At 67.8% G+C, this 56,154-nt stretch carries 51 protein-coding genes (1 of these 51 only partly in view); 20 read left to right on the top strand and 31 right to left on the bottom strand.

Annotated features, from left to right (window positions below):
- Positions 1–868, bottom strand: the 5' portion of a protein-coding gene (locus AB0M15_RS37150; protein ID WP_363830095.1) for an ABC transporter ATP-binding protein. 176 nt of this gene lie to the left of the window's left edge; the window shows 868 of its 1,044 coding nt (coding positions 1–868); it begins with the start codon at positions 866–868; its stop codon lies off the left edge, out of view.
- Between the two features lies 1 nt (position 869).
- Complete coding sequence (locus tag AB0M15_RS37145; protein ID WP_363830092.1) at positions 870–2,303, bottom strand: aminobutyraldehyde dehydrogenase; 1,434 nt, start codon at positions 2,301–2,303, stop codon at positions 870–872.
- Between the two features lie 133 nt (positions 2,304–2,436).
- Here AB0M15_RS37145 and AB0M15_RS37140 point away from each other — a divergent pair, with 133 nt between their 5' ends.
- Positions 2,437–3,171 (top strand): FCD domain-containing protein, encoded by a 735-nt coding sequence (locus AB0M15_RS37140; RefSeq protein WP_363830089.1) that lies wholly within the window; start codon positions 2,437–2,439, stop codon positions 3,169–3,171.
- 193 nt (positions 3,172–3,364) lie between these two features.
- Positions 3,365–4,090, top strand: coding sequence for a cache domain-containing protein (locus tag AB0M15_RS37135; RefSeq protein WP_363830085.1), 726 nt, complete (start codon positions 3,365–3,367; stop codon positions 4,088–4,090).
- On the opposite strand, the gene AB0M15_RS37130 is transcribed toward AB0M15_RS37135, so the two are convergent.
- Positions 4,077–4,760, bottom strand: coding sequence for a hypothetical protein (locus AB0M15_RS37130; protein ID WP_363830082.1), 684 nt, complete (start codon positions 4,758–4,760; stop codon positions 4,077–4,079). The two genes, AB0M15_RS37135 and AB0M15_RS37130, sit on opposite strands and share 14 nt — an antisense overlap.
- A 134-nt stretch (positions 4,761–4,894) precedes the next feature.
- On the opposite strand from AB0M15_RS37130, the gene AB0M15_RS37125 reads away from it, so the two are divergent.
- Positions 4,895–6,034 carry a LacI family DNA-binding transcriptional regulator gene (locus AB0M15_RS37125; RefSeq protein ID WP_363830079.1) on the top strand — a complete coding sequence of 380 codons (1,140 nt, stop codon included), beginning with the start codon at positions 4,895–4,897 and terminating at the stop codon, positions 6,032–6,034.
- On the opposite strand, the gene AB0M15_RS37120 is transcribed toward AB0M15_RS37125, so the two are convergent.
- Genes AB0M15_RS37120 through AB0M15_RS37100 form a run of 5 tightly spaced genes read right to left on the bottom strand, consistent with a single transcriptional unit; the run spans position 6,013 to position 13,749 of the window.
- Positions 6,013–7,959, bottom strand: coding sequence for a beta-galactosidase (locus AB0M15_RS37120; protein WP_363830075.1), 1,947 nt, complete (start codon positions 7,957–7,959; stop codon positions 6,013–6,015). The two genes, AB0M15_RS37125 and AB0M15_RS37120, sit on opposite strands and share 22 nt — an antisense overlap.
- The gene (locus AB0M15_RS37115; RefSeq protein WP_363830072.1) at positions 7,956–10,145 is read right to left on the bottom strand and encodes a carbohydrate-binding protein; all 2,190 of its coding nucleotides are present in this window, start codon (positions 10,143–10,145) and stop codon (positions 7,956–7,958) included. The genes AB0M15_RS37120 and AB0M15_RS37115 overlap by 4 nt, the downstream gene beginning before the upstream one ends.
- A 7-nt stretch (positions 10,146–10,152) precedes the next feature.
- Positions 10,153–11,115 (bottom strand): carbohydrate ABC transporter permease, encoded by a 963-nt coding sequence (locus AB0M15_RS37110; protein WP_363830069.1) that lies wholly within the window; start codon positions 11,113–11,115, stop codon positions 10,153–10,155.
- On the bottom strand, positions 11,112–12,098 hold the full coding sequence (locus AB0M15_RS37105) for an ABC transporter permease subunit (RefSeq protein ID WP_363830066.1): 987 nt from the start codon (positions 12,096–12,098) through the stop codon (positions 11,112–11,114). The genes AB0M15_RS37110 and AB0M15_RS37105 overlap by 4 nt, the downstream gene beginning before the upstream one ends.
- Positions 12,082–13,749 (bottom strand): extracellular solute-binding protein, encoded by a 1,668-nt coding sequence (locus AB0M15_RS37100; RefSeq protein WP_363830062.1) that lies wholly within the window; start codon positions 13,747–13,749, stop codon positions 12,082–12,084. The genes AB0M15_RS37105 and AB0M15_RS37100 overlap by 17 nt, the downstream gene beginning before the upstream one ends.
- A 154-nt stretch (positions 13,750–13,903) precedes the next feature.
- Between AB0M15_RS37100 and AB0M15_RS37095 the strand changes: the two genes are divergently transcribed.
- Positions 13,904–15,109: an ROK family protein gene (locus AB0M15_RS37095; RefSeq protein WP_363830059.1), complete on the top strand. Its 1,206-nt coding sequence runs from the start codon at positions 13,904–13,906 to the stop codon at positions 15,107–15,109.
- 200 nt (positions 15,110–15,309) lie between these two features.
- On the top strand, positions 15,310–18,171 hold the full coding sequence (locus AB0M15_RS37090) for a glycoside hydrolase family 3 C-terminal domain-containing protein (RefSeq protein ID WP_363830057.1): 2,862 nt from the start codon (positions 15,310–15,312) through the stop codon (positions 18,169–18,171).
- Here the strand turns inward: AB0M15_RS37090 and yicI are convergent.
- The 6 genes from yicI to AB0M15_RS37060 all read right to left on the bottom strand — a co-directional run bounded on the left by yicI (position 18,155) and on the right by AB0M15_RS37060 (position 25,832).
- Positions 18,155–20,380, bottom strand: coding sequence for an alpha-xylosidase (gene yicI / locus AB0M15_RS37085; protein ID WP_363830054.1), 2,226 nt, complete (start codon positions 20,378–20,380; stop codon positions 18,155–18,157). The genes AB0M15_RS37090 and yicI overlap by 17 nt on opposite strands.
- Positions 20,381–20,391: 11 nt before the next feature.
- On the bottom strand, positions 20,392–21,225 hold the full coding sequence (locus tag AB0M15_RS37080) for a carbohydrate ABC transporter permease (protein WP_363830051.1): 834 nt from the start codon (positions 21,223–21,225) through the stop codon (positions 20,392–20,394).
- Positions 21,222–22,097, bottom strand: coding sequence for a sugar ABC transporter permease (locus AB0M15_RS37075; protein ID WP_363830048.1), 876 nt, complete (start codon positions 22,095–22,097; stop codon positions 21,222–21,224). Before AB0M15_RS37075 ends, AB0M15_RS37080 begins: the two co-directional genes overlap by 4 nt.
- Complete coding sequence (locus tag AB0M15_RS37070; protein ID WP_363830044.1) at positions 22,094–23,404, bottom strand: extracellular solute-binding protein; 1,311 nt, start codon at positions 23,402–23,404, stop codon at positions 22,094–22,096. The genes AB0M15_RS37075 and AB0M15_RS37070 overlap by 4 nt, the downstream gene beginning before the upstream one ends.
- Positions 23,405–23,483: 79 nt before the next feature.
- A complete protein-coding gene (locus AB0M15_RS37065; RefSeq protein WP_363830041.1) occupies positions 23,484–24,506 on the bottom strand; it encodes a LacI family DNA-binding transcriptional regulator in 1,023 nt (340 codons plus the stop codon).
- Positions 24,507–24,599: 93 nt separating this feature from the next.
- Positions 24,600–25,832 (bottom strand): D-arabinono-1,4-lactone oxidase, encoded by a 1,233-nt coding sequence (locus AB0M15_RS37060; protein ID WP_363830038.1) that lies wholly within the window; start codon positions 25,830–25,832, stop codon positions 24,600–24,602.
- Positions 25,833–25,896: 64 nt separating this feature from the next.
- Here AB0M15_RS37060 and AB0M15_RS37055 point away from each other — a divergent pair, with 64 nt between their 5' ends.
- Genes AB0M15_RS37055 through AB0M15_RS37045 form a run of 3 tightly spaced genes read left to right on the top strand, consistent with a single transcriptional unit; the run spans position 25,897 to position 28,752 of the window.
- On the top strand, positions 25,897–26,703 hold the full coding sequence (locus AB0M15_RS37055; protein ID WP_363830035.1) for an inositol monophosphatase family protein: 807 nt from the start codon (positions 25,897–25,899) through the stop codon (positions 26,701–26,703).
- Between the two features lie 15 nt (positions 26,704–26,718).
- Positions 26,719–27,696, top strand: a complete 978-nt coding sequence (locus AB0M15_RS37050) for a hypothetical protein (protein ID WP_363830031.1) — start codon at positions 26,719–26,721, stop codon at positions 27,694–27,696.
- Between the two features lie 54 nt (positions 27,697–27,750).
- On the top strand, positions 27,751–28,752 hold the full coding sequence (locus AB0M15_RS37045; RefSeq protein ID WP_363830028.1) for a YdcF family protein: 1,002 nt from the start codon (positions 27,751–27,753) through the stop codon (positions 28,750–28,752).
- 2 nt (positions 28,753–28,754) lie between these two features.
- Here AB0M15_RS37045 and AB0M15_RS37040 read toward each other — a convergent pair whose 3' ends face one another.
- Positions 28,755–29,507 (bottom strand): sulfite exporter TauE/SafE family protein, encoded by a 753-nt coding sequence (locus tag AB0M15_RS37040; protein WP_363830024.1) that lies wholly within the window; start codon positions 29,505–29,507, stop codon positions 28,755–28,757.
- 75 nt (positions 29,508–29,582) lie between these two features.
- On the opposite strand from AB0M15_RS37040, the gene AB0M15_RS37035 reads away from it, so the two are divergent.
- The gene (locus AB0M15_RS37035) at positions 29,583–30,719 is read left to right on the top strand and encodes a serine hydrolase domain-containing protein (protein WP_363830021.1); all 1,137 of its coding nucleotides are present in this window, start codon (positions 29,583–29,585) and stop codon (positions 30,717–30,719) included.
- Positions 30,719–31,480, top strand: a complete 762-nt coding sequence (locus AB0M15_RS37030) for an alpha/beta fold hydrolase (protein WP_363830018.1) — start codon at positions 30,719–30,721, stop codon at positions 31,478–31,480. The genes AB0M15_RS37035 and AB0M15_RS37030 overlap by 1 nt, the downstream gene beginning before the upstream one ends.
- Before the next feature lie 242 nt (positions 31,481–31,722).
- Here AB0M15_RS37030 and AB0M15_RS37025 read toward each other — a convergent pair whose 3' ends face one another.
- From AB0M15_RS37025 to AB0M15_RS37005, 5 genes are all read right to left on the bottom strand, one after another.
- Positions 31,723–32,481: a helix-turn-helix transcriptional regulator gene (locus AB0M15_RS37025; RefSeq protein WP_363830015.1), complete on the bottom strand. Its 759-nt coding sequence runs from the start codon at positions 32,479–32,481 to the stop codon at positions 31,723–31,725.
- Between the two features lie 41 nt (positions 32,482–32,522).
- Positions 32,523–33,116 (bottom strand): DUF3105 domain-containing protein, encoded by a 594-nt coding sequence (locus AB0M15_RS37020; protein ID WP_363830011.1) that lies wholly within the window; start codon positions 33,114–33,116, stop codon positions 32,523–32,525.
- On the bottom strand, positions 33,113–34,384 hold the full coding sequence (locus tag AB0M15_RS37015; protein WP_363830009.1) for a PqqD family protein: 1,272 nt from the start codon (positions 34,382–34,384) through the stop codon (positions 33,113–33,115). Before AB0M15_RS37015 ends, AB0M15_RS37020 begins: the two co-directional genes overlap by 4 nt.
- The gene (locus AB0M15_RS37010; protein WP_363830006.1) at positions 34,381–35,478 is read right to left on the bottom strand and encodes a ThiF family adenylyltransferase; all 1,098 of its coding nucleotides are present in this window, start codon (positions 35,476–35,478) and stop codon (positions 34,381–34,383) included. Before AB0M15_RS37010 ends, AB0M15_RS37015 begins: the two co-directional genes overlap by 4 nt.
- Positions 35,479–35,579: 101 nt before the next feature.
- A complete protein-coding gene (locus tag AB0M15_RS37005; protein WP_343980427.1) occupies positions 35,580–35,711 on the bottom strand; it encodes a hypothetical protein in 132 nt (43 codons plus the stop codon).
- Between the two features lie 368 nt (positions 35,712–36,079).
- Here AB0M15_RS37005 and AB0M15_RS37000 point away from each other — a divergent pair, with 368 nt between their 5' ends.
- Entirely contained in the window at positions 36,080–36,208 is a 129-nt protein-coding gene (locus AB0M15_RS37000) for a hypothetical protein (protein ID WP_363830002.1), read from the top strand.
- Between the two features lie 105 nt (positions 36,209–36,313).
- On the opposite strand, the gene AB0M15_RS36995 is transcribed toward AB0M15_RS37000, so the two are convergent.
- On the bottom strand, positions 36,314–37,072 hold the full coding sequence (locus AB0M15_RS36995; RefSeq protein WP_363829999.1) for an AIM24 family protein: 759 nt from the start codon (positions 37,070–37,072) through the stop codon (positions 36,314–36,316).
- A gap of 178 nt (positions 37,073–37,250) precedes the next feature.
- Between AB0M15_RS36995 and AB0M15_RS36990 the strand changes: the two genes are divergently transcribed.
- The 5 genes from AB0M15_RS36990 (at position 37,251) to AB0M15_RS36970 (ending at position 42,029) form a co-directional block, all read left to right on the top strand.
- Positions 37,251–38,789 carry a hypothetical protein gene (locus AB0M15_RS36990; RefSeq protein WP_363829996.1) on the top strand — a complete coding sequence of 513 codons (1,539 nt, stop codon included), beginning with the start codon at positions 37,251–37,253 and terminating at the stop codon, positions 38,787–38,789.
- Between the two features lie 85 nt (positions 38,790–38,874).
- The gene (locus AB0M15_RS36985) at positions 38,875–39,645 is read left to right on the top strand and encodes an SDR family oxidoreductase (protein WP_363829994.1); all 771 of its coding nucleotides are present in this window, start codon (positions 38,875–38,877) and stop codon (positions 39,643–39,645) included.
- Between the two features lie 92 nt (positions 39,646–39,737).
- The gene (locus AB0M15_RS36980) at positions 39,738–40,742 is read left to right on the top strand and encodes an NAD-dependent epimerase/dehydratase family protein (RefSeq protein WP_363829991.1); all 1,005 of its coding nucleotides are present in this window, start codon (positions 39,738–39,740) and stop codon (positions 40,740–40,742) included.
- A 7-nt stretch (positions 40,743–40,749) separates the two neighbouring features.
- Positions 40,750–41,394, top strand: a complete 645-nt coding sequence (locus AB0M15_RS36975; protein WP_363829986.1) for a helix-turn-helix domain-containing protein — start codon at positions 40,750–40,752, stop codon at positions 41,392–41,394.
- 56 nt (positions 41,395–41,450) lie between these two features.
- The gene (locus tag AB0M15_RS36970) at positions 41,451–42,029 is read left to right on the top strand and encodes a nicotinamidase (RefSeq protein ID WP_363829982.1); all 579 of its coding nucleotides are present in this window, start codon (positions 41,451–41,453) and stop codon (positions 42,027–42,029) included.
- On the opposite strand, the gene AB0M15_RS36965 is transcribed toward AB0M15_RS36970, so the two are convergent.
- The 6 genes from AB0M15_RS36965 to AB0M15_RS36940 form a co-directional block, all read right to left on the bottom strand.
- Positions 42,022–43,560: an AbgT family transporter gene (locus AB0M15_RS36965; RefSeq protein WP_363829979.1), complete on the bottom strand. Its 1,539-nt coding sequence runs from the start codon at positions 43,558–43,560 to the stop codon at positions 42,022–42,024. The genes AB0M15_RS36970 and AB0M15_RS36965 overlap by 8 nt on opposite strands.
- Positions 43,557–44,477: a prolyl oligopeptidase family serine peptidase gene (locus tag AB0M15_RS36960; RefSeq protein ID WP_363829976.1), complete on the bottom strand. Its 921-nt coding sequence runs from the start codon at positions 44,475–44,477 to the stop codon at positions 43,557–43,559. The genes AB0M15_RS36965 and AB0M15_RS36960 overlap by 4 nt, the downstream gene beginning before the upstream one ends.
- Before the next feature lie 125 nt (positions 44,478–44,602).
- On the bottom strand, positions 44,603–45,361 hold the full coding sequence (locus AB0M15_RS36955) for a creatininase family protein (RefSeq protein ID WP_363829973.1): 759 nt from the start codon (positions 45,359–45,361) through the stop codon (positions 44,603–44,605).
- Positions 45,358–46,041 (bottom strand): GntR family transcriptional regulator, encoded by a 684-nt coding sequence (locus AB0M15_RS36950; protein WP_363829969.1) that lies wholly within the window; start codon positions 46,039–46,041, stop codon positions 45,358–45,360. The genes AB0M15_RS36955 and AB0M15_RS36950 overlap by 4 nt, the downstream gene beginning before the upstream one ends.
- 40 nt (positions 46,042–46,081) lie before the next feature.
- A complete protein-coding gene (locus AB0M15_RS36945) occupies positions 46,082–46,738 on the bottom strand; it encodes a response regulator transcription factor (protein WP_363829966.1) in 657 nt (218 codons plus the stop codon).
- Positions 46,738–47,922, bottom strand: a complete 1,185-nt coding sequence (locus AB0M15_RS36940; RefSeq protein WP_363829963.1) for a histidine kinase — start codon at positions 47,920–47,922, stop codon at positions 46,738–46,740. The genes AB0M15_RS36945 and AB0M15_RS36940 overlap by 1 nt, the downstream gene beginning before the upstream one ends.
- Before the next feature lie 707 nt (positions 47,923–48,629).
- Here AB0M15_RS36940 and AB0M15_RS36935 point away from each other — a divergent pair.
- On the top strand, positions 48,630–50,087 hold the full coding sequence (locus tag AB0M15_RS36935; protein ID WP_363829960.1) for a M1 family metallopeptidase: 1,458 nt from the start codon (positions 48,630–48,632) through the stop codon (positions 50,085–50,087).
- Positions 50,087–50,350, top strand: a complete 264-nt coding sequence (locus AB0M15_RS36930) for a PLD nuclease N-terminal domain-containing protein (protein ID WP_363829956.1) — start codon at positions 50,087–50,089, stop codon at positions 50,348–50,350. The genes AB0M15_RS36935 and AB0M15_RS36930 overlap by 1 nt, the downstream gene beginning before the upstream one ends.
- On the opposite strand, the gene AB0M15_RS36925 is transcribed toward AB0M15_RS36930, so the two are convergent.
- On the bottom strand, positions 50,351–52,252 hold the full coding sequence (locus AB0M15_RS36925) for a 5'-nucleotidase C-terminal domain-containing protein (protein WP_363829953.1): 1,902 nt from the start codon (positions 52,250–52,252) through the stop codon (positions 50,351–50,353). It lies immediately after the preceding gene.
- A gap of 158 nt (positions 52,253–52,410) precedes the next feature.
- Between AB0M15_RS36925 and AB0M15_RS36920 the strand changes: the two genes are divergently transcribed.
- Positions 52,411–53,196 (top strand): polysaccharide deacetylase family protein, encoded by a 786-nt coding sequence (locus tag AB0M15_RS36920; protein ID WP_363829950.1) that lies wholly within the window; start codon positions 52,411–52,413, stop codon positions 53,194–53,196.
- Here the strand turns inward: AB0M15_RS36920 and AB0M15_RS36915 are convergent.
- Positions 53,193–53,819, bottom strand: coding sequence for a hypothetical protein (locus AB0M15_RS36915; RefSeq protein ID WP_363829947.1), 627 nt, complete (start codon positions 53,817–53,819; stop codon positions 53,193–53,195). The two genes, AB0M15_RS36920 and AB0M15_RS36915, sit on opposite strands and share 4 nt — an antisense overlap.
- 505 nt (positions 53,820–54,324) lie before the next feature.
- On the opposite strand from AB0M15_RS36915, the gene AB0M15_RS36910 reads away from it, so the two are divergent.
- Entirely contained in the window at positions 54,325–54,726 is a 402-nt protein-coding gene (locus AB0M15_RS36910) for a VOC family protein (RefSeq protein WP_363829944.1), read from the top strand.
- Between the two features lie 23 nt (positions 54,727–54,749).
- Here AB0M15_RS36910 and AB0M15_RS36905 read toward each other — a convergent pair whose 3' ends face one another.
- Positions 54,750–55,316: a dihydrofolate reductase family protein gene (locus AB0M15_RS36905; protein WP_363829941.1), complete on the bottom strand. Its 567-nt coding sequence runs from the start codon at positions 55,314–55,316 to the stop codon at positions 54,750–54,752.
- Positions 55,317–55,409: 93 nt separating this feature from the next.
- Positions 55,410–56,039, bottom strand: a complete 630-nt coding sequence (locus AB0M15_RS36900; RefSeq protein ID WP_363829936.1) for a hypothetical protein — start codon at positions 56,037–56,039, stop codon at positions 55,410–55,412.
- Positions 56,040–56,154: the final 115 nt, after the last annotated feature.

Below are 56,154 nucleotides of genomic sequence, written 5' to 3'. Positions count from 1 at the left end.
CACGAACCACCCCGGTCGCCGTACAGCTACCAGCCTCGATACCAGCTGAGGCAGGCAGCATCCTGATCTTCTCGGGCCGGACGGTATAGGTGCCCACGGAACCGATCACCTCCGCCGCCACCTCACCCTCCAGCAGGTTCGACGTACCGACGAACCCGGCGACGAACGCCGTCGCGGGGTGTTCGTAGAGCTCGGCCGGTGTGGCGAGCTGTTCGATCCGGCCACCGTTGAAGACGGCGATCCGGTCGCTCATCGTGAGCGCTTCCTCCTGGTCGTGGGTGACGAACACGAAGGTGATGCCGATGTCCCGCTGCATCGCCTTCAGCTCGATCTGCATCTCCCGGCGCAGCTTCAGGTCGAGCGCGCCGAGCGGTTCGTCCAGCAGCAGCACCTTCGGCCGGTTGACCAGCGCCCGCGCGAGCGCGACTCGTTGCCGTTGGCCACCGGACAGCTGATGCGGGCGCCGTTCGGCAAACCCCTGCAGGCGTACTGTTTCCAACGCCTCGACCGCCCTCCGACGGCGCTCGCGACGCTCGACCCGCTTCACCCGCAGCCCGTACTCGACGTTCTGCAGCACGCTCATGTGCGGGAACAGCGCATAGTCCTGGAAGACCGTGTTCACATCCCGCGCGTACGGCGCGAGCGCGGTGACATCGACCCCGCCGAGCAGCACCTGCCCGGACGTCGGCGTTTCGAAGCCGGCCACCATCCGCAGTACGGTCGTCTTGCCGGAGCCGGACGGACCGAGCATCGAGAAGAACTCGCCCTCGGCGAGATCGAGGTCGATCCCGTCGACGGCGGCGACGTCGCCGAAGGTCTTGGTCAGGCCGCGCAAGCTGATCGCGGTCCTGGTCTCGGTCAGCGTCATCTCAGATCGCCGACATCACGTGCTTGACCCGGGTGTAGTCCTCCAAGCCGTACATCGACAGGTCCTTGCCGTGGCCTGAGTGCTTGAACCCGCCGTGCGGCATCTCGGCCACCAACGGGATGTGCGTGTTGATCCAGACGCAGCCGAAGTCGAGCGCGGCCGACATCCTGAGCGCCCGGCTGTGGTCGGTGGTGAAGACGCTCGAAGCCAGCCCGTACTGCACACCGTTGGCCATCCGCAGCGCGTCGGCCTCGTCGGCGAAGGTCTGCACGGTGATCACCGGCCCGAACACCTCGTCCTGGATCATCTCGTCGTCCTGCCGCAACCCGGTCACGATCGTCGCGTCATGGAAGAACCCGTCGGCCAGCGCGCCACCCGACCGCTCACCACCCAGAACTACGGACGCATGCGCGGGCTTGCGCGCCAGGAATCCCCGGACCCGTTCGAGCTGCATCGCGTTGTTCAGCGGGCCGAACAGCGCATCCTCGTCATCGGCCAACCCCGGTTTGGCGTTGTCTCTCGCCCAACTCGACAAAGCGTCCACAAAGGCATCGTGTCGACTTTCGTGCACGAGCACGCGGCAGGCAGCCGTACAGTCCTGGCCGGCGTTGAAGTAGCCGCCGACTCCGATCGCCTCGGCTGCCGCGGCGAGGTCCGCATCCTCGAAGACGACGGCCGGTGCTTTGCCGCCCAGCTCCAGGTGGGTGCGTTTGAGGTCGAGCGCTGCCGTGCTGGCAACCTGCGTGCCGGCGCGGGTCGAGCCGGTGATGCTGACGAGCTCCGGTGTCGGATGCTCGACCAGTGCCTGGCCGGTGTCGCGGTCGCCGCAGACGACGTTGAGTACGCCGGGTGGCAGGACCTCCGCCGCCAGCTCGGCAAGCATCACGGTTGTCACCGGTGTCGTCTCGGCCGGTTTGAGAACGACGGTGTTGCCGGCGGCAAGGGCCGGCGCGAACTTCCAGATCGCCATCATCATCGGGTAGTTCCACGGCGTGATCTGCCCGACGACGCCGATCGGCTCGCGGCGTACATAGGAGGTATGACCGGCTAGGTACTCACCGGCCGACTTGCCCTCCAGCATGCGCGCGGCACCGGCGAAGAACCGCAGCTGGTCGATCAGTACCGCGAGTTCTTCGGTGCGGGTCAGCTCGAGCGGCTTGCCGGTGTTCTGCGACTCGGCAGAGACGATGTCGTCGCCACGAGCCTCGATCAGATCGGCCAGCTTCAGCAGACCGCGCTGCCGCTCCGATGGCGTGGCGGCGGCCCACCCGGGCGCCGCATCGGCGGCAGCGCGATAAGCCAGGTCGATGTCCTCTGCACCAGACAGCGGCGCCGTCCCGAACGCCTTGCCGGTCGCTGGATCGACCAGCTCACTGGTGGCGCCTGAGAGCGCGTCCTGGGGTGTTCCGTTGATCAGATTACGAACGATTCGCATGAACGCTCCTCCGACTCAGGGCGCTAAACATATGAAATCAGATGTTAAAGTTCAAGCGATCGGCTTGAATACTCCGGAAACGTGTCGGAGCTGTGTGTCAACTTCCGACTCAGGACGCTAAGGAGGTGGGGGCGTGGCGCGGTTCTATGGGAGTGGGGCGGCGGCGGTGTTCGCGCCGTTGGAGTCGCTGAGCCGGTCCGAGCTGGTCGCGCGGCGGCTGACCGATGCGATCGCGCTCGGTCTGCTGCCCGACGCCGAGCAGCTCCCCGGCGAGGCCGACCTGGCCGGCATCTTCGGCGTCTCGACCACGACCATCCGCGAAGCGCTCTCCTCGCTCCGGCTAAGAGGCTTGATCGACACCCGGCGCGGCCGGGGCGGCGGCAGCTTCGTCCGGGCCCAGGGCACGATCTCCACCGAGATCGTCCGCGACCGGCTGGACGAGCTGAGCCTCGCCGACCTGCGCGACCTCGGCGACCACTACTCCGCCATCGCCGGTACGGCCGCCCGGCTCGCGGCTGAGCGCGCGACCCCCGAGGACGTCGACCGGCTGACCGGAGTCTGCGACGCCTTGGAGCACGCCGAGGGCGCCGGCGCCAGACGTCGGGCCGATGCGCAGTTCCACATCGAAGTTGCCGCAACGGCGCAATCAACCCGGCTCTACCGGGCAGAGGTCAGCCTGCAGGCCGAGGTCGGAACCCTGCTCTGGCTCGCTTTCGGCGACGACGAGAGCCACCGGCTGACCGTTCAGAGCTGCCGCGAAGTAGTTGCCGCGATCGACCGTGGTGACAGCGAGGCCGCCCGGGCCGCGGCCGAAGAACGGGTGGCGGACTCGACGGCACGACTGATCGACCTCAGACTAGTGCCCTGAGTTGGACGCTCGTGCTTCAGCTCCGGTGTCCAGGTGCGTGCATCGCGGTGCTGGAGGAGCGTCCTCGATGCGGAGCATCGTGGACGCTTCGCCAGTGCCGCGAGGTGCGTGCCTGGGCGCCGGAGCTGTGCACGAGCGTCCAACTCAGGGCACTCACCTTGGAAGACTGACCGTGAGGTTTGGAGGACGGATCGTGAGCGAACAGGTGACGCATCCCGTCGCGCTCGCCGAGGATCCCGGCGTCGCGGCCATCCAGCAGTTGGTCGACACGGTCGCGGGCGAGGCTTTCGGGCTGGCGACGCGGATCGCGGACGAGGTGACAGCGGTATTCGACCGGCAGGCAGCGGTACGGCGTACTGATCTGGCCGGGGTCGGCGCGTCGGTACTGCCGAGCCTGGCCGACCCGGAAGGGCGGATCCAGGGCGCCGGGTATGTCGCCGCGGTTGATGCGCTGGCCGATTCGCGGTGGTGGCTCGAGTGGTTCATGCTGCGCAACGGCTCCCCCGAGCGCTTGGTCGTCGACACCGATCCGCGCGGCGAGAACTTCTACGACTACGAATCCCTGCCCTGGTACGACGTGCCGCGCGGCACCGGCCGCCGGCACATCACCGGCCCGTACGTCGACTACCTCTGCACCGACGACTACACCCTCACCTTCACCGTCCCAGTGCTCGTCGACGGCCGGTTCACCGGTGTGGCGGGCGCGGACCTCAAGGTCTTCGCGTTCGAGAAGGCGGTCCTGCCCCGGCTGCGCGCCAGCCATCGCACGATGGCGATCGTCAACGCCCAAGGCCGGGTCGTCCTCTCCAACAGCGCCCGCCACGTCAGCGGCACTCTCCTGCGCAGTCCGGACACCACCTCCTACCCGATCGGCGACCTGCCCCTGGCACTGGTCGACCTACCGGTCAGGAAAAGCTGACCGAATAACTGTTGGTGGTGAAATTCAGGCCGCCACTGGACGAGGTGATCTCGAAGCCGAATTGCACCTCGTTCATCGTCGCGTCACCGATCCAGCCGCGGTTCTTGATCCAGTTCATCACCGCTTTGATGTCGACACTGCCGGAATTGGTGTTGCCGGACCGGAGGAACGAGAAGACCTGGTTGGACCCGTTGCTGCCTTTGTAGACGTCCCAGCTGTGCCCGCCGACGCTGACACTGGTCTGATAGCTGCCGATCGGCCCGACCGCACCCTGCTTGTTCATCCAGAGCATGATCTCGTAGGCGTTCCCGCCGGCCCAGATGTCGTACGCCGAGGTGTAGGCCCCGCTGCCCGGCCGGCTCACGTTGAAGCTGCTGGTCAGGCTGCCCAGCGCACTGATCTTCTTGCCGACGTTGCGGGCCGAGTGCGGGTAGGCCTTGACCCCGCCGGTGTTCGGGTGATCGGCCCAGACACCCCAGTTGGAGTAGGAGTTCGCCCAGATCGACTGCGATCCGGCACCACCGCCCCAGACGTCGTTCCGCACCGTATAGCCGCCGTTCGACCAGCTGCCGAACTTGTCGCTCGACGACCAGGCGGCCGCACTGGCCGGCAGCGCCGACAGTGCCGTGACCGCGAGCAGCGTCACCAGCGCCACCACCGCCGACCTCATCGATCTACTCATCATCATCCCTTTCCAAAAGGCAGGGGAACTGATCTTCCGGCCGCCGAGTCGAATTCGAATCGAATTCGACGAATTCATTCAATTCAATTCCAGCGGCGATTGCGAGAACTATCCCAGCGCTTATGGCACAGGTCAACGGTCATTTCGCTCTTGACAAAGCAGGCCCACCACTCGACCCTGTATCTGAGAAATCGAAGCGCTTCGACCTCGAAGCCCGGACCCCGGAGGCAGCCATCGTCACGATCGCCGACGTCGCGCGGCACGCAGGCGTCGCGGCCAGCACGGTGTCGTATGTCCTCAGCGGCAAGCGGTCGATCTCCAGCGAGACCCGCGACCGGGTCCAGGACAGCGTCCGGGCGCTCGGCTACCGGCCGAACGCGAGTGCCCGGGCGCTCGCCTCGAACCGGTCGAACGTACTCGCCCTGGTGATTCCCCTCCGAGCCGGCATGCACGTGCCGGTGCTGATGCAGTTCGCCACCGCCGTGGTCACCACCGCCCGCCGGTACGACCACGACGTCCTGCTGCTGACCGCCGACGAAGGCCGCTCGGGACTCGAGCGGGTCTCGCAGAGTGCGCTCGTCGACGCCCTGGTGGTGATGGACGTGGAGTTGCACGACGAACGCGTCCCGCTGCTGCGCGAGCTGCCGATGCCGTCGGTGCTGATCGGGATCCCCGCCGACACCGACGGCCTCACCTGTATCGACCTCGACTTCTTCGCCGCCGCCGAGCAGTGTGTGGAGCACCTGACTGATCTCGGCCATCGCAGCATCGCCTTGCTGGGCACGCCTTCTGCGGTCTACGAGCGACAGACGGGCTTCGCCGCGCGGACCCTGGCCGGGTTCCAGTCCGCGACCGAGCGGCGGGGCATCGTCGGCATCGAGACGCCCTGCGAGCCCACCTTCGACGCTGTGCTCGACACCGTCGAAGACCTGCTCCACGAGCACCCCGGGATCACCGGCCTGGTCGTCCAGAACGAGCCGATCATTGGACCGCTGCTCGACGTACTGCGCCTGCTCGGCCGTCGGGTGCCCGAGGACATGTCGCTGATGGCGATCTGCGCCGACGACGTGGCCGAGCGGCACGTGCCCAACCTGTCCTCCGTCACGCTGCCCGCCGACGACATCGGCCAGCGGGCGGTCGAGATGCTGATCGCCAAGCTCGAAGGCAGCCAGACCGCGGCAGTGACGCTGGTACCCGCGCAGCTCGTCGCCCGCGCGAGCACCAGCGCCGCCCCCGGTGTTCATGCCCGTACCACCGCCTGACCCCCGGCAGCGAGCCTCAACGGGCTCACCACCTGGGTGCCGGACAGCAACTCATAGCCCTCGATCGGCAACTCGACCGCCACCGCCGAGTGGTTGATCAGAATCGTCCAGGCGCTCTCGCCGGTCCGGCGGCGGACCAGCTCCACCCCGGCGGGCAGCTCTGGTGGGTCGATCCCTGCGTCCCGAACCACCTGCTCCACAAGGGATTCATAGGCCGCGTCCTCGAGCTGGGTCGACACGTACCAGGCGACGCCTTCGCCGTACTCGTTCCTGGTGATCGCCGGCGAACCGTCGAGCACACCGCCGGAGTACCGGTCGACTGCCTCGGCGCCGGCCAGGTCGACCTGCTCGCTCCACACCCGGCCCCGGCCACCGGAACGAAGCCCGACCTCGTCGACCGGGTAGAACTCCTCGACCCTGATACCGAGTACCTCACTGAACGCCCCCGGGTAGCCACCGAGCCGGACCTGCGCGTCCTCGTTCACGATGCCGCTGAAGTAGGTGACAAGCAGCCGCCCGCCGCCCTCGACATAGCGGGCGATCGATGCCGCGGCCCGATCCGAGACGAGATAGAGACTGGGCACGACCACCAACCGGTACGCCGAAAGGTCGGCGTCCGGGGCGGCCAGGTCGACGCCGATCCCAGCAGCCCAGAACCGCCGATGCGCTGCTTTCACGGCCGCGAGGTAGTCCAGGTCGGACGAAGGCAGATGAGTCGACTGCATGGCCCACCACGCTTCGGCGTCCCACAGGATCGCGACGTCGGCCTCCACCGCGCTGCCCTCGAGTTCAGCGAGTCGCGGTAACGAGGCGCCGAACTCGGCGAGCTCGGCGAACCTCCGTGACTCGGCGCCCGCATGCGGCACCATCGCCGAGTGGAACATCTCCGCCCCACCTCGCGAAGCGCGCCACTGGAAGAACAAGGCACCACGCGACCCGCGGGCCAGATGGGACAGCGAGTGCCGCGCCATCCGGCCGGGCTCCTTCGTGTGCAGCCGGTGGCCGTCGTTCAGGGTGCCGGCTGCCTGCTCCATCAACAGCCAGGAGCGCCCACCTGCCCACGAGCGGGCCAGGTCCGCGCCGAAAGCGGTCTGCTCCTCAGCGCCGATCCCTGCGCTGCCGGGATAGTGGTCGATCGCGACCAGATCCACCTCTGCGGCCCAGCGAGCATGGTTGACCGGCACCCAGTCGCCGAAGACGAAATTGGTGGTGATCGGCAGGTCCCGGCCGAAGGACCGCAGAATCGTCTTCTGCTCCCGGAAGGCGCTCAGCAGTTCGTCGGACCAGAACCGCCGGAAGTCCAGCGCCTGGGTCGGATTCACCAGGTACTGCGTTGCGCGCGGCGGCTGGATCTCGTCCCACCTGGCGTACCCCTGACTCCAGAAGGCGGTGGTCCAAGCTGCGTTCAGCCGATCCAGGTCGCCGTACCGGTCCTGCAACCACAAGCGGAACGCGGCCGCGGCGTGGTCGCAGTAGCAGGTGGTCCCGTACTCGTTGTGGACATGCCACATCGCCAGCGCCGGATGCTCCGAGTACCGCTCCGCCAGCACTCGAGCGATCCCGGCCGCCGCCTCCCGGTACGCCGGTGCACAGGCGCAGTACGTGTCCCTGCTGCCGTGCGTCAGCCTGGTGCCATCGGCCCTCACCGGCAGGGCGTCGGGATGCCGCAGACTGAACCACGGTGGCGGGGAGGCTGTCGGAGTGGCCAGGTCGACCTGGATCCCACCGTCGTGCAGCAGGTCCAGCACCTGGTCGAGCCAGCCGAACTCGTACCGCCCCGGCTCGGGCTCGAGGCTGGACCAGGCGAAGACGCCGACCGTCACCAGGTTTACGCCGGCTCGGCGCATCAGGGCGATGTCTTCCTTCCAGACCTCTGGTGACCATTGCTCGGGGTTGTAGTCCCCACCGAAGTAGAGCGCCGTCATACAGGTTCTCCATAAGGGACGCCGAGTCCGTTGGTGGACAGGTAGACGCGCCCGAACACTCGCGGGTCGCCGGCGATCGCGTCGTTGGTGGACGCGTACTGGTGCCGGTCGTCGTTCACCCGCACCCAACTGCCGCCGCTGTCGTCGGACCGGAAGATGCCGTGAACGCCGCCGACCTTGCCGGAGGTGAAGACGGCCATCTCCGACCTGCCCCGCGCCGCCTTGCCGAATCCCACCGTCAGGGCCTCCTCGATCGTCGTCAGCCGTTGATAGCTGAGCCCTTGGTCCACCGAGCGGTACAGTCCGCTCGCGCCGGCCGCGAGCCAGCAGTGTCCACTCCGGTCCAGCACGGTCTCGAGCTTGCCACCGCCGACCGGCAAACCCGTTGCCGACGGCAAGAAAGTCACGCCGCCGTCAAGACTCCGGTACGCCGTACCGGTGGCACCGTCGAAGGCGTAGAACAACCCCGGGCTCACCCGGTCCGCGACCAGCGCCACCTGGTTGGGCAACCCGGTCACCGCGGTCCAGGTCGCGCCACGGTCACGCGAGTAGTGTGGCGGCACGTCACCGGGCACCCAGACGATCGTGCGTGCGTCCGTACCGACGACGATCTTGCCGGGCTGGGTGGAACCACTGGGCTCCCCGGCGAACGGCTGCCAACTGATCCCCGCATCGGTGGAGTAGGCCCCGCGTTGCAGGCTGCCGCCGTACGCGACCCTGACCACGAATCCCTCGGCCTTCGCCGCGTAGTCGACACTCGGCGAGGAACCGCTGACCGGATTGGCAGCTTGTCCATCCGGCGGTACCACGTCCAGCCGGTCGTGCCGGTAGACACCGATGTCGCCGAGTGCGCTGATCAAGGGCGGTCCCCAGGGCGGGCTGATGAGGTCGAGTACGGCCGTCTCCTCCAAACCCTGCGCCCGGACCGACCAGTGTGTGCTGAGACCGGCCTCGGCGTTCGTCACGTCGTCGGTGCCGAAGATGGTGGCGCCGGTGACGTACATGACCTTGTCCGAGTCGAACGGGTCGATCGAGATGTCCCCGATCATCCAGCCCAGCTTGGGCGTCCCGTGGAAGTTCAGGAACGGCGCGCCCGAGGTGTCCAGGACGATCTTGGCGCCGATCGAGTGCCACACCGCTCCCCCGTCGACCGACCGGAAGATGTCGTCCACCGGACCCCAACGGCTCATCGTGGACACCATCACAGTGCCGGGGTTTCGCGGGTCGATCGCCAACCCCGCATAGCCGAAGCCGGCCTCACCGCCGGTGTTGGGTCGCAGCGGGGTGATGTCGGTCCAGACACCTGTCGCCGTGTCGACCTTGTGGACGCCGCCGTCGTACATCTCGTACGGCCCGGGCAGGTCGCCATAGGTCAGGTAGAGGTTTCCGTCCGGCGCCAGCTCACCATGGTGGGGCAGCAAGCCGGTCGGTTGCCCCGGTACCGGCGACCAGCTCGCACCACCGTCCGTGCTGCGCCACAAGGGATTCGCCCGATCGGTCGAACCCACGTAGATGGTCCGCGTCGGACGGCCACGCCGGGACGTCCGCGGGTCGAAGAGGACGAAGCCGAGCCCGATCCCCGCCATACCGGTCGTCGGGAAGCTGTCGACCCGGACCCACGTCAAGCCTCGGTCGGTACTTCGCCACAGGCCCTGGTTGCGCGTACCGAAGTACAGGACTCGGCCGTCGTGCGGGTCGACTGCGAGCCGCTCGCCCATCGAGCGGCCGGGCTCGTTCCCGCCGAGCTTGAACGGTAGGTCGATCCGCTGGAACGTCCGCCCCTGGTCGGACGATCGCAGGATGGCCCCGTTGATCGGCGACCAGTCGTTGGTATAGGTGCCGACGGCAAGATAAAGCCGCGACGGGTCGTGCGGGTCGAGGGCCAGGCTCTCGACGCCGGTGAGGCTCCAGTCCTCGAGCCCGACCCACTCGAGCAACTGGACCCAGCGCCGGGTCCGCTGATCCAGCCTGGCGGCGCCACCGATGTCGGTCCGGGCGTAGACCAATCCGCGCCGGCGAGGGTGATGGATGATGCCGGTGACGAAGCCGCCGCCCACGATCTCGACGTTGCGCCAGCGGTACCGCCCGGACGGCCCCCGTCCTGCCGCCGCCGACTGCGGCAACGCTGCTGCGGCGACCGCCGCACCGGCGCCCAGCCCGAGGAAATGCCTGCGCTGAAGCGTCATCTTGTCCTCATCCCTTGACCGCGCCGATGATGACGCCCTTGGTGAAGTGCTTCTGGATGAACGGGTAGATCACCAGCACCGGCACGATCGCGATCACGACGATCGCCATCTTGATCGCCAGGCTCGGCGCCGGCGACAGGCCCAGCCCGGTCGACGAGGTGACCCCGCCCGCTCCGGTCGGCAGCACCTGTGCCTGCACGATGTAGGTCCGGAGCACCATCTGCAGCGGCCACTTGTTGTTGTCGTTGAGGTAGAGCATCGCGTTGAAGAAGGCGTTCCAGTAGCCGACCGCGTAGAACAGCCCGACCACGGCGACCACCGCCCGCGACAACGGCAGCACGATCCGGGTCAGCACGGCGAACTCACCGGCGCCGTCGATCCGGGCGCTGTCGATCAGTTCGCCCGGGATGCCCATGAAGAAGGACCGCATGACGATCAGGTTGAACGCCGACACCGCCGTCGGCAGGATCAGTGAGCCGTAGCTGTCGATGAGCCCCAGCGAGTTGACCACCAGGTAGCTGGGGATGATCCCCGGCCCGAACAGGAAGGTCAGCAGGACGACGAACAGCAACGGCCGGTGCAGCAGCGATCCGGGACGCGACAGCCCGTACGCCGCGAGCACGGTGATCGCCAGGCTGAAGAACGTACCGATGGCCGTGATCCCGGTACTGATCAGCAGGGCTCTGGTGACCACGCCTCCGGACAGCAGTTGCACGTAGGCGGCGATCGTGAGCTCGCGCGGTACCACGACCAGGCCACCGGCCCGGGTGACTGCTTCGGTCGTGGACAGGCTCGTCACCACGACGACGTACAGGGGGAAGGCGACCAGCAGGACGACGATCCCCAGGACGACCGGTTTGCTCAGCCGGCCGAAGAAGGTGGGTTCCTCCTCCCAGACCGGGCGGCCGGTTTCCTCGTCCGGGCGGCGCTTGGCGAGCCGGCGCGGCAAGGCGACAGGTTGAGTCGTCATGATCTGGAATACACCCCCTGCTCGCCCACAAGATGAGCGAATCGGTTGGCCAGCAGGACCAGGACGAGTCCGACCAGTCCCTTGAAGAGGCCCGCTGCGGCGCCGTAGCCGAAGTCACCGACGAGCAGGCCCTGGTAGTACACGTAGGTGTCGAGCACTTCGGCGGCGCCTCCACCGACCGCGCTGCGTTGCAGGATGAACTGCTCGAAGCCGACCGTCAGTGCGTCGCCGAGCCGAAGGATGAGCAGCAGCACGATCACCGGTCGCAGCCCGGGCAAGGTGATGTGCCAGAGCCTGCGCCAGCGGTTGGCGCCGTCGGCGGCGGCCGCTTCGTACAGCGCGGGGTTGATCGTGCTCAGCGCGGCGAGGAACACGATCATTCCCCAGCCGGCGTCCTTCCAGATCGACTGCGCGGTCACCAGGACGATGAAGCTGTCGGGTTTCGTCATCAGGTCGACGGCGTTGTAGCCGTGCGACCGCAGCGTCTGCGCGAGCAGTCCGGCGCCACCGATCATCTGCTGGAACAGCGAGACCACCAGCACCCAGGAGAAGAAGTGCGGCAGATAGACGATGCCCTGGACGATGGTCCGCAGCCGGACCGACAGCACGCTGTTGAGCAGCAAGGCCAAGAAGATCGGGATCGGGAAGTAGAAGACCAGCTGGAAGGCCGTGATCGACAACGTGTTCAGCAGCGCCGACCAGAACGCGGGCTCGGAGAACATCCGGCTGAAGTTGGCGAAGCCGACGAACTCGCTGCCCCGGATTCCGGTGTACGGCGAGTAGTCCTGGAAGGCGATCACGTTGCCGAGCGTCGGGAAGTAGTGGAAGACCCCGAGCAGCACGATCACCGGCGCGACCATCAGCAGCAGCGGCCAGTCCCGCCGGAACCGGTGCCGCCAGCTCGCCCCGCCCGGCTTTCTCGCCGTGCTCTTGCGACGGGAAAGCCGGGCCGCCGGACGCGGCGGACTACCGACCGTTGTCACTGAGCACCTTGGCGTAGAAATCGCGCCCTTCGTCGCCGCCCTTGGTCTGCCACTCCTTGACCGCGACCTTGAGCTCGCTGATCGGCCGGCGGCCCCGGTAGATGTCCTGCAGCTTGTCGTCGAACGGCTGGTTCAGCGCTGCCATCTTGGTCGGCTGCTCGACCCGGATGCCCTCGAACAGGTTCTTCTCGCGGTGCTTGGCCGCGTTGTTCTCCCAGGCGCTGAGCGCCTCGACGTAACCGGGGTACTCGCTCTGGGTGATCGCGTTCGGCCGGCCGCCGAGGAAGATGTACGTGCTGGCCACCTCCTTCTGACCCAGCGCGGTCAGCTTGGGCGCCCCGGAACTCTGCCGGGTGTAGTGCTTGCCCTCGACCCCGTAGTTGTAGAGCTGGTTCTCCTCGGTGCCGAACGGCGCGGCCGTGTAGTTCAGAACGCCGAGCAGCTCGGCGATCCGGTCCTTGCCCAGGCCCTTCTTCATGAACGTGAAGATGCCGGCCGGATCGCCGCTCCAGACGATCGGCGTTCCACCGTCGTGGGCGAACGGCGCGACCGCCTGCATGTCGAACTTCGGGTTGATCGCCGACTGCCGCTGCAGCGACTCGTTCCAGGCACCGAGGCCGTCCTGGCGGATCACCAGCTGACCGCCCTCGAACAGCGGCTTCTGATCGGTCGCCGCGTTGCCGACGACCGTCGGGTGCACGTAGCCCAGTTGGAAGATCTTGCGGACGAAGGCGACCGCCTCCTCGAACTCCGGCGTCTCCACCTTGTTCACCAGCTTGCCGCTCGAGTCCTTGCGCCAGCCTCCCGGCACCCCGAAGGCCCGCTGGACCTCGTCGGTGATGGAGCCGAACGCCCACCGGTTGGCCTTCGCATCGGTCAACTGCTTGCCCAGGGCAAGCAGATCGTCGGCGGTCTTCGGCGGTGCGGCGCCGACCTGGTCGAAGATGTCCTTGCGGTAGAACAGCGCCCACGGGAAGCCGTCGGACGGGAACGGGACCGCCTTCAGCTGGGAGTTCCAGACGCCGTACGCCCAGGCCCTGGTCGGCAGGTTCGCGAGCATCGGGTACGCCGCCGCCTTGTCACCAGCAAGGTAGGGAGTCAGATCCTCGAACAGCTTGTCCACCGCCTGCCCGAACCGGGTCAGGCCGGAGATGTTCCAGCCGGGCACGCAGAGCAGCTCCGGGACGTTGCCGGAGGCCAGCAGCGGGCCGAGCTTGTCGCCGTAGTCGTTGCCGCTCAGGATGTTGAACCGGACCGGCGCCCCGATCCGCTCGTTGTTCGCGTCGAAGTACGAGTTGCTGCCGAGCCCGGGCGGCAACGGCGCCCACAGCGGGGTCATCGCCGACACCTCCTTGCCGCTCTTCACCGCCTTGTCCGGCACCGCCCGGACCAGTTCGGCCGGGTACTTCGTGAACCCGGGCGAGGCGCCGTTCTCGCCGGGCAGGTCGGGCTTGACCGAGTCGTAGGCGATGAATTTCGGCAGCAAACCGCTGAGCTTGTCCTCGGTCTCTGCCCGGCCGTTCGCCGAACTGCCGGATCCGCCGGACGAGCAGCCGGTCAGCGTCACCCCACCGGCCGCGACCGCGGTGCCGGCGCCGAGCAGGGACAGGAAAGTACGGCGGTTGGTCGAGCCGCTCCCGGATCCGATCACGATGAATTCTCCTTGCGACTGGGAACGGGAGGCCGTCCCGGAGTAGAGTTAGTTGGGCTAGTAGCCAAACAAATTAGCTCACGACGGATACCGCCACAAGGTGTAGAACTAAGCCAGGGCGATGCCGCCCCAGCCGAGCCGAACAGGACAGACCTTGACGAATCAGACCGCGGACCACACCGACGTCCGGGCCGCCAACCTGGCTGTCGTGCTCGGATTCCTGCGCGCCAACTCCCCCTGTTCGCGCGCGGCCATCGCGGCCGGCACCGGCCTGAACAAGGCGACCGTGACCAGCATCGTCGGCGACCTGATCGACCGGCGGCTGGCTCGGGAGACGCAGCAGACCCAGAACCACGTCGGCCGGCCGGCCACCCTGCTGGTCCTCGACGGATCGGCCTACGCCGCGATCGGGATGGAGATCAGCTCCCGCGGCCTGACGGCGATCGCGTACGACTCGGCCGGTGGGCAGCTGCTGCGCTGGCACCGGACCGGTCCGGCAGCCGACGCGGGCCCGGCCAAGGCCGTCGCCGCGCTGGCCGCGCTGGCCCGGCGAGCGATCGCCGCCGTGCACGCGTCCGGACGCGATGTCCTCGGCCTCACGGTCGGAGTGCCCGGCCTGGTCAACCGCGACGGTGTCGTCGTCCTGGCCGCCGGTCTCGGCTGGCGTGATCTCGAGCTGCGCAAGGATCTGGTGGCGGCACTCGGCCGGCCTGCCTTCCCCGTGCTGGTCGAGAACGACGCCAACCTCGGCGCCCTGGCCGAGCATCGCTACGGGCCGTACGCCGGCAGCGCCAACCTCATCCTGCTGTCCGGGGAGACCGGGGTGGGCGCCGGAGTGATCTGCGACGGGCGGCCCCTGCGCGGCAACCTCGGGTACGTCGGCGAGATCGGGCACCTGCGCGTGAGGCCGGACGGACCGCTGTGTGGCTGCGGCCGGCACGGTTGCCTCGAGGCCGTGGCAGGCATCCCGGCGATCCTCGCCCGGCTCGATCCGGGCGAGCTGCCCGACGCCGACCCGCAGGCACGGACAGAGCAGCTGGTCCGGCGGGCCGAGGCCGGCGAGACGGCCACGATCGACACTCTGACCGAGGCGGGAACGCTGCTCGGCCAGAGCGTCTGCGGGCTGGCCAACATCCTCAACCCGGAGCTCGTCATCCTCGGCGGCTCCTACGCCGCACTCGGCCGCTGGCTGGTACCGGCGGTCGAGAAGGAGCTGATCGACGGCACGCTGGCCCCCGAGGCGGGCGGCTGCCAGGTGGTCGCGTCGACCTTCGGCCACGAGGCGACGTCGATCGGCGCCGTCGCCCGCTCCCTCGACCAGCTCGACTCCGGTCGGCTCCCCGCCAGCCCCGCCAACTAAACCTGCCGCGCAGCGGTCGACCTGTGGTCCATCCCGGCTGAGATCTTGACCGTCCGCGTGGAGGGTGCAACCCTCTGTGTCAATCCATCGAAGCGCTTCGATGTCCAGTCGGAGCCGGCCAGGCGTTCGACGCATTGTCGAAGCGCTTCGACACCACTCCCGTCGGCAGACGGCCGAACGCATCCCGGAGCCCGATCCCGATGAGCAATCCGCCGCCACGCTCACCCCTTCCGCCGTTCCGCGACCCGGCCAGGAAGCTGCCGGAGCGGATCGGCGATCTGCTCGACCGGCTGAGTCCGGCCGAGAAGCTCGGTCTGCTGCACCAGCATCAGGCGGCCGTCCCACGGCTGGGGCTCGCCTCCTTCCGAACCGGTACGGAGGCCCTGCACGGGGTTGCCTGGCTCGGCCCGGCGACGGTCTTCCCGCAGGCCGTCGGTCTGGCTGCCAGCTGGAATCCCGAACTGGTCCGCGCTGTCGGCTCGGCAGTCGGCGACGAGGTCCGCAGCTTCCACCACAAGGATCCGGCCGGCGTCGGCCTGAACGTCTGGGCTCCGGTCGTGAATCCGTTGCGCGACCCACGCTGGGGGCGCAACGAGGAGGGCTACTCGGAGGATCCTTGGCTCACCGGCGTACTGGCCATCGCTTACGGGCGGGGGCTGACCGGTGACGTCGAGGGGACGCTGAAGACCGCGCCGACGCTCAAGCATTTCCTTGCCTACAACAACGAGACGGACCGCTGTACGACCTCGAGCAACCTGCCGCCGCGGGTTCTGCACGACTACGAACTGCCGGCCTTCCGCGCGCCGATCGAGGCCGGCGCAGCGGTCGCGATGATGCCGTCGTACAACCTGGTGAACGGCCGCCCGGCGCACCTGAGCCCGCTGATCAACGAGTTGGTCCGGACCTGGACCGAGGACGACCTCCTGGTCGTCAGCGACGCCGGCGCCCCCGCGAACCTGGTCGAGCTGCAGCAGTACTTCGGCGACAAGGCGTCGGCGTACGCCGCGATGCTCAGGGCAGGCGTCGACAGCATCACGCAGGACGACAACGACGCGGGTCCGTCGATCCAGCTGCTGACCGATGCACTGGCCCAAGGCAAGTTGAGCGAAGCCGACGTCGACCTGGCGGTCCGGCACGCGCTGGCGATCCGGTTCCGGCTCGGCGAGTTCGATCCGATCGAGCTGAATCCGTACGGCTCCCCCGCTGCGGACGTCGTCGGCTGTCCGGCGCACCGCCAACTGGCCCAGAATGCTGCCAGGCAGTCCATCGTGCTGCTCAAGCACGAGTGCCAGGTACTGCCGTTGAGTGCTGAGACCACCCGGCGGGTCGCGGTCGTCGGACCGCTCGCGGACACGCTGCACGAGGACTGGTACTCGGGCACGCTGCCCTACCAGGTCACGGCCCGCGCCGGCCTGGTCGAGCGGCTCGGCTCCGACGCGGTCGGCTACTGCGAAGGCGTCGACCGGGTCGAACTGCGGACCAGCGCCGGCTGCCTCGGCGCCGGTCAGGACAAGTCGGTCAGGGTCGGCGATACCGGTGCATTCGACCTCTTCGACTGGGGTGGTGGGGCCTGGACGCTGCGATCGGTCGAGACCGGCTGCTACGTCACGGTGACCGACACCGGCACCCTCGTAGCCGATCACCCTGGTCCGAGCACCTGGGAGGTCAAGGAGACGTTCGAACTCCTTCCCGCCGGCGAGAGCACCTCCGTCCTCCGGCATCGCAACAGCGGTCGCTTCGTCGAGCTGGCGGCCGACGGGTCGGCCATGGCGACCGCCGACGGGCCGGCTTCGGCGACCGCCGATGGGCCGGCTTCGGCAACTGCGTTCGAGGTCGTCACGCTCGTCGACGGCGCTGCCCGGGCCGCTGAGCTGGCGGCTGCGGCGGACGTCGCCATCGTTGTCGTGGGCAACCACCCACTGGTGAACGGCCGGGAGACCGAGGATCGGGCCGAGCTGGACCTGCCGGCCGCCCAGGACCGGCTGGTCCGCGCCGTGCACGCGGCCAACCCGCGAACGGTGCTGGTCATGTCGAGCAGCTACCCGTTCTCGGTCGAGTGGGCGGATCAGCACCTGCCCGCGCTGCTCTGGTCGGCGCACGGCGGGCAGGAGTACGGCCGGGCGCTGGCGGACGTGCTGTTCGGCGACTCCGACCCGACCGGCCGGCTGCCACAGACCTGGTACCGATCGGCTGCCGACCTGCCGGATCTGTTCGACTACGACATCGTCGCCACCGACTCGACGTACCTGTACTTCCGCGGCCGCCCGCTCTATCCGTTCGGGCACGGCCTGAGCTACACGACCTTCACGTACTCCGGGCTGCGCTTGGACTCGGCCTCCGTACCGGCCGACGGTGAACTTCTGGTGAGCCTCACCGTCAAGAACTCCGGCGCCCGCGCCGGCCGCGAGGTCGTCCAGCTCTACACCCATCAGCAACGGTCCCGCGCTAAGCAGCCCCTGCGCCAACTGCGCGACTTCCAGCAGGTCTCGCTGGCCGCCGGGGAGAGCGTCGAGGTGCAGTTCCGGCTCCAGGCCACCGACCTCGGCTTCTGGGACGTCTCCCGGAACCGGCGCTGCGTGGAGACGGCCCGGCACAGCGTGCTGATCGGGAGGTCCGCAACGGACACCCGGCTCACCGCGTCATTCGATGTCCTCGGAGAGTCGATCCCGCCGCGCGCGATCTTCAGCGCACCGGTCGCGGCGACGGCCTTCGACGAGTACTGCTCGATGACGATGACCGACACCACACCGGAGTACGGCGATGCCGTGCGTTCGCTGGAGGCCGGCGCCTGGCTCGCCTTCGAGGACGTGGATCTGGGCGACGGCGCCTCCCACTGCATCGCCCAGGTCGCCTCCGAACTCGAGGACGGCACGATCGAGCTGCGGCTGGACGACCCGCTGCACGGTCTGCTCCTCGGCACCGTGCAGGTTCCGCCCACCGGCGATCGCCACACCTGGGTAGACAGCGACACCCCGCTCGCTGCCGCGAGCGGGGCGCACACTCTCTATGCGGTCTTCTCAACCGCCGCCCTGGCGCTCGAGAGCCTCACCTTCGAACGGTGACGGTGAACCGCTCGCAAGTCCCCTCGACGACCCGGGCGGTCGCCTCGCCACCGGTCAGGGTCAGCTCGATCACCGCGTCCGTCTCCCCGTTCGGCCCGGGGAGACGGACGCGAGTCGTTTGCCCTTCGGTGGGGGTGTACCAGCGCAGCTCGACACCGTCGGCCCAGTCGTAGTCCGGGCGGTCGTCGACGGCACCGATCGCGATGACGGCGCCCTCACGGACCAGTACCGGCAAGCTGTCGAAGCCGTGCGTCTGGGTGACCCAGCGACTCCCGGCCAGCTGCTCGCCGGTCAGCAGATGGGTCCAGGTGCCTTCGGGCAGGTAGAAGCGGACCTCTCCGTCCTTGCTCATCACTGGCGCGACCAGCAGGTCGGGCCCGAGCATGTACTGACGCTCGAGATAGGCGACGCCGGGATCCGCCGGGAACTCCAGCACCATCGGCCGCATCATCGGCGTGCCGTCGGTGTGGGCCTCCTCGGCGACTCTCGCGAGGTAGGGCATCAGCGACATCTTCAGCTTCGTGAAACGACGGAGTACGCCGACCGCCTCCTCGTCGAACGCCCACGGCACCCGGTACGAACCCGAGCCGTGCAGTCTCGAGTGTGACGACAGCAGCCCGAACGGCACCCAGCGCTTGAAGACCGCGGCATCCGGCGTTCCCTCGAAGCCGCCGATGTCGTGACTCCAGTAGCCGAAGCCGGACGCGGCCAGCGACAGGCCGCCACGCAGCGACTCCGCCATCGCCTCGAAGGTCGACTCGCAGTCGCCGCCCCAGTGCACCGGGAACTGCTGCCCGCCGACGGTCGCGGACCGCGCGAACAAGACGGCGTCGCCAGCGCCCCGGTTGTCCTCCAGCAGCCCGAACACCGCCTTGTTGTAGAGGTACGGGTAGTAGTTGTGCATCCGTTCCGGATCGGAGCCGTCGAACCAGACCACGTCCTCGGTCGGGATCCGTTCGCCGAAGTCCGTCTTGAAACAGTCCACCCCGAGGTCGATCAGGACCTGCAGCTTGGCCCGGAACCAGGCCGTCGCCGCCGGGTTCGTGAAGTCGACGATCGCCATCCCGGCCTGCCACAGGTCCCACTGCCAGACCGAGCCGTCGGGGCGTTTGAGCAGGTAGCCGAGCTGCCGTCCCTCCTCGAACAGAGCGGACCGCTGCGCGATGTACGGGTTGATCCACAGGCTGATCCGCAGCCCGCGTTCCTTCAGCCGGCGCAGCATGCCGGCCGGATCCGGGAACGCGATCGGATCCCAGACGAAGTCGCACCAGTGGAACTGGCGCATCCAGAAGCAGTCGAAATGGAAGACGCTGAGCGGCAGGTCGCGGGACGCCATCCCGGCGACGAAACTGCTCGTCGTCTCCTCGGTGTAGTCGGTGGTGAAGGAGGTCGACAACCACAGCCCCATCGACCACGCGGGCACCCGGGCGGGACGTCCGGTCAGGGCCGTGTAGCGGCGCAGGACGTCCTTGGGCTCCGGCCCGCCGATGACGTAGTAGCTCAGCTCCTGCCCTTCGACGCTGAACTGGTTCTGGGCCACCACCTCCGAACCGACCTCGAAGGACACCTTCGCCGGGGTGTCGACCAGTACGCCGTACCCGGCACTGGTCAGGTAGAACGGGACGTTCTTGTACGCCTGCTCGCTCGACGTACCGCCGTCCGCGTTCCAGATGTCGACGACCTGGCCGTTCTTCACCAGCGGGCCGAACCGCTCGCCGAGGCCGTAGACGGTCTCGCCCACCCCGAGGGCGAGTTGCTCGTGCAGGAAATGCCGGCCGGCGGAGTCGGTGATCAGGCCGATGCTGCGTGCCGAGGAGCCGGTCAGCACCTTGCCGTCGCGCTCGAAGCGCAGATCCCAGGGACCGTCGAGCCGGAGTACCGCGGTGAGGTCGCCGCTGGTCAGCCGGGCCACCTCGTCGTCCACCTCGATCTTGACCGGATGACCGTCCTCGGCCGCCAGCGCGAACGCGGGCCGCGGCGGCACTCCCCCGCTGTGATGCTCGATCAGGACGCCGATCACGCCGGCCGCGGGCGAGCTGACGGTGACGGTGAACAGGGGCTGGTTCAGCGTGTCCCCACGGCCGACGATCAGCTTCGCGGGCGCATAGGCGACCAGTGACCGCTCAGTGGTCTCGACGCTCTCGACCGCGGCCGGGCGCAGCCGGGTCAGGCCGGGGCGAAGCTGCCAGTAGCCGTCTGTGAACTTCATCTAGTGCCTCTCTACTTGACCGCGCCGACGGTCACGCCGCGGGTCAGGGTGCGCTGGAAGATCAGGAAGAACACGACCGTCGGGAGCAGGCTGATCAGTGCCCCGGCGTTCGTGGTGGTGGCGTCCATCAGCCGGTCGCCCTGCAGTGAGGCGAGGGCGAGCGGCACGGTCTGGGTGCTGTTGTCGATCAGCATCACCAGTGGGATGAAGAACTCGTTCCAGGTCCAGATGAAGAAGAAGATCAGCAACACCGACAGCGTCGGCCGTACCGTCGGTACGACCACCCGCCACAAGGTGGTCCAGCGGCCGGCGCCGTCCAGCGCGGCAGCCTCCAGCAAGGCCTTCGGGAAGGTGCCGAGCACGGACGCCAGCAGGTACGTCCCGAAGGCGCTCTGGATCACGGTGAAGATGATGATCACGCTGAGCCGGCTGTTGTAGAGGCCGAGCGTCTTCGCCATCGAGTACAGCGGGTAGACCAGCGCCTCCTGCGGGATCATGTTCGCCAGCAGGAAGAGCGCGACGATCCACAGCCGGCCGCGGACCCGGCCGACGCCGAGCGCGTAGGCGTTCAGCAGCGACAGTACGACGCCGAGCACCGCGACCGAACCGGAGATGATGATCGAGTTGAGCAGCTTGCCCTCGAAGTGGACCTGCTGCCAATACGTCTTCAACCCGTGCAGCTGGAACGACTCCGGCCAGGCCAGCGGCCCGTTGCCCGAGTAGTCGGCGGGCGACTTGAAGGCGTTCATCACCATCACCGCGAACGGCACGAGCACCAGCGCCGCGGTGAGCACGACCAGAGCGAGTACCACCCAGCGCGCCGCACCCTGCTTGTACCTGATCATGACTCGGTCCTGCCTTGGACCTTCAGGAATCCAATGCTGACGGCAACGATCACCAAGGTCAGCGCAGTCGCCACGGCGGCGCCGTACCCGACCTGCAGTTTGTTGAAGAAGGCGTTGTAGGCGAAGTACGAAGGCACCGTGGTCGCATTGTTCGGGCCACCACGGGTGAGCGCCCAGATCGGGCCGAACACCTTCAGCGCGGCAATCGTGCAGGTCAGCGTGACCACGAAAGTCTCCGGCCGGATCTGCGGCAACGTGATCGCCTGGAACCGGCGGAACCAGCCGGCCCCGTCGATCTCCGCAGCCTCGTACAGATCGGGATCGACCCGCTGCAGCGCGGCCATGAAGATCACCACCGGGTAGCCGATCTGAACCCAGATCATCACCAGCATCACCATCGGCAACGCCGTCTTCGGATCGCCCAACCAGTCGTGCTCACCCAGGCCGATCGCTTTCCCGACGGCGTTGACGGCGCCGTCGGGCCGCAGCAGCCAGCCCCACAGGATGCCGGCCACGACGACCGGCAGTACCTGCGGCAGGTAGAAGGTGGCCCGCAGGAAGGATGCCGTCTTCTGCCCGAACCGGCGGCCGATCACGTCGAACAAGGTTGCCGACAGCACCAGTCCGATCAGCGTCGGGACCACCACCATCGCGATCACCATCGCCGCGGTGTTGCGGAACGACGTCCAGAAGACGTCGTCGTGCAGCAGCCGGTCGTAGTTGTCCAGGCCGATCCAGCGCGGATCGCCGATCCCCGACCACTTCGTCAGTGACAGGTACAGGTTGGCGCCGAACGGGACCGCGACGACGGCGGTGAAGGCGACGGCCCCGGGCAGCAGGTACCACCAGTAACCTGCCTTGCCCCTGGTCATCCGTTCTTGATTTCTTGCACACCCTGGTCGTAGGCCTTGCCGAGGTCGGCGAGCACCTGGTCAGGGTTCTTGGAGCCGTTGATCAGCGACTGGCCGCCGGCCACCAGCACGTCGTAGTACCCGGGGACCGGCCAGTCCGGGTAGAAGGCGAGGCCGTCGGACTTGGTGATCGCATCGAAGTTCGCGATCAGCTCCTTGTTCTTCGGGTCCGTCACCTGCGACAGGTCGGCCTTCACCGGGACGCCGCCGTTGTTGGCCATGATGGTCTGGATCTCCGGCCGCATGGTGATGTCGATGAAGTCGTAGGCGAGCTTCTTGTTCTTCGACTGCTCGGGGACGACCCACAGGTTGCCGGACGAGCCCGCGTTGAGCTTGTTGCCGGGGAACAGGAAGGTGCCCCACTCGAACTTCTTGATCTCGCTCGCGAACCGGCCGTACCACCACGAGCCGCTGACGATCATCGGCGTCTTGCCCGCGATGAATGCCGTCCCCATGTCCTCGGCCTTGAGGCTGGCCGACTGCTTGGAGATGTAGCCCTTCTGGACCCAGTCGCGGAAGGTGTCGGCGCCGTACTTGAGCGGGTCGGCCTTGAAGTCGACGCTGCCCTTGTACAGCTGGTAGTTGTCGACGAACGAGCGGTCGGCCTTGGAGAGTGCGAGTTCGTAGTACAGCTGACCGGCCGGGTACTCCGCGCCCGCCATCCCCAGCGGCGTGACCTTCTTGGCGACGAAGGTGTCCATCGCGGCGGTCAGCTCGTCGAGCGTCTTCGGCACGGCGACGCCGTACTGCTTGAAGAGGGCCTTGTTGTAGTAGACCATCACGTACTCGCCGTAGTTCGGGATGCCGTACCACTTGCCCGAACCCATCACGCCCTTCTCGTCGTACCGGGCGGTGGTCTGCAGGCTCGGGCTGAGCGCCTTGTCCCAGCCGCGGGTGGTGGCCTCGTCGCTCAGGTCGGTGAGCAGACCCTTGGAGCTGAGCAGGCCGGCGGTGGCGTTGCCCTTGTTGTACTCCATCAGGTCGGGCGCCTGGTCGGAGGCGAGGATCATCGACGCGTTCTGCTGGATCTGCTCGAACGCCTTGCGCTCGAACTCCACCGTGACGCCGGGGTGCTCGGTCTTGAACACCTCGATGGCCTTGTCCCAGGCCTTGCCCATCGCGCCGTTCGCGCTCTCGTAGTGCCACAGCTTGAGGGTGCCGGTATCGCTGCCGCTCGCGCTGTCGTCGCCGCTGCTGCAGCCGGCCAGGACGAGGGCGAGCGAGACGATCGCCGCCCCCACTGAGATCATGGTGCGGGGAGACCGCATGGGTGTACTCCTTTGAACGGGTGTCTGTCCGGTGGTTCCTCAGTCCGTCGTCGCGTTGCAGCGCGGCGACGGACACTCACTACTTGTTTCGTCTGGATTCGGCGGTGGTCCCCCGGACCTCCAGCACACAAGGCAACAACTCCTGGTACGTCGATGTGTCACCCTCGGCGAGACGCCGGAGCAGGACCCGGGTCGCGGCCGCGCCGACCGCCGCGCCAGGCGACGTCATCGCGGTCAGAGCAGGGCTGGCCAGATCGGCGACGGCCGCCGACGTCACCATCGACACCACCGACACGTCCCAGGGCACGTCGAGTGCCGCCTCGCGCAGCTCGGCCAGGATCCCGAGCGCCGCGTTCTCGTTCATCACCAGGACACCAGTCAGCCGCGGGCACAGCTCACGGGCGGTACCGATCGCCCGCCTGCCCCCGGTGGCGGTGTCCTCACTCGGCACCATCACGCCAGTGATCCCGTGCCGGGCCAGCGCCGCCTCGAACGCCGCGGCGGTTCTCTTCGCCGGTCCGTACCCACGGGCCAGGCTGGCTTCCGAATGGTTGACATAGGCAATCGTCCGGTGGCCGAGCCCGACCAGGTGGGCGACCGCGTCGTCGACGGTCTGCTCGAAGTCGATGTCCACGCAGGCGAGCCCGGTGGTGTCCTGCGTCCGGCCGATCAGCACGAACGACGACTCCAGCTTGCGAAGCAGCTCGACCCGCCGGTCCTCCAGCTGGACTTCCATCACCAGGAAGCCGTCGAGCAGCCGCTGGGTCGCGAGGGACTGCAGCTCGTCCGCGTCGTCGCTGCCGACGGAACACAGCATCAGGTGGTAGCCGGCCTCCCGTGCCGCCTCGGTCGCCCCCGTGACGAACGCCGTCTCGGTGGCCCCCAGCCCACGCCCGGTGAGCGGGAGCAACAGCCCGACGATGTTGCTCCGCCGGCTGGCCAGCCCGCGGGCCATCGCGTTCGGCTGATAACCCAGCTCGGCCATCGCCGCCAGCACCTTCTCGCGGGTCGCCTCCGAGATCGGCCTGGTCCCGGTCAACACATAGGACACTGTGCTGACCGACACCCCGGCCCGCCGGGCGACATCCGTCATCGTCGCCATCGCCGCTCCCGGTCATCGATCTGTCGAAACGCTTCGACGAAGCGTTTCGACAAAAGGTAGGTCAGGACCTCCCGGCCGTCAACAGGTCAGGGTTCAGGCGGGGAGACAGGTGTTCAGGTAGTCGTTGCGGAACTTGCCGTCGGGGTCGTACTTCGCGGCGAGGGCGATGAAGTCGGGGACCTTGGGGTAGCAGACGCGGAGGGTGGCGGCGTCGGCGGCGAAGACCTTGCCCCAGTGGGGGCGGGCGCCGAGTGGGAGCAGGGCTTCTTCGAGGGCGGCCACTACCGGGCGGACGGCTGTTTCGTCCTGGATCCAGGTGAAGTGGAGGGCGACAGTGTCGCGGCCTTGGCTTGGGCTGAGCCAGAGGTTGTCGGCTGCAATCGTACGGATCTCGGAGATCTGTATGACGGGGGCCATCAGCTGGCCCAGTGCCTTCAGTTCCTCGAAGGCTTGCGGAGCGGCTGCTCGCGGTACGAAGTACTCGGACTGGAGTTCCTCGCCGTTGCTGGGGGTGAATTCGAGGCGGAAGTGCGGGAGCCGTTCGTTCCACGGGCCGGCCAGGCCGCCTTGCTGGGTGGCGAAGTCGGCGGGCATCGCCTTGATCGGGTGGCGGGCTCCGTCGGCGAGCCGGGCGCCGAGCCAGGTCGGTTCGTACGGCGTATCGGCGAGCATCTTGCGCCACACCATCACGTCCGGGTCGACCCAGTCGGTGAAGGCGCTCACGCTGTAGGCGCTCGAGAAGATCTCCTCGAAGTCCGTACCGAGGCGGGCGACCGGCAGGCCGTCGTACACGACCTGGCTGATCTCGTACGTCGGTTGCGTCTCGAGCTCCAGCTCGACGGTCACCCCGAGGGCGCCGAGCGAGATGATCGAGCCGAGGAAGTCGGGGTCGTCGCGGGTGAGGGTGACGAGTTCGCCGTCGGCGGCGATGAAGGTCGTGCTGGTGACGGCGGCCGCGAGAGGGCGGTTGGTGTCGCCGGAACCGTGCGTACCGGTGGAGCACGCGCCCGCAACGGAGATGTGCGGCAGGGAGCCGAGGTTGTGCAGCGCCCGGCCCTCGTCTTGGAGGTACGCCGTCACCTCGCCGTACCGCAGGCCGGCCGCGATCGTAACGGTGTCGTCCGTCCGGTCGAGCGATGCGATCCGGGGCAGGGCAGCGACCGAGATCAGCGTGCCGGTGGTGTCCGCGATCCGGTTGAACGAATGCCCGCTGCCCAGCACGCGGACGTGATCGGACAGCCGTACCAGCTCCTGCATCTCCGCCATGGTCCGCGGCGAGCGGACCTCCGCCGAGAAGGTGATGTTGCCCGCCCAGTTCTTCGTCATGCGCCTCACGCCCTTCGCTCGTCTGTCAGCAGCCTTCCATACCGGCTCGGATAGGTTGATGCGCATGCCCTCTGAAGTCATCGCCTTGTCCCAGGAGCTGTCCGCCACCGCCGCCGAGGCCGCGCGGCTGGTCGCCGATGACCTACGGACCGCTTTCCGCGGCGGGATGGACGTCGAGTTCAAGCGCGACAAGCACGACCCGGTGACCGTGCACGACCGCCAGGCCGAGGTGGCGATCTCGGAGCTGCTCACCAAACGCTTCCCCGACAGCACCATCGTCGGCGAGGAGGACGGCGCCCACGAGGGCTCCGGCGAGATCACCTGGTACGTCGACCCGATCGACGGTACGGCGAACTTCGCCCGCGGGCTCGCCTTCTTCTGTACGTCGATCGGCGCGGTCCTCGACGGCCGGATCGTGGCCGGCGCGATCCTCGACCCGATGGCGGGCAACCTGTTCACCACCGACCTGTCCGGCGCCTGGCTGAACGGCAACATCCTCCGCTCGTCCGGTGCTCGTGAGGAGGCCGAGGCGCTCATCCTCACGAGCTACCCCAGCGCCCGCAACGTGGCCGAGGACGGCCCAGCGGGGTTGGCGGCTTTCGGTGAACTCGTCTCGGCGTACGGAACGTTGCGCCGCCCGGGCAGCGCGGCGCTGAGCCTCGCCCACGTGGCGGCAGGTTGGGTCGACGCGTCAGTCGGCTTCTCGGTCAACGCCTGGGACATCTGCGCCGGCCAGCTCCTCGTCCAGCAGGCCGGCGGAACCTATCTCCCGTTCGGCGCGTCTGGATGGAACCAGCCGCACTACGCCGCCTACACCCCGGACCTTGACCCGGCTGGTCTGAAACACTTCCTGGCCGCTGTCCAGAAGTAATCGAGAGGAACCATCTTGCGTTTCACCAAGTTCACCGCCCTCGGCCTGGCCGCAGTACTGGCCGGCGGAACCGCCGTCACGGTCGCCCTCAACGGAGCTGACAGCTCACAGGCCGCGACCCAGACCGCCAGCGTCACCGCGGCGATCAGCTGCAGCACCGCGCTCGGCGGCAGGGACTTCTACGACGGGCCGTCCGCGTCGAAGATGTACAACGACCGGTTCACGGCCAGCGCCGCTGTGCCGAACCTGAGCACCTACACGCCGCAGGGCATCGGCACCTGGTGGAACTGGGACGGCACGAAGGACCTGCTGCTCGTCACGGCCTACCGCTCGGGCGCGAACTCGCAGATCATCGGGATCGATCCGGCCACCAACAAGACGGTCGGCGTCGTCGCGATCGCCGCCACCCACGGCGGCGGGATCACCACCAGCAACGGCTGGGCCTTCGTACAGGGCAGCACCAACGGCATCCGCAAGTACAAGCTGTCCACGCTGAAGACCGCGATGAAGGCGGCCGGCACGCCGTACGTCAAGGCGGTCGGCGCGGAGCGCAAGGTCTACGGCGCGTCGTTCCTGACCAGCTACGGCGGCTACATCTGGTCGGGCAAGTTCAACGACAAGGGCCGCGACAAGATGTACCAGTACAAGATCAACAGCAACGGCTCGCTGACCACGATCAACAAGGCGTGGGAGGTGCCGACCAAGACCCAGGGCCTGCTCGTCACCGGCAGCCACTTCATCTTCAGCACCTCGTACGGCCGGACCAACCGCAGCAACCTGTACGTCGTCCGCCGCGGCCAGCCCGACCTGGACAAGGCCAAGCTGAAGTGCTTCCGCGCCCCGAGCATGTCCGAGGGCATCACCGAGTACGGCGGCCGCGCCTACCTGGTCTTCGAGTCCGGCTCCCACCTGTACGCCGGTGACCCCAAGACCCTGAACGTCATCAAGAACTTGCACAAAGCAACGATCTCCACGCTCACCAACCTCGCCTGACACCGGCTCCAAATCCCCGGCCGGCGCCAGGGCGGATGATTTGATGTCCAACTGATGATCATCTCTTTCGGCGTCGCCGGGGTCTGGTTCCTGCTGTTCGTGGTCACCTGGATCCGGGATCGGCGGGTGCTGCGTAACGGCATCTATCTCGTGCTGACCATCGGCTTCGCGGGGATCGGGACGGTGTTCGCGCTCGACGCGGTGTCGGACACCGCCGCGCGGCTGCTCGTCGTCGCGGTGCTGGTGGCGATACCGGTGATCATCTTCGTGCTGGCGATCTTCCTCACCGTCAACGGGGTGACGATGTGGAAGCGGGAGGGGCATCGGCCGGCCAACCTGCTCTCGCTGGCGGCCGGGCTGGGCATCATCGGGTTCGTCGTGTTCAACCTGATCGTGACGCAGTGGTCGTCGCCGAAGGTTGATGTGCTCCAAGCCACCCTGCTGCTCGCGCTGACCTACATCTCGTTCCTGTTCGTCTGCTTCCTGGCGTACTCGTTCGTGTACGCGAGGATCCGGGGCTCCCGCAAGGTCGACTTCATCGTCGTCCTCGGCTCGGGGCTGCGCGGCAGCCGGGTACCACCGTTGCTGGCGAGCCGTCTCGACCGGGCACAGCTCACCTGGACCCGGGCCCGCGCCAAGGGCCGCTCGCCGCTGCTGATCACCTCGGGCGGCCAGGGTCCGGGTGAGGACGTTCCGGAGTCGCATGCGATGGCGACGTACCTGGTCGATCACGGCGTACCGGCCGACCAGATCCTGCTCGAGGACCGGTCGACGTCGACCTTCGAGAACCTGACCTTCAGCCGCACGATCATGGCCGGCCTCAACCCGAAGTACCGGTGCCTGATCGTCACCAACAACTACCACGCCCTGCGCGCCGCCTTCACCGCCCGCAAGGCAAAGGTCAACGGCCAGGTGCTGGGCTCCCCCACCGCCGCCTACTTCTGGCCCAGCGCCACCATCCGCGAGTTCGCCGCCGTCCTCCTCGACCACAAATGGATCAACGGCCTCATCCTCGGCCTGATCCTGCTCAGCGGGCTGGCGAAACTGGTCTTCTGAGCTCAGAGCATGGTGACGGCGGCGGTGATGCCGGCGGCGACGATGAGGGCGCGGAGCAGGGTGGGTGGGAGGAGGCGGCCGAGGTGGGTGCCGGTGTAGCCGCCGACGATCGAGCCGATGGCCAGTAGGCCTGCGACGGTGTAGTCGATGTCGGCGACGAGGACGAAGATCAGGCCGGCGACCAGGTTCGCGGCCAGCAGGGCCAGGGTTTTCAGGGCGTTGACGATGCGCAGGTCCAGGTCGAGGCCGAGGCTCAGGACGGCCATCATCATCACGCCGGCGCCGGCACCGAAGTACCCGCCGTAGACGCCGGTGAGCGCGGCGAAGACGAAGGTCGCGGGCGACATCGCGGTGCGGGGCTGGTGCTCCGCGGCGGAGCGGGAACGCAGCCAGCGGGAGATCCAGGGCTGGGCGCCGACGAGCAGGCAGGTGAACAGGATCAGCCACGGCACGATCGACTCGAAGACGCCCGGTGGCAGCGCCAGCAGCAACACGGCACCGCCGACGGATCCGATCGCACACGCCACGACGACGAGCCGACCCACCCGAGGTTGCTCGCGCAACTCCCGTCGATAGCCGAGCGAACCGCCGAGCCCACCAGGAATCAGCCCCAGGGTGTTCGACACGTTGGCGACCACCGGTGGGATGCCGAGGGCAATCAGTACCGGGAAGCTCACCAGTGAGGCAACACCGACGGTTGAGGTGAGGAGGCCGGCGCCGAGGCCTGCGGCGATGACGGCCAGGTGCTCGGACATAGGGGAGAGCTTATTGCCGTGTAGCAAACACAACAGATATCCTTGCTTCTGAAATTCCTACTACAGGGGTGGCGCATGGATGTCGATGTTTCACCGGAAGGGCTTGGCCGGGTCGAGCGACTGATCGGCCGGTACGTCGACAGCGGCCGCTACCCGGGAGTCGTCAGTCTGATCGCGCGGCGGGATCAGGTGGTGCACTTTCAGGCGGTCGGGCGGCGCGACGCCGAACGGGACCGGCCGATGGAGCTGGACACCATCTTCCGGATCTACTCGATGACCAAGCCGGTCGTGAGCGTCGCCTTGATGATGCTCTACGAGGAAGGGCTGTTCCAGCTGGATGATCCGGTAGCGGCGTACCTGCCGGAGCTCACCGACCTGCAGGTGGCCGCGGGCGGGGACGCGGTCCGGGCCCCGAAACGGCCGATGACGGTGCGGGATCTGCTGATGCACACCTCCGGGCTCGGTTCCTCCTATCCCAGTCCGCCGGCCGGCACGCTGGCCGAGCTCCCACGGCTGCTGGCCGGGCTGCCGCTGGAGGCAGATCCCGGCGCCCGCTGGATCTACGGGATCTCGACCGACCTGGTCGGGCTGCTGTGCGAGGTGTTCAGCGGGCTGCCGCTCGATCAGTACCTGCGGGAGCGGATCTTCGAGCCGCTCGGGATGGTCGACACCGGATTCTCCGTACCCGCCGGGTCGGTCGATCGGTTCGCTGCGGGCTACACGCGTGCCGACGGCGGCTACCTGCTCGCCGACGACCCGTTGACCAGCGGCTACACCCGGCAGCCGTCCTTCCTGTCCGGGATCGCCGGACTGGTCTCGACGGCGGGTGACTACTTCAGGTTCGCCCGGATGCTCGCGAACGGTGGCACGCTGGACGGAGTACGCATCCTGGGGCCGCGCACGGTCCGCTTCATGACCGCCAACCACCTGCCCGGCGGGCAGGATCTGTCCGCGATGGCGGACACTGGCGGCGAGACCAGTCGCAAAGGTCAAGGGTTCGGCCTCGGCTTCGGCGTACTGCTGGATCCGACCGTCGCCCAGACGATCGGTACTCCGGGCGAGTACTTCTGGGGTGGCGCCGCATCGACCACGTTCTTCGTCAGCCCGGCCGACGAGCTGATCGTCATCTTCCTGACCCAGCTCCGCCCGTCGCTCAGCTACCCGATCCGCCGCGAGTTGCGGGCCGCCGTCTACTCCGCCCTGACCGACTGATGATTCGCGCCGACGACGGCTGCCGGCTGTGGACCAAGGTCTCCGGCGAGGGGCCGCCGGTGGTGCTCGTGCACGGCGGTCCGGGCTGGTGGGACGTACTGGACGGGCTCGCCGCGATGATCGCCGACCTGGCCACCGTCCATCAGTGGGACCAGCGGGGCGCGGGCCGGTCCGAGCGTCGCGGTCCGTACACGGTCGATCGTTTCGTCGCCGATCTGGAAGTCGTCCGCCGGAGCACCGGGCACGAACGGATCATCCTGATCGGCCACTCCTGGGGAGCCGGGCTGGCCCTTCAGTACTGTCTCGCCCACCCGGATCGGGTCGAACACCTCGCCTACGTCTCCGGAGTCGGACTGGACGGTACGCCGGCGTCGTACCGCGAGCGTGTCGAGGAGATCCTCGAGCGCGAGCACTACGACGACCCATGGCTCGCACAGCTCTCCACCGGGTTCGCCGACCGGGCGACGGCGCTCGAGCAGGCCCGCCGGCTCATCACTCCGCGCTTCGAGCCGAACCACGCGTGCGCCGCCGAACTGACCGCGGACCTCCGCACCTGGACCGACCGGGAGGCCGCGTGCCGGACGATCGGCCTGCCGGTCCTGATCGTGCACGGCGAACTGGATCTGCGGCCGCCCACGGTCACCGACAGCCTGCTCGCTGCTCTGCCCGATGCTCGTCGCGAGGTGATCGCGGGCGCGGCGCACTATCCATGGATCGAAGCACCCGAGGCTTTCGCCGCCGTACTACGTCGCTGGCTGTAGCAGCTCGCCGTCTGTTATCGGTGTACGGTCGGGGTAACCACCGGGGACCAGGAGTTCCGCGGCGCACCAGGCTCGGTAGAGCTCAGGCAGCCCACGCGACACCCTCACCCGGGAGCACCTCATGGCGAAGAACAAGGGCGGACGCGAAGTCCGCAAACCCAAGCAACCCAAGACCCCGAAGTCGAACGCCTCCGACAGCTCGATCGTCCCCCCGACCAAGCAGGGCCGCAGGTAGTAGCCGGCTAGGTGCCGGGTGTTCGCATGCGGGCGTAGCGGACGCCTGCGGCGAATCTGGTTTTCACCTGTAGTTCGTCGAGCAGGCGGGATACCTCGTAGCGGACGGTGCGGACGCTGATCGTCAGGAGCTCGGCGATCTCGCCGTCGGTGCAGCCGACGCTCAGCTGGGCCGCGATCAGGTGCTGGCGCGGAGTCAGTTCGACGGCGCGGTCGCGGAGTTCGCGGGCCCGGACGGCGGTCTGGCGGACAGCTTTCAGGTACTGGCGGGCCGCGTTGACCGCCTCCGCACCGGTCATCACCATCAGGCTGCGTTCGCCTTCGCCGGTGACCGGGCCCTCGACGAGCACCCGTTCGCCGTCGAACAGCTTCATCTGGATCGGGCCGCAGGCGACGTGGTACGGCATGTCCTCGCCGGCGGCGATGATGAAGTCGGTGACCGCCGACGACCCACCGCTGTTGTCGAAGAAGCTCGTCATCCGCACACCGCGCCGGACCAGCTCACGGTTCGCGCGATGGCTCGGCGCGAACGTCTCCACCGTCTGGTCCCGGATCGACGTGACCGCGATCAGCTCCTCCGCCCCACCGCACTCGGCCCGCAGCCAGTCGCGCAGACTCAGCAGATCCCGGCCGAACAGGTACACCTCGGCCTGCGCCGTCCGCCCCGCCGCCCACTCGTCGCAACGCGCGGCACGCACCACCTGCAGGCGCAGCGAGGCGTCCAGTACGCCTTGCCGGCCAGGAAAATCCAGCTCCTCGCGGCCCATCTACGTCCCCCGTGACTAACCCTGAACACGAACACGAACAGTCAGTTCTCACCATCGGGCGGATGCGGTGGCAGACAGTCCGTCGCACCGTCGCGCCATTGGTGGTTGTAGCGCCCGGGCACCTTGGTGACGAAGTCGACGATCGCCGCCTCGTTCAGCGCGTCGAGCCGTTCCGAGCGCTGCCAGCCGCTGAGCGCGATGCCGTGACCGAGCTTCGGGTACGGCGCCACCACCACGTCGCGCGGGTACTTCCGGCCGATCCGCTCGAGGTCGTCCACCACGTCGGCCGGTACGTCGGGCGCGTACTGCAGCAACACATGTCCGTGCTCGAGAACGTGTACCTGCAACTCCTCCGCCACCGGCTTGCGGTAGATGCCCGGCGGTACGACGCGAGGCGAGTGCGGCCCGGACGTCGGCGGCATCGAGCGGTACGGGTCGTGGGGCGCACCGTCGTACGGGATGTGGCGTTTGCCCTCGAACGGCTGCGGCGTGCCGGGGACCTGGTCGCAGGACAGCGCCGGCTTGTCGGTGAAGGAGCCGAGCAGGACGCCGAACGCGAGGCCGGACATGGTCAGCACACTCAGACCGGTGACGATCACGCTGACCAGCAGCCCCCATCTGCGCGCCGTCTTCATGCGGCCACCGCCAAAGCCCGGCGGGCGCGGATACGGTTGCGGAGGGCAACGAACAGTGGGGCGGTCAGGTTCACGAAGGCGAAGCTGACCAGGCCGATCCCCTCCCACCAGTAGAAGCTGAGGATCGGCGCGCCGACCATCACCCCGGCGGCCCAGCCGATGGTCACCTTGGCGGCCGGCAGGATGAAGTTCCAGGCGAACCAGCCCATCCAGACGATGCCGGCCAGATAGAGCAGCCGGTACCACCGGGCGACCCGGAGATCCTTGGCGTCCGCGTCGCGCAGAATCGTCTGCTCGACCGGGGTGAGCTTGCGGATCAGCCGCTTGAGGCTGAGCCGGGTGACCTGGTGCAGGTTCTTGCAACCGGTCGCGGTCGCCATCACCAGATACATGTCGGTACGGAGGTACGCCATCGTCTGGAAGGCGAGCTTGCCGACCTGGCTGAGCACGAGCATCGCGAGGAACCGGACCACATGCGGGTTCAGGTCCAGCCAGCCGCGCGAGTAGGCGAACCGCGGCGCGACGGCGGCGAACAGCACGAACGAGTCGAACCCCATCCCGGCCAGGAACGGGCTGTACCGCTTGGCCGGCGGCAACGCCCACAGCCCGGTCAGATCGGTCTCCAGCACGGTGAAGATGCCTCGCCGTTCGAGCCTGAGCTGCGACTTGACCCCGGCCGCAGCACCGGCGAAGGCGTGCCAGATCTCGTGTACGACGGCCAGCCCGATCACGACCACGTTGGTGATGACCAGGCTGAGCATGATGTCGGTGACGACGAACGCGTCCTCGTAGCTGGGCAGCAGCGAGTGGTCGACGGCGAACATCACCAGCGTCGCGACCAGGCAGCCGACGTAGAACGTCCAGGCGGCCTTGCCGAACAGCGGTTTGACCACCCACGGCGGGATCTTCGAGACCACCCAGTACTTGACCTTCTTGCCCGGCTCTTGATCCGGCCCGGCCTCCTCGACGCGCGGGGCCGCAGCCTCCCCCGCGGCCTCGCGTTCGTCGAGGAGGCCGGCTTCGACGAGCATCTCGACGAAGTCCAGCACGTCGACGGGCTCGCCGAGCTCCTGTTCGAGCACGTCGGCCACCTCGGCGACGGTGTGCCCGGCGACCAGCAGCTCGATCAACCGCGCGCCTGCCTCGGGTACGACGACGAACCGGCCGGTGGCCGGGTTGCCGAGCACGAACTCGTCCTCGTCCTCCTGGCGCACCAGCAGATGCGCCACACTCGGACGGCTGGTCGCGTCCAGGGCGGCGATCGTCATCGACCGATCCAGCCGCAGGTCTCGCACTTCTCCCCGGTCGCCGGCGTGACGACGTAGTGATAGGTCAGGTCGGTGAGGCTCAGGTGGAACATCCGGCCGGCCGTGCTGGTGGGGATCCCGCCCAGGTGGTAGACCGCGTCCATCGCCGCCATGTGCCCGGTGAGGTTCGCGGTCGGCGCTATCACGGCGTGGCCGTCGAAGGGGAACAGGTCCTCGGGCTCCTGGCCGTACTGCTGCCGGATGAAGTCGGTCATGCTGACCAGACACTCCTGGCAGCAGGTCTGGCCGGGGATGAAGAGTCCGATGACCGCCATCGGACCGGCGTACTGGGCCAGCATCCACGGGGTGCCGGTGCGCAGGGCTGCCTCGTTGGTCCACTGCCGGATCAGCTTCTGTGGCTGGTCGGCGCAGAGGATCAGGAGGTCGCGGTCGTGCATCAGCTCGGCCACGTCCTCGGTGTCGAAGACCTGCTTCTCCTCACCGGTGACGACGGCATGCCGGTTCATCCGGCTGAGTCGCTCGACTGCTACCGGGACCTTGGGCTTGCCGAGGTCGTCCTCGGTGTAGAGAAGCTGGCGGGTGAGGTTGCCCTCTTCGACGGTGTCGAAGTCGACGCAGTGCACGGTGCCGACGCCGGCCGCCACGAGCGACGAAGCCACTGCCGAGCCGGTACCACCCAAGCCGAGCACCACGACGCTGCTGGCCTTGAGGCGCGACTGGACGTCGTACCGGCTGGGGCGTGGGGTCAGGTCGACCCAGGAGTAGTACGTCGTCGCCCGGTCGTAGCGGTCGATCTCGGCGGGGCTGAGGTTGGCCGGGGCGGGTCCGACGGCGTCCTCGACGTACCCGGCGTCGATCAGGCCCTGGATCGAGTCACGGATCTCGACCGGGCACAGCTCCGGGCGCTCGGCGACCAGCGCGTCGACGATCTCGTCCCTGGTCCGGGTGCCGTCCATCAGGCCGAGCAGTAGCCAGCGATCGCCGTCAGGGTCGTCGATCTCGGCGCCGATGCCCAGCTGCCGGCCGCCGATGTTGATCAGCGTCGGCGTCAGCCGGACGGGTTTGTGGATGCCCTTGATCCGTGGTCGCAACATCGCTACCTCCCGTGAAGAGATCCGCCCGAAGAGATCCGCCCGTGTATCGATCGCCGGTGAACCGGGACGCGGTCGCCCGCGCCCCGGCCCTTACTGACCGGCTAGCCGCATGTGGCGTCGCGGCACCCGCCGCCGCCACCGCCCGGATCGGTGATGATCAGCGTCGTGTCGAGGTTCTCCAGCTTGCGAACCACGAGTTTCCGTGGCTCGCGGACCTCTGCCTTCTGCTCCATGACTTCCTCCAGATGTCTGGGTGGTCATCGCATTGCGACGGCGCCGCAATGCGATGATTAGAGCACTCCGGACAATTAAAGCCAATGCGCCCGCCAAAGGTATTTCAGTGTATTTTTTGGGCATTCTCTGAAGCAAGCGATCCATCGCCGCACCGCTCAGGAAGCCTGCCACACAGGGGAAATCAGTCAATGGGTAATCACTACCCAGATTCCTTGCAGGCGGCCCCCATGAAACACTCGTGGCAGCTTCGGGTAATTCCGGGTAATGCTCGGACGGATATTTCGGGTCACCGTTTGCGTAGTTTCGGACATACCCATCGGTGACCGACCGGTTGCACCGAGTAGTCAGGTGGCCGATGCTCTGGTCCATGAAACGATTGATCGGATGGATTGCCTTCGTCACGGCCGGCGTGAGCATCCGGGAGAACTACGCACACGCCTACTGGGCGGTGCTCAACATGGTCACCCCAGACATTCGTGGACGCCAACCGAGCTGACGACTGGTACAGACCCGGGCCCGGCGCAGGCGTTGGGGGGCCTGCGCCGGGTGTCTGGGGTAGCGGCCGATCGGCCGACCGCGGCGTCGGCCGGCGGCTGGTGGGTCAGCGGCCGCCGAGGAGGCCGCCGAGCATGCCGGCTACGCCGCCTTCCTGGCCGGCTTGCTGGCCGCCGCCGGTGCCGCCGATGAGGCCGCCGGGCGGTTCTTCCGAGGGCTGGACGACGACGAAGCCCTGGCCGGTGAAGGCCATCGTGAACGCTTCGCCGGTGGTCCGGCCGAGCAGGGTGCCGAGGCCGAGCGAGTCGGCGCGCTGGTACCCGGTCTGCAGGCTGGTCGACCAGCAGACGGCCGCCTGCGGGTCGGCGTACGTGGGCTGGTCGACGTTCAGGACGACGGGGGTGCCCTTGCAGGTGATCGCGATCCGGCCCTGGCCGGCGAAGTTGCAGTTGAACAGGCCCGAGTTCGACATCATCCCGGCGCCCTGGACCATCTTGATGTCCCAGCTCAGCGTCGGCTCGAAGGCGAGCACGTTCGCACCGTTGATGCTGAGCCCGTCGTGCGGGCCCTCCAGGTCGATCAGGTAGATGTCGGAGGCGCGGTCGGCGAGGAACACGTCGCCCTGCCCGCGCATCTTCATCAGCGGGATCCCTTCACCGGTGAGCTTCTGCTTCAGGAACTTGCCGATCCCACCCGCCCCCTGCGCTTCGAACTGCACGTTCCCCTGGTAGGCGACCATCGCCCCTTGCCGGGCGAAGACCTCACCGCGCAGCTCGACCTTGAGCAGCTTCGAGTTCTGCAGCCGCAAGCCGGCCTGCGCCGACTCCTGTTCCTGGTTCGTCGCGGCGAACAGTTCGCTCCGCATGCCGATTCCCCCTTCGTGTAGATGACCCCGAGCGTAGGGTCAGACGCAGCCCGGTCCCACCCGGTGCCGTCCCTTCCTGCCCCAAAGCTCAAGAGCGCTGCCCTTCCGACCCGGTAGACCACTGACCCCGTCGGCACGGGATGCTGTTCCGCGCCGGAACCATCGAACGGGAGCGCCCATGTCCAACAACTGGTACACCGACAACCGCCAGAACCGCGAGCTGGAAGAGCTCCGGGACCAGATGGCGGCTGCTTCATCCGAGGCTTCGAGTCTGCGGTCTCGGTTGTCCCAGGTACAGGGGACGATGGAGACGAGGTTGCAGCGGCTGACGACCGCATTCGACGCGTTCGTCGAGTTGTCCGACATCCGGGAGAGCCTGATCGGCTTCGCGGATGCGGCGGAGGTACGCCGGCACGCGGGTCAGGTGCTGGCGACGCTGGCCTCTGGTGAGACGCCGACCCGGGTGGGTCGCGACGTACCGGCGTACTGGCTCGCACCTGCTTTGGAAGCGATTCGCGAGCCGGGTGCTCTGGACGAGGCCGTGCTGACCGAGGCGATGAAGCGGGACGAGGTCAGGACCAGTACGTTCCTCTGCCTCGCACTGGCTGCGCTGGGGCGACGCAACGAGGTCCGGGCCGAGTGGCTGGGCACCGCGTTCGGCGAGCTGGCGGCAGGCAACGTCACCCGCACGCAGCGGGCGCTCTGGACGGCGGCCGCGCGCGGTGGATTCGGGGCCGAGGGCCAGCAGTGGATCGTCGCTCAGCTCAAGGCCGGTACCACCGGGACTGGGAGCTGGGCCGCGGTGGTGAAGGATCGGGCGACCGGCCTTCCTGTCAGCGCGGCGCCGCCGTTCAAGGAGTTCACCACCCAGTTCAAGGCCGGCGCCGACCTTGCCCGGCTGCGTGCCGGGGTCGAGGCGATCAGCAATGACACCAGCGTGCTCGAGCCGGACGGTGCGCTCGCGTACGCCGCCGGCGACAAGCCGGTCCCCGACAGCCCAGACCCAGACAGCACGTCCGCCCTGCTGAGGCTGCTGATCTCCGAAGGCAGCGAGCCCGAGCGGGAGATGCTCGCCCGCGTCGGCGAGCTCCGCGCCAAGGTCACCAATGGAAGCGCGCCCAGCAACGGCACACTCGGCGACTCGGCCGGCGAGCTGGGCAAGCTGCTCGAGGCCGACCTCGGCAAGGTGAACGAGCCGCACCTCGCGGCGACGGCCTTGCGGGTGGTCGCTGCCGCCGTACTGACCGACGCCGAGGATCTGGCCAAGACCGCGAGCCTGCCGACCCCGGCGCAGGTGAGCAAGGAGATCGAGTGGCGGCAGGTGACTCTGACGACGGACGGCGCGGACCGGCTCTCGCTCGCGAAGGCCGAGGCCGAGATCACCGCGACCGTGCAGCCGCTGTCCGCCCAGGATCTGCGCGGACCGATCGGGTTCGGCGTGGTCGGGCTCCTGGTGCTGATCGGACTCGGGTTCCTCGTGCATCCGTTCTGGATCGTGGTCGGACTGGTTCTGATCGGCATCGGCGGCTACGGCTTCTGGGCCGCCCGGAAGAAGCGGTCCGGCGAGCAGGCTGACACCGTCCGGCGGATCGGCCGGCTGCGCGAGCAGGCGACGGCGGCCGGCGCTGAGCTGGCGGCGTACAAGGCCGGTGACACCGCCCGCCTCGCCACCGTCACCAGCGACCTGGAGGAAGTGAGGAAGCGCCTCTCCAGCTGAAAACGTCTTGCGCGGAGTTTAGTTAGTCGGCTAAGTTTATTTCTTAGTCGGCTAACGAGACAACTCTACCGCGAGGAGACGCTTGATGGAGCTGGGATTGCAGGGCAGACGGGTACTGGTGACCGGCGGGTCGTCCGGGATCGGCCGGGAGAGCGCGCTGGCGTTCGCGCGAGAGGGCGCCCGGGTCGCGATCACTTACAACTCACGCAAGGAGGCCGCTGACGAGGTCGTCGCCTCGCTCGGCGCCGACGCGTTCGCAGTACAGCTGGATCTGGGGACGCCGGAGTCGATCGCCGATGCCGTGAGCCAGACGATCGAGCGGTTCGGCGGACTCGACGTACTGGTAGGCAACGCGGTCAATTGGGGCAACGCGACTCCGCACCAGCTGCCGCGGCGGATCGAGGACGCCCAGCCGGACCAGTGGCTCCCGGTGATGCGGGACAACCTGACGGGGAACTTCCGCCTCGTCCAGCACGCCGCTGCCGCGCTGCGCGAATCGGATCAGGGGCGGCTGGTACTTCTCTCAACCGATCTGGTCGAGCGCGGAATGGCCGGCGCCTGGGCGTACACGGCCGCGAAGGCCGGTCTGCACGGACTCGTCGCCAGCCTGCAACACGATCTCGGCGAGGACGGCGTCCTGGTCAACCTCGTGATGCCCGGCGTCACGCTCGAGAACGGCAGCCACCGGGTGATCCCGGACGAGGCGATCGGCGAGCTCGCGCAGAAGTTCACCGCGCGACGCCTGCCCGAGGCCGCCGACGTCGCCGCCGCGATCGTCTTCCTCTGCTCGGCCCGGAACACCTCCACCCAGGGCGAGGTCGTCCGGGTGAACGGCGGCACAGTGCGTGTGGGGTAGATCATTCCAGTCAAACGGAGATGGAATCTCCTCTTCGGGTGTACGCTCGAAGAGAACCGGAGATGCCATCTCCGTTAACTGGGAAGGTCGACATGAACGAGTTGGTGCTGGTCACCGGCGGCACGGGGTACGTGGCCGGCTGGTGCGTCACGGCGTTGCTGCAGCGCGGGTACGACGTACGAACCACCGTGCGCAGCCTGAAGAAGGAGCAGACGGTCCGCGACGCGGTCGGAACCGTCGTCGATCCGGGCGATCGGCTGAGCTTCGCGGTCGCGGACCTGACCAGCGACGAAGGCTGGGACGAGGCGGTCGCCGGGGTCGACTACGTGCTGCACGTCGCGTCGCCGCTGGGCGGTCAGGAAGACCTGATCACGCCCGCGCGCGACGGTGCTCTCCGCGTACTACGCGCCGCCGCGAAGGCTGACGTCAAGCGGGTCGTGATGACCTCGGCGGCGAACGCCGCGAGCCCGTCGAGTTACCAGGAAGAGGGCATCACCGACGAGACCCTCTGGACCGACCCCGACGACCCGACCCTGATCCCCTACCGCCGGTCGAAAACCGTTGCGGAGAAGGCCGCCTGGGCCTTCGTCGAGGGCGCGGGCAAGCCGGGGCTGCTGACCACGATCCTGCCCGGTGCGGTCTTCGGGCCGATCCTGAGCACGGGCAATCTCGGGTCGGTGCAGATCATCGCCCGGATGGTCGGCGGCAAGATGCCCGGTACGCCGCGGATCGGGCTCGAGATCGTCGACGTCCGCGACCTGGCCGACATCCATATCCGCGCGATGACGTCACCCGAAGCGGCCGGGCAGCGGTTCCTCGCGACCGGTGAGTTCCTCTGGATGCGGGACATGGCGGTCGAGCTGCAGAACGGGCTGGGCGCGGACGGCGCGCAGGTGAAGACCCGCCAACTGCCCGACTTCGTGGTGCGGCTCTCCGCGCTCTTCGACAAGCCGCTGCGCTCGATTGTCGTCTCGCTGGGCCGGCGCAACCAGCACAGCACCGCCAAGGCCGAGCGGGTCCTCGGCTGGAAGGCCCGGCCCGCCGCCGAGACGGTGGTGGCCTGCGGGCGCAGCCTGCTCGACTGGAAAGTGATCTGATGAACCCGTGAGCAGTGAGGTGAAGGGACCAAGGAAGGACTCGGTCCGCAACCGGGCGCGGTTGATCGACAGCGCCCGGGCGGTGTTCGCCGAACGGGGCTTCGGTGCCACCCTCGACGATGTCGCGCGGCACGCCGGGGTCGGCGTCGGTACGGCGTACCGGCACTTCCCCAACAAGCAGGCGCTGGCGGCCGTCGTCCTGGCCGACGCGACCGAGCAGATCGCCGCCGACGCGCGGGACTGCCTGGCGATCGAGGATCCGTGGGACGCCCTGGTCACGTTCTTCGAGCGCAACAGCGCCCGGCAGGCGGAGGATCGAGGGCTGTACGAGCGGCTGACCGGCCTCGGCGACCCCGAGCGGCAGGACCAGATCTGGCCCGGGATCGTCGCCGACGTCACGACGCTTTTCACCCGGGCTCAGGAGGCCGGGGCGGTCCGGGCCGACGCCGCGCCGCAGGACATCGCGGCGATCTTCGCCCTGCTGGGACCGGCGTACGAGATGACCCGGGACGTCTCCCCCGACCTCTGGCGGCGCTATCTGGCGCTCATCCTGGACGGCCTCCGAGCGACCGATCGACCGCCGCTACCGGCTGCTCCACCGCCTGCCGAGGCGCTGGACACCATCCTGAAAGCAGGCAAACCTCAGCGCTGACCAGGTCGCGGGCTTGTACGGTGGGGTCAAAGACTCTTCTTTGAAGGAGTGTTGTGATGGCCCGGGCGCTGATCGTGGTCGATGTGCAGAACGACTTCTGCGAAGGCGGGAGTCTGGCGGTCAGCGGCGGCGCGGACGTCGCCTTCCGGATCGGCGAACTGCTGCACCGCTGGCACGACGCCGAGCCACACGACCGGGACTACGACTACGTGGTCGCCACCCGCGACCACCACATCGACCCGGGCGACCACTTCTCCGAGACGCCCGACTTCGTGAACTCCTGGCCGGTGCATTGCGTCGCCGGCACCGATGGCGTGGGCTTCCATCCCAACCTCGACCCGCAGCCCTTCGACGCGATCTTCGACAAGGGCGAATACGCCGCGGCGTACTCCGGTTTCGAAGGCAAATGCCACGAGAACGGCAAGCCGCTGGCCGACTGGCTCCGTGAGAAGGAGATCACCCAGGTCGACGTCTGCGGTATCGCCACCGACTACTGCGTCCGCGCGACCGCCCTCGACGCCAACCGGGAAGGCTTCCGTACGACGGTGCTGACCGGCCTCACCGCAGGGGTGGCACCGGCCAGCACCGAACAGACTCTCGTCGACCTCCGTACCGCGGGCGTCGCCCTTACCTGACCGGCGCGCCGGGGCCGAGCGGGATACCGAGCGCCCACCAGGCGAGGAAGAGCAAGGTCCACGCGACGGTCATCGCGATCGCCAGTGGGACGGTGTACGACGCCAGGGTGCCGACGCCCGCGTCCTTGCGGTAGCGCTGCAGGAAGCCCAGCGCCATCACGAAGTACGGGCTCATCGGTGTGATGGCTGTCGAGCCGGAGTCGGCGATGCGGAAGAGCGCCTGGGTGGTTTCGGCGGGGACGCTGAGCAGCAGCATCATCGGGACCAGGATCGGCGCGGTCAGCGACCACATCGCCGAGCCGCTGGTGACCAGGATGTTGATCAGCGTCAGCAGGATCAGGATGCCGAGGAAGATGACGATCTTCGGGGCGCCGAGCTCGCCCAGCCAGCGGGCCGACTCGGCCGACAGCAGGTCGCCGATCCGGCTCCAGCTGAAGTACGCGAGGAACTGGGCGATCGCGAAGAACAGCACCAGGACCGGCGCCATCTGCTTGATCCCCTCGGCCATCAGCTTCGGTACGTCGCCGGCCTTCTCGATCACGCCGACCGTGACGCCGTAGGTGATGCCGACCAGCCCGAAGAGCACGGCGACCACCATCGCGATCCCGTCCAGGAACGGCGACTCGACGATGCTGCCGTTCTCGCCCCGCAGCGGGGAGCTGTGCGGGATCAGTACGGCGATGATCGCGAGCGCGGCGATCACGAAGACAACCGTTGCCCTGAGCAACCCGGTCCGCTCGCGGTCGGAAAGGGTCAGTGCGTCCGGATCCTCGCCGGGCGCGTCCGGATCGGCGTCGAGATCGTCGCGCTTGCTCAGCACCAGCCGGGTGACGAGCGTGATGACGAGTGCCAGCAGGATCGACGAGGCGATGTTGAAGAACCAGTTCGACAACGGGGAGATGGATGCGTTCGGGTCGATCGTCTTTGCCGCCGCTTCGGTGATACCGGCGAAGATCGCGTCGTTCGGGGTCGGGATCGGGCTGGCGTCGTACCCGGAGGCGATCGCGGTGTACGCGACCACGACCCCCAGGATCGGCGACCGGCCGACCGCGCGGAAGGCCAGCCCGCCGAGCGGTACCAGGATGATGTACGCCGCGGCCGACGCGACGTGCGCCATCGTGCCGGCGAAGGCGACCGCGAAGACCACCATCGAGGTCGGCACCCGGGACACGCTGACCTTCATCAGCGACTGCAGGAATCCGGTCCGCTCGGCCAGCGCGACGCCCATGATCACCACGACGATGGTGGCCATCGGCGGGAACTCGGCGAAGTTCGAGACCGCCGTCGAGACGGCCATCTGCAGGCCGTCGCCGGACAGCAGGTTCTGCACCGCGACGACCTTGCCGTCCTTCGGCGACAGCACCGAGACGTCCAGCGCGGCCAGGATCGCGCTCACCACGGCGAGGATCGCGGACAGGATCCAGAACAGCCAGAACGGATGCGGCAGCGCGTTGCCGGCCCGCTCGATCACGGCCATCCCGCGGACCAGGCGGGGCAGGTCCTTCTTCGGCTCGGTCGCGGTGGTGGTCATCGTTTGTGCGCCTTGAAGAAGTTGCCGATCAACTCGTGGGCCTCGAAGGTCTGGGTGACGTATCCAGGACCGGACGCTGCGTCCGAGCCCGGCCAACTGTGTCCACCATCCGTCACGGCGACGTGGACGACATCGGCGTCGCAGCCCTTGTACGTGAACTTGAGGACATCGTCACCCTGCTGCGATGTGCGCGGGTTCTGGTCGCAGTGGTTGCGGACCGACCAGTCGCGGACCCAGGTCTGGACGTCCGGCAGGTCGCGCTGGCCGTCGCCGCCGTACGGGATCGTGGTGTCGCCGGTGCCGTGGAGGTCGAGCACCGGGACCGGCCGGCTCGGGGCGCAGCGGGTGCCCTCGATGTAGAACGCGCCGGAGACCGGGGCGATCGCGGCGAACCGGTCGGCCATCCGGCAGGCCAAGATGCCGGTGAAGCCGGCGCCGTTGGACTTGCCGGTCGCGTAGACGGTCCGGGTATCGACGCAGTACTTGCCCTCGAGCTGATCCAGCAGGTCGGCAGTGAACTTCACGTCGTCGACGCCTTTCGCCGCGTATGGCGCGCCCTGCCAGGCCTGCTTGTTCTCGTCACCGATCACACCGTTGGGATAGGCAACGACCGCGTCGAGCTTCGACAGGTCGGAGAACGCCTCGGTCTGCGCGCCGGTCTTGCCGCGGCCGTGGAAGACCAGGATGAGCGGGTACTGTTTGGACGGCTTGTAGTTGTCCGGGACGTGCAGGCGATAGGTCCTGGTGAGACCGCCGCTCTCGACGGTGTAGTCGCCGGTCGGCGCGGCCTGCTTGCCGCATCCTGCGCTGTGGCTCGACGGCTGGGCAGCTGTTGCTGTGGGCAACGTGGTGGCAGCGGTCACCAGGCCGGCCGTCATCAGCAGGGCGGCAAAGGTTTTCGGGCGTGCGAGGTTCATCAGGGGTGCCTCCTCGGGCCGGCGGCCTGCAGGCGGGCAGGCTCGCGCCTGGAACGCATCGGGCGATCCAGTGATCTTGTGTCGGTACTACGTGGTTCCGGCCCTGGGCTTGGGTGCCGGCGGGGTCAGGCCGAGAGCAACTCGTCGGCGAAGGCGGCGATACGGTCTGCGGCGGTCTCGACCAGGAGCCGGCCGTCCTCGGCAGTGGCACGTCGGGGATCACCCAGGACGCCACGCTTGTGATACGCATCGAACCCGACGGACAGGCGTGGACCTTGGGCCTGCCGGGACAGCCGGGCTTTCGGGGGTAGTTCGTCGAGCTGGGTCGCGCCGGGCTCCAGGAGTTCTGGCTGGACGAGTTCGGGCGCGAGGTACAACATCTGGGCGGTCTCCGCCTCGCCTGCATGGCCGTGCACCTGGCTGACCTCCATGCCTGCGATGAGGTCGGAGACCAGAGGCGTGATGGGTGTCCACGCGAAGGTGAGATCGGGTTGCAGGAGGTACTCCTGAGCCAGTACCGACAGCGCTGCGTTGTTGCCGCCGTGGCCGGTGATGACGAGGAACTGGCGCCAACCGTGCTGGTGAAGGCTGGCGACGACGTCACGGAGTACGGACTGGAAGGTTGCCGGGGACAATGTCACTGTGCCGGCGAAAGCCATGTGGTGTGGGGAGACGCCGTAGTTGACTGGCGGCGCGATCACAGCGCGACCGTCGAGCCTGTTGGCCACGAGGTCGGCGAGGCCCTCCGCACGGACAGTGTCGGTCGACATCGCCATCCCACCACCGTGCTGCTCCTGGGCGCCGACCGGAATGATCACCAGCGGCGCCAGCCGGACGGCGTCGCGCGCCTGGTCGGTCGTCATCTCCGCAAGCTTGTTGCTCATGGCAACTCCGGGAAGGCGGCGGCCTCGATGGCGGTGCGGATGTGATCGAGGTGCTCACGGGTCAGCTGCTCGGCCGCGACGGCGTCCCCACTCTTCACAGCCTCGAAGATCGCCCGGTGCTCCTCGTAGTCCCGCTTCCGGTTGTCATACAACTGCCTGATCTGCTGCTGCTCCCGCACCCGCACCTTCAGCAAGCTCCCAATCAACTCCTCGACCACCGGGTTACCGGTCGCGGCCGCCAACTCGACGTGGAAGTTGAGCGCAAATGCGGGCCCACCCGGAGGCGTCAACGCATTGGTAACCGCCGCCTCCAACTTCTCCAAAGACTGAGAAGCTGTGGCCGCTTGGGCGGCGACTGCAGGCTCGAGGAGGAGGCGGGCTCCTATCAGTTGGAGGACCGACTCTTTGGTGATCGGTGGGCGGTGGGGGTTGGCGAGGACGACGTTGTTGATGGTCGGGCCGACGTAGGTTCCCGAGCCGTGGCGGAACTCGACGGCTCCGGTGGCCTCCAGTTTGCGGAGGGCCTCGCGGATGGTCGGGGTGGTGATTTCGAACCGCTTCGCCAACTCGCGGGCCGACGGGATCGCATCGCCCGGACCCAGGTCGGCGTCCCGGATGATGCCGAGGATCGCCTCGGTCAACCGGTCCGACAAGCTGGGCGCCACCGTTGAGTTAGTCACAAAGTGACTAAATCACTTGCTCTCTTCCCGGGTCAAGACCTCAGATCAGACCGGCATCGTGGATCAGCAGGGCGAGCTTGGTCCGGTTCGGCAGGGCGAGCTTCGCCATCACATGCCCGAGGTGCACCTTGACCGTCGACTCGCTCACCGACAGCCGCTCAGCGATCTCCGCATTGCTCAGCCCCTCGGCGACCGTGATCGCGACCTCCCGCTCCCGAGGCGTCAGCGCTTTGAGCGCCTCAGCCGCCTCGCCCACCGGTGCGCTGCCGGGTGCCGGGCGCGCTGTATAGGCACTGATCAACCGCCGAGTGATCCGGGGCGACAGCATCGCCTCGCCCGCGACGACCGTCTGAACCGCCTCGACCAGCGCCCGCGGCGCGATGTCTTTCAGCAAGAACCCACTCGCCCCCGCCTGCAACGCCTCGTAAACGTATTCATCCAGGTCGAACGTCGTCAGCACCACCACCGGCGGCGGATCCGGCAGCGCAGTCACCAACCGAGTCACCTCGATCCCATTGACCTGCGGCATCTGGATATCCGTCAGCACCAGATCCGGCTCGTACTTCGTGACGAGCTCGACCACGTTCGCCCCATTGGTGTCCTCGGCAACCACCTCGGCACCGCCACCCGCCTGCAGGATCAACCGGATCCCGTTCCGCACCAGCTCCTCATCGTCGAGCAGCACCACCTTGATCATCACTCCGCCACCTTCATCGGAAGTACTGCCCGGATCCGGAACCGATCCTCGACCCACCCGGCCTCCAGCTGCCCACCCGCCAGCGAGACGCGTTCGCGCATCCCCACCAGCCCGTACCCCGAACCAGGCACGCCTCCGTCCGCGGCTCGACCACGCTTTTCATCGACGACAACCAGCCCCAGAGACCCGCCGCTGGGCGCTTCCCCCGCACGTCGCGTCGCCTCTCGCGGGTTCGTCACCTCGACCACCAGTTCATCCGCGTCGGCTGTGATCACGACGCTGACCGGTTGCCCCGGCGCGTGCTTTGCCGCATTGGTGAGCGCCTCCTGCACCACCCGATACGCCGCGCGGCCAGCGGCGGGTGCTGGCTCAGGTACCGGGTCCGGCAGTTCGAGTTGCACGTCGAGGCCGGTCGCACGGGCGTCATCGACCAGCACCGGTACTGCGCTCAGCGCCGGCGCGACGTGACTCGGCTCGCCCGGCTGCTCGTCACGTAGTACCTGGAGGATCTCCCGCAATTCGGTCAGCGCCGCCGTACTGCTCCTGCGGATCACCTCGGCCACCTGCTCGGTGTGCTCGTCGGGCGCCGTCATCGTCAACGCACCGGACTGCAACGCGATCGCACTGACCCGATGCGCGACCACATCATGCATCTCCCGAGCAATCCTCCGCCGCTCGGCGACGACCACCCGCTCGGCCCGCAGATCCCGCTCCCGCTCAGCCTGATCCGCTCGATCCCGCAAGGCTTGCAGCAGTGCGCGGCGTTGATAGACCCACAACCCGAGCATCATCGGGGCGCCCACAAACAACACACAAGAGGCAAGCGCCTCAGGCCAGCTGTAGGCATCCCGCCTTGGCACCGGCCATACCACTACAACCACCGAGCAGTACACGGCCGACGCGAGAGCCTGCCACCGAAGGCCCTTCCGGCTCGCCACGGTGTAGGCGGCGATCATGATCTGGAGGCTCGGAAATGCCAACCCGACCGGCGTAACCGCCACAGCAACAAGCGGAAACCTCCGCCGCACTACAAACCCACCGAACACCACAAGGCTGACCAGCACGCTGGTCCATTTCACCGCCGGCCCTTTGTCCTCCAGGAACGGGAGGACGGTCAGGCCGGCGGCCACCAAGATGTCAAAGGCAACAACCCACCGCTTCCCCTCCCACCAAGAAAGCCGCATAGCTCTACGGTAGAGCCTTCCGCAGGTGTTTCCCCACGCACCCTCCGATACCTGCTCCTGCGTCGCAGGCACGTTCGAGCGCTCCCGCCCGCCGGTACTTGGCGCTCCTGCGTCGCGCGACGCGACCACCGTCGCATTGGCCAGCCTGGTGGGATGCACGTGATGGATTGCTCCCGCGCAGCCTCCGATTCCGGTCGGCCTCGCGACCGAGGCGAGCCGCCCGCCAGCCCTCCCAGGGCGGTCGGCAATTGCCCGCGAGATCAAAGGGACCGGCGCCGGCGAGCCCACGGAATACCCCACCACCTCACGCCCGCCCAGTCGGCCGGCCACCCAGGTGGTCGCATCGCGCGACGCAGGAGCGCAAGAACACGGGCGGGCGGGAGCGCTCGAACAAGCACGCGACGCAGGAGCGGGCATCGGAGGCCGCGTGGGATCCACCCCACCACCTCACCCGGCCCAGCCGGCCAGCCACCCAGGTGGTCGCACCGCGCGACGCAGGAGCGCAAAGCACGGGCGGGCGGGAGCGCTCGAACCAGCCTGCGACGCAGGAGCAGGCGTGGGAGAGCGCGTGGGGAACTTCCGGCCCGGGTGTCTAGGACTTTGGTAGTACGGAGGTTTGCGGTTTTCGGCGGATGTGGAGCGGGGTGTAGGCGCGGCAGTCTGGGCCTATGGCAATGAAGAGGATGGTCCGAGGCGCAAGTTTGCTGATGGCAACTGTTCTGCTGCTCCCGTTTGGGCTCGCGACAGCTGACGCGGCACCGGCGCCGGGTGCGGCTGATCTGGGAGATCGACTGTTTCCGGGGTTGGGGAATGGTGGGTATGACGCGTTGAGCTATGACGTGAGTCTTGGCTACCAGGTCGGTACCACCCAGATGCCGGGTGTGGTGACGATGCGGGCGATGGCCACCCAGTCGCTGACGCGGTTCAGTGTCGACTCGGCTGGGCAGCGGATCAACTCAGTGACAGTCAACGGGCGAGAGGCGAAGTACAAGCTGGTTGGCGAGAAGCTGACCATCACGCCGAAGCGCACGTTGTACAGGCATCTGCCGTTCACCGTCCGAGTCGTCTACACCGCCGACCGGGCGCAAAACCCTGTATCACCGGGCCTCAACCTGCCACCAGGAGTGGCCAACCCGTTCACCGTCTGGAACGAGACGCCGGACGGGTTCGGCGTCATGGGCCAGCCGAATCGCGCGCACGTCGTCTTCCCGTCCAACGATCACCCGAGCGACAAAGCGCAGTACACGATCCGCATCACCACCCCGAACGACCGCACCGGCGTCGCCAGCGGGCGCCTCGTCGCGGAGTACAAGCATCCAAAGACCACGACCTGGGTCTACCGAACGCAGCACCCGATCAAGACCGACGTGGTGGCGATCGCGGTCGGCAAGTTCCGCGAGATCAAACAGACCGGCCCGCACGGACTCCCGATCCGCAGCTACCTCGGCCTCGCCGAGTTCCAGGGCAAGTCCTACACCGACGCAATGCAGGCCAACGCGATCGAGACCCCGCAACAACTCGCCTGGCTCGAGAAGCAGATCGGCAGGCCCTTCCCCTACGAGCAGTACGGCGCACTAGGGCTGACCACGATCTACGACGGCGTCGCGCTCGAAACGGCCGGCCTGTCCACCTTCGGTCTCCCGCTCTCCCTCCCGGCCAAGGACGAAGCAGGCACCCTGGTCCACGAGATGACCCACCAGTACTTCGGTGACGCGGTCTCCCCCCGAAGCTGGGACGACATGTGGATCAGCGAAGGCCATGCCCGGTACTACGAACGCAAGTACGACGCCTCCCGCGGCTTCACCGATCTCACCAAAGAGCTCAAGGACCTGTACGAAGCCGATCAACAGTCACGCCACGACGCCGGCCCGATGGGCCACCTGAACAGCCAGCTCGCGGTCCTGTTCGACACCGACGTACCTGGGCAGCTGATGCTCACCGGCCTCGACACGATCGTCGGCGAGCAGACCTTCCAAAAGATCGAGCAGACCTTCTTCGACCGCTACCGCGACGGCAACGCCAGCACGCAGGACTACATCGACACCGCCAACGAGGTCAGCGGACGCGACCTCACGCACTACTTCCGTGCCTGGATCTACGGCGCGACCACCCCACCCATGCCAGGCCATCCGGACTGGCACAGCACTCCCGCAAAGGCAGCCTGATGAACACCACCCTCGCGATCGCCCACGCCACCAGCAGCACGACCAACGACACCCTCGGAGTGGTCGGTGCCGCACTGCTGGTGGGTCTCCTGCTCGCCTACGCCCTGCTCGTCCTGGGCGCGCTGATCAGTTCACTCGGCGCACCGATGAGCGGGGGGATGAAGCTGGTCTGGGTCGTCTTCATCTTCATCGCCCCCTTCATCGGCAGCATCTGCTGGTTCCTGATCGGCAAACGCAACGCGTACGTCTCGGCGTACCGCTGATCAGGCGGTGACCACCACGGGAGCACCGTTGGAGGTCAGCGACCAGTCGGTGGTGTGGAAGGCGTCGGGGTTCACCTGACCGGTGGCGGTGACGTAGTCGATCATCAGCTGGCGGATCTCGACCTGCCGGTTGTAGACGACCGGCGCGGTCTTGACGTGCGGGAAGTTGCCACCGCCGGACTGGCGGTAGTTGTTGACGGCAACGACGAACTGCTGGTCCGCGGCCACCGGTGCGCCGTCGTAGCTGAGGTCGGTGATCCGGGCGCCGGGAGCCTTGGCGATGTCGATCTTGTACGCCAGCGGCTTGGTCAGGCCGCCCATGATGTCGTAGTTGTAGTCCGGCGTACCGCCCGGAGCGGTTGGCGTGACCGCGTTGGTGACCTGGTCGGCCGGGAACGGTCCCGGACCGCTGACCTGCTTGAAGTACTGGGCGGAGAACTCCAGGTAGTCCTTCACCTGAGCGCCGGTCATGGTGACCGCGAGCAGCGTGTTGTCGAAGATGTACAGCCCGGCGACGTCGCGGATCGAGACGTCACCGGCGGGGATCGCGGCCGCGCGGTTGAACGGAGCCGCGATCGCGAGCACCGGCAACGCGGCTTGCGGCGTACCGGCCAGAGCCTTGCTGACGGCGTCGGCCTGGATGAAGTTGACGAAGTCGAGCGCGGCCGTGTCCTCCCAGGGCGCGGTCGCGGCGGACATCGCCTGGGTGCAGGTGCCGATCTTGGAGTTGACGTAGTTGACGACCTTGTCGTGGTCCTCCTGCAGGATCCGGACCACCTTGGGGTCGGACGTGACCGTGTTCGCGTTCAGCACCTGGCTGGCCCGGGCGAGGACCTTCCACTTGCCGCCGACCTTCTGCAGGTCGAGGTCGATCAGGGACAGCCGCATGCCCCACTTGAGCGGCTCGGTCAGGACGACCTGCTCGCCGCTGACCTTGTTCGTCACGAGCCGCTGCGGGATCTCGAGGTGCGCGTGCCCGACCAGGACCGCGTCGATGCCGGGGACGGTCTCGGCCATCAGGACGGAGGCGTTCTCGGGTACCGGGAGCGCATCGCCGTACGAGGAGGACAGGTCCATCCCGGAGTGCGCGGAGACGATCACCACGTCGGCGCCGGCCGCGCGGACCTTCGGCACCCATTCCTTGGCGAGCTCGACGATGCCGCCGAACTTGATCTTGTTCTCGACGTTCGCCTTGTCCCAGATCGCGATGCCGGGGTTGGTCAGGCCGAGGATGCCGACCGTGACCGTGCCCTGGCCGTGCACCTGGACCTTCTTCAGCACGTACGGCGGGAAGACCGGCAGGCCGGTCGTCCAGTCCTGGGCGTTGGCGCCGAGCAGCGGGAAGTGCAGCTGGCTCTGGAACTTGCGCAGGATGTCGAGGCCGTAGTTGAACTCGTGGTTGCCGAGCGCGGCGGCGTCGTACTCGATCTCGTTCATCGCCGCGGCCATCGGGTGCCGGTGCCCGCCGGTGATGGGCTGGATCTTGGCGAAGTAGTACGCCAGCGGGGTGCCCTGGATGGTGTCGCCGGCGTCGATCATCAGCGGGTCGGGCGCGTGCCGGGTGGCCTTGATCCGGGCCCGGACGGCCTTCACCAGGGTCGCGACCTTGGCCAGGCCGATGTCGTTGTGCGCTGTGTCGTCGTACTCGGCGTTCTTGAAGTAGTCCCAGTTGAAGACGTTGCCGTGCAGGTCGGTGGTGCCCATGATCGTGAGCCGGACCACCTCCGGGTCCTTGGGCTTGCCGGCGTACGCCGGAGCCGCCTGGAAACCGGCAGCGGCGAGCACCGCGGCGGCCCCACCGATCACCGTTCGCCTGCCCATGTTGCGGTCCACTGCTCCGTCTGCCTGGTTCGCCGGGTCGCCGGCCCCAGTACCGGCAATCGTCTGGTCGCTGTCCGTCATCACTGTCGCCTCACGCGTCGTCGGGTTCTGGCTGAGCTGCTGCTGGACCGGCCACCGGTACCTGTGGGCCCGGCCCGGCCTGCCCCGACACGCACGATACGTGCGAAACGCCGGGGGGTGGTGCTCGGATGGTCCTGTCGGCACGAGAGGATGCAGCAATGACCTTGCCGCCCGGCAAACTCTTCATGATTGCCGCCATTCTGTTCGTCGCTGCCCTCGCCCAAGCCGCCAATCCGTCCTCCCTGCCGCTGCCCACCGATCACCTGGTCGCAGCCGGGCCGGCCGGGCCCCCGCCGCTGAAGATCTCGACGGTGGCGAAGACGGCCAAGCCGGTCCATCGGGCCGGGCGGAAGAGCCAGCGGACCGGCTCGACCGCGGTCGCCGCCGACGACTGGACGCTGACGAACGACGGCAAGGTGCTGTACCTGACCTTCGACGACGGGCCGCAGGTGACGTACACGCCTCAGGTTCTGCGCGTGCTCGCGCGGCACCACGCGAAGGCGACCTTCTTCGTCCTGGGACGCGAGGCCGCGGCGCATCCGGAGCTGGTCGAGCTGACCCGCAGCCAGGGGCACCACATCGGCAACCACAGCTGGGACCACCCGATGCTCACGCATCTGCCGCTCAAGCGGATCCGCGAGGAGATCTTCAGCGGCGTGAAGTCGAAGTGCTTCCGGCCGCCGTACCGCGACACGAACGCGACGGTGGCAGCGGTCGCCGCGGCGAACCACCAGCGGCAGATCCTCTGGGACGTCGACACCAACGACTGGGAGAAGCCGGGCGCGGCAGCGATCGAGCACGAGATCCTGCGCGGCGCCCGCCCCGGCGCGATCATCCTGATGCACGACGGCGGCGGCACCCGCACCCAGACCGTCGCGGCGCTGGACCGGGCCCTCACGAAGCTGACCGCCCGCGGCTACACCTTCCGCTCGCTCCCCTGCTAGCTGGTGACCGAGGCCTTGCCGCCGGAGAAGTGTTTCAGGGCCTGGTCGATCACGTGGACCGGCTGGTCGAGGGCCTTGACCAGGTACAGGCCGGTCGGTTTGAGCAGCGGGCTCGGCTTCACGACCGTACGGACCGCAGGCTGATCCAGCCCCCGTACTCCGGCGGTGGTCGCCCCGATCCCGGGTGCCAGCTGCAGCTCGAGCACGAACTGCCCGAAGATCTTGACCTGCTTGAACCCCTTGACCGCCGTCCAGGGCAGGATCACCGGGTACGCCGCGCCCTCACACGCCAGCTCCAGCGCCTTGGGCGACATCCGCATCGCCACCGGCGGCAACTCGTTGGCCGCGAACCACCGCTGCCGCTCCTTGTCCAGCTTGAGCGCCAGCAGCGTACTGACCACCAGCGGAGCCATTGCCGCGATCAACAACAACGAGAACGGCCACATCCCGGCCCCCTGGAACGCGACCAGCGCATACAACGCCAGCACGATGCCCAAAGCACCGATCACCAACGTCACCCAGGCCCCCCGCCGCTGCACCTTGCTGACCACAGCCCGCCGCTGCAACACCGCACCCCGATCGATGCCGACCACAAACGTCTGCACCGGAACCTGCTCGCTCATCCCCCAACCATCTCAGCCCCAGGGTTCCCCCGCCCACCGACACGGTCTATGTAAGTACTCCCCACGCCTGCCGCAACGTCCGCTCCTAGGTCGCTCCCTCTGCGCCCAGCTCCCAGCCACCCGAGCGCGGGCTCCTACGTCGCCCGCTCAAGAGCGACCGCCCGGCTGGTCGGCCGTGCCGCCGGGGAACTGTCGATCTCAGGGGCGCACTGCGTTGCGCGGGCGTCGACGATCTCGCAGGGTGCACTGCGTTGCCCGGGCGGCGACGACCTCGCTGACACACCGCGTCGCCCAGCCGGCGATAACCTCGCTGACACACCGCGTCGCCCAGCCGGCGATAACCTCGCCGGCGCACTGCGATGTGCAGGTGGTGAGCCAACGGCGCCCGGCGTCCGCTGCCCGCTGGCCGCTGGCCGCTGGCCGCTGCCGAGCATCGGCTCCCGGTTCGGAACTGGGTGCGGACGGTCGTGCTGGTGTGCGCCGCTGGGGTACTACGGTGTCGGGTATGCGTACCTTGCACGTCGGGTTGCGGGTCAGTGAGTTGGAGCGGTCGCTCGCGTTCTACACCGCCGTCGGCTACGAGATCGTCGGTACCGTCGACGGCACGGCGTACGGGAAGCTGACCATGCTCCAGCTGCCCGGCGACGACTACGTGACCATCGAACTGGTCTACGACCCGGCAACCGGCGCAACCGGTCCCGGTGTCGGTATCAACCATCTGGTGATCCAGGTCGAATCCCTGGACGCGACCCGCGCCGATCTCGCCGCCAAGGGCATCGAAGCAGGCCCGGTCGAGAATCCCGGCCCGCGGACCTGCTGGATCACCGACCCGGACGGCTATCGCATCGAACTCGTCCAATGGCCGGCCGGTCACCCCGACGGCATCACCAAATCCGACTTCGCCTGACCCGGCGCAGGGCCTGACGAGCCCTAGTTCTCGACCTCGTAGCGGACCAGCGCCAGGCCGTTCCCGAATGACGTGGCCTCGAGCAGGTTCAGGTTGTGGGTGTCCTCGAAGACCCGGGTTCCCTTGCCGCGAGACGCCGGGCACACCAGCATCCGTACTTCGTCGACGGCGCCGGCGGCCAGCAGGGAGTGCATGAGTCTCAGGCTCCCCCACAGCCAGAGGTCCTTGCCCTCCTGCTCCTTGAGCTCCTGAACGGTGGTGACCGGGTCGCGCGTCACGGTCGCCGCCGAGAAGTCACCCCAGGGCGCGTCATCCAGCGTCGACGAGGCGACGTACTTGGTGAGGTTGTTGAGCTTCTCCCCCCACTCACCCTGCTCCTCGGCGTACGGCCAGTAATCCTTGGCCTGCTGATAGGTGTTCGCGCCGAGAATCATCGTGTCGATCGAGTCCCCGAAACCCATCATGCTCGCCTTGAAAGCCGGGTCCGTCTTCTCAGAAAACGGCTCCCCCGACACAAAGCTGAGCCCGCCGTCCTCCTCCGCCGCGATGTTGTCCACAGTCACCCACTGCTGCACTACGAGCTTGCGCATGTCTCTTCCTCCGTACCAACGATGCGCGGCCACACCGGCCGCCTTCACCCCTGGGACGAAGCCACCATGCCACTCTCGACATCCCAACCACATCTATTTCAAACCGAGGCCTTGCACCGACTCGGGAACCACCATCCCGGGGACTTCAGACCGCTTGTCCCGGATCGCGCGGCGCAGGAGCGGCACCTTGAGCAGCCCGGTGTCGATGCCGGCAAGGGTCGCGTCGATCCGCGCATCCTGCTGCCGGGCAACCATCGTCGCGAGCTGCACCTCGATCGGTACGGTCGGGATGGCCTGTCCGTGGCAGCTGAGAGTCTCGCGCTCCTGCCAGACGAGCGGCGCGCGTGTCTCGACCATCAACGCAGCCGCCGCGGGTGCATCGATGTGCGCCAACTCGACCTTGACCCCCTCGACGTACCACCGCCCAAACGTCCACCGCGCGCCGGCATCACCGAACCGACGCACGGGCTCGGCCACCGTACTGATCCAGTCAGCCGGTACAAATCCGCCGGACTCAACCGCCCCGACCACGTCCGGCGTAGGCAGGACACCGGCGGCGCGGATGACGTCATCGGCCGTCAGAATCGCGATATCGATATCGCCCGGAACGATCGCCACCCCGCGCAGCGCCGTCGCCGCACTACCGAGCAACATCCACTCGATCCGGCCCGCGTTCAACTTCTCAGCGACCGAAGCCAACGCTGTACTCCACGAAGCGCCCATACCCGCGAACCTAACGGCCCCCACCGACATTTAGGTTGGGTGTGTGCCCGCGGGTGGTCTTGCCACCGACTGGAACACGTGGTGATTCCTGAGAATTGAGCGATCATCCGCGGGC

The sequence above is a fragment of the Kribbella sp. NPDC051718 genome, from assembly GCF_040681515.1.
Lineage (GTDB): Bacteria > Actinomycetota > Actinomycetes > Propionibacteriales > Kribbellaceae > Kribbella.
This window is presented reverse-complemented; position numbering and strand designations above follow the sequence as displayed.

Excerpts from the sequence above, each read along its gene's own strand:
- AB0M15_RS36920 (WP_363829950.1), top strand. The coding sequence starts at position 52,411 with ATGACCTTGCCGCCCGGCAAACTCTTCATGATTGCCGCCATTCTGTTC.
- AB0M15_RS36955 (WP_363829973.1), bottom strand. The coding sequence starts at position 45,361 with ATGAGCAACAAGCTTGCGGAGATGACGACCGACCAGGCGCGCGACGCC.
- AB0M15_RS37060 (WP_363830038.1), bottom strand. The coding sequence starts at position 25,832 with ATGACGAAGAACTGGGCGGGCAACATCACCTTCTCGGCGGAGGTCCGC.
- AB0M15_RS37000 (WP_363830002.1), top strand. The coding sequence starts at position 36,080 with ATGAAACGATTGATCGGATGGATTGCCTTCGTCACGGCCGGCGTGAGC.
- AB0M15_RS37090 (WP_363830057.1), top strand. The coding sequence starts at position 15,310 with ATGAGCAATCCGCCGCCACGCTCACCCCTTCCGCCGTTCCGCGACCCG.
- AB0M15_RS37025 (WP_363830015.1), bottom strand. The coding sequence starts at position 32,481 with ATGGGCCGCGAGGAGCTGGATTTTCCTGGCCGGCAAGGCGTACTGGAC.
- AB0M15_RS36945 (WP_363829966.1), bottom strand. The coding sequence starts at position 46,738 with ATGATCAAGGTGGTGCTGCTCGACGATGAGGAGCTGGTGCGGAACGGG.
- AB0M15_RS36940 (WP_363829963.1), bottom strand. The coding sequence starts at position 47,922 with ATGCGGCTTTCTTGGTGGGAGGGGAAGCGGTGGGTTGTTGCCTTTGAC.
- AB0M15_RS36980 (WP_363829991.1), top strand. The coding sequence starts at position 39,738 with ATGAACGAGTTGGTGCTGGTCACCGGCGGCACGGGGTACGTGGCCGGC.
- AB0M15_RS37065 (WP_363830041.1), bottom strand. The coding sequence starts at position 24,506 with ATGGCGACGATGACGGATGTCGCCCGGCGGGCCGGGGTGTCGGTCAGC.
- AB0M15_RS37035 (WP_363830021.1), top strand. The coding sequence starts at position 29,583 with ATGGATGTCGATGTTTCACCGGAAGGGCTTGGCCGGGTCGAGCGACTG.
- AB0M15_RS37030 (WP_363830018.1), top strand. The coding sequence starts at position 30,719 with ATGATTCGCGCCGACGACGGCTGCCGGCTGTGGACCAAGGTCTCCGGC.
- AB0M15_RS37010 (WP_363830006.1), bottom strand. The coding sequence starts at position 35,478 with ATGTTGCGACCACGGATCAAGGGCATCCACAAACCCGTCCGGCTGACG.
- AB0M15_RS37080 (WP_363830051.1), bottom strand. The coding sequence starts at position 21,225 with ATGATCAGGTACAAGCAGGGTGCGGCGCGCTGGGTGGTACTCGCTCTG.
- AB0M15_RS36970 (WP_363829982.1), top strand. The coding sequence starts at position 41,451 with ATGGCCCGGGCGCTGATCGTGGTCGATGTGCAGAACGACTTCTGCGAA.
- AB0M15_RS36910 (WP_363829944.1), top strand. The coding sequence starts at position 54,325 with ATGCGTACCTTGCACGTCGGGTTGCGGGTCAGTGAGTTGGAGCGGTCG.
- AB0M15_RS36915 (WP_363829947.1), bottom strand. The coding sequence starts at position 53,819 with ATGAGCGAGCAGGTTCCGGTGCAGACGTTTGTGGTCGGCATCGATCGG.
- AB0M15_RS37070 (WP_363830044.1), bottom strand. The coding sequence starts at position 23,404 with ATGCGGTCTCCCCGCACCATGATCTCAGTGGGGGCGGCGATCGTCTCG.
- AB0M15_RS36905 (WP_363829941.1), bottom strand. The coding sequence starts at position 55,316 with ATGCGCAAGCTCGTAGTGCAGCAGTGGGTGACTGTGGACAACATCGCG.
- AB0M15_RS37005 (WP_343980427.1), bottom strand. The coding sequence starts at position 35,711 with ATGGAGCAGAAGGCAGAGGTCCGCGAGCCACGGAAACTCGTGGTTCGC.
- AB0M15_RS37130 (WP_363830082.1), bottom strand. The coding sequence starts at position 4,760 with ATGAGGTCGGCGGTGGTGGCGCTGGTGACGCTGCTCGCGGTCACGGCA.
- AB0M15_RS37120 (WP_363830075.1), bottom strand. The coding sequence starts at position 7,959 with ATGACGGCGCTCTACTTCGGTGGGGACTACAACCCCGAGCAATGGTCA.
- AB0M15_RS36965 (WP_363829979.1), bottom strand. The coding sequence starts at position 43,560 with ATGACCACCACCGCGACCGAGCCGAAGAAGGACCTGCCCCGCCTGGTC.
- AB0M15_RS36900 (WP_363829936.1), bottom strand. The coding sequence starts at position 56,039 with ATGGGCGCTTCGTGGAGTACAGCGTTGGCTTCGGTCGCTGAGAAGTTG.
- AB0M15_RS37075 (WP_363830048.1), bottom strand. The coding sequence starts at position 22,097 with ATGACCAGGGGCAAGGCAGGTTACTGGTGGTACCTGCTGCCCGGGGCC.
- AB0M15_RS36985 (WP_363829994.1), top strand. The coding sequence starts at position 38,875 with ATGGAGCTGGGATTGCAGGGCAGACGGGTACTGGTGACCGGCGGGTCG.
- AB0M15_RS37055 (WP_363830035.1), top strand. The coding sequence starts at position 25,897 with ATGCCCTCTGAAGTCATCGCCTTGTCCCAGGAGCTGTCCGCCACCGCC.
- AB0M15_RS36960 (WP_363829976.1), bottom strand. The coding sequence starts at position 44,477 with ATGAACCTCGCACGCCCGAAAACCTTTGCCGCCCTGCTGATGACGGCC.
- AB0M15_RS37020 (WP_363830011.1), bottom strand. The coding sequence starts at position 33,116 with ATGAAGACGGCGCGCAGATGGGGGCTGCTGGTCAGCGTGATCGTCACC.
- AB0M15_RS37040 (WP_363830024.1), bottom strand. The coding sequence starts at position 29,507 with ATGTCCGAGCACCTGGCCGTCATCGCCGCAGGCCTCGGCGCCGGCCTC.
- AB0M15_RS36995 (WP_363829999.1), bottom strand. The coding sequence starts at position 37,072 with ATGCGGAGCGAACTGTTCGCCGCGACGAACCAGGAACAGGAGTCGGCG.
- AB0M15_RS37115 (WP_363830072.1), bottom strand. The coding sequence starts at position 10,145 with ATGACGCTTCAGCGCAGGCATTTCCTCGGGCTGGGCGCCGGTGCGGCG.
- AB0M15_RS37015 (WP_363830009.1), bottom strand. The coding sequence starts at position 34,384 with ATGACGATCGCCGCCCTGGACGCGACCAGCCGTCCGAGTGTGGCGCAT.
- AB0M15_RS37045 (WP_363830028.1), top strand. The coding sequence starts at position 27,751 with ATGATCATCTCTTTCGGCGTCGCCGGGGTCTGGTTCCTGCTGTTCGTG.
- AB0M15_RS36925 (WP_363829953.1), bottom strand. The coding sequence starts at position 52,252 with ATGACGGACAGCGACCAGACGATTGCCGGTACTGGGGCCGGCGACCCG.
- AB0M15_RS36935 (WP_363829960.1), top strand. The coding sequence starts at position 48,630 with ATGGCAACTGTTCTGCTGCTCCCGTTTGGGCTCGCGACAGCTGACGCG.
- AB0M15_RS36990 (WP_363829996.1), top strand. The coding sequence starts at position 37,251 with ATGTCCAACAACTGGTACACCGACAACCGCCAGAACCGCGAGCTGGAA.
- AB0M15_RS37110 (WP_363830069.1), bottom strand. The coding sequence starts at position 11,115 with ATGACGACTCAACCTGTCGCCTTGCCGCGCCGGCTCGCCAAGCGCCGC.
- AB0M15_RS37145 (WP_363830092.1), bottom strand. The coding sequence starts at position 2,303 with ATGCGAATCGTTCGTAATCTGATCAACGGAACACCCCAGGACGCGCTC.
- AB0M15_RS37125 (WP_363830079.1), top strand. The coding sequence starts at position 4,895 with ATGGCACAGGTCAACGGTCATTTCGCTCTTGACAAAGCAGGCCCACCA.
- yicI (WP_363830054.1), bottom strand. The coding sequence starts at position 20,380 with ATGAAGTTCACAGACGGCTACTGGCAGCTTCGCCCCGGCCTGACCCGG.
- AB0M15_RS36930 (WP_363829956.1), top strand. The coding sequence starts at position 50,087 with ATGAACACCACCCTCGCGATCGCCCACGCCACCAGCAGCACGACCAAC.